The 56,147-nt window shown below is 71.9% G+C and carries 53 protein-coding genes and 4 tRNA genes (2 of these 57 running past the window's edge); 21 read left to right on the top strand and 36 right to left on the bottom strand.

The window, feature by feature from the left end; translation table 11 throughout:
- Both DAE25_RS01900 and DAE25_RS01895 read left to right on the top strand, forming a co-directional pair.
- On the top strand, positions 1–566 hold the final stretch of the coding sequence (locus tag DAE25_RS01900; RefSeq protein ID WP_107764531.1) for an ASKHA domain-containing protein. 1,417 nt of this gene lie to the left of the window's left edge; 566 of the gene's 1,983 nt are visible here — the last part of the coding sequence; the start codon falls outside the window, past its left edge; it ends in the stop codon at positions 564–566.
- Positions 499–1,176: a DUF1638 domain-containing protein gene (locus DAE25_RS01895; protein WP_107764530.1), complete on the top strand. Its 678-nt coding sequence runs from the start codon at positions 499–501 to the stop codon at positions 1,174–1,176. Before DAE25_RS01900 ends, DAE25_RS01895 begins: the two co-directional genes overlap by 68 nt.
- A 75-nt stretch (positions 1,177–1,251) precedes the next feature.
- Here DAE25_RS01895 and DAE25_RS01890 read toward each other — a convergent pair whose 3' ends face one another.
- From DAE25_RS01890 to rplJ, 3 genes are all read right to left on the bottom strand, one after another.
- Positions 1,252–2,097, bottom strand: a complete 846-nt coding sequence (locus DAE25_RS01890) for a methylenetetrahydrofolate reductase (protein ID WP_199907387.1) — start codon at positions 2,095–2,097, stop codon at positions 1,252–1,254.
- A 181-nt stretch (positions 2,098–2,278) separates the two neighbouring features.
- A complete protein-coding gene (gene rplL / locus DAE25_RS01885) occupies positions 2,279–2,671 on the bottom strand; it encodes a 50S ribosomal protein L7/L12 (protein WP_056887623.1) in 393 nt (130 codons plus the stop codon).
- Positions 2,672–2,771: 100 nt separating this feature from the next.
- On the bottom strand, positions 2,772–3,440 hold the full coding sequence (rplJ, locus tag DAE25_RS01880; RefSeq protein ID WP_056887622.1) for a 50S ribosomal protein L10: 669 nt from the start codon (positions 3,438–3,440) through the stop codon (positions 2,772–2,774).
- A 259-nt stretch (positions 3,441–3,699) separates the two neighbouring features.
- On the opposite strand from rplJ, the gene DAE25_RS01875 reads away from it, so the two are divergent.
- Positions 3,700–4,695: a DnaB-like helicase C-terminal domain-containing protein gene (locus DAE25_RS01875; RefSeq protein ID WP_199907386.1), complete on the top strand. Its 996-nt coding sequence runs from the start codon at positions 3,700–3,702 to the stop codon at positions 4,693–4,695.
- A 15-nt stretch (positions 4,696–4,710) separates the two neighbouring features.
- On the opposite strand, the gene DAE25_RS01870 is transcribed toward DAE25_RS01875, so the two are convergent.
- The 6 genes from DAE25_RS01870 to DAE25_RS01845 form a co-directional block, all read right to left on the bottom strand.
- Positions 4,711–5,586: a LolA-like protein gene (locus tag DAE25_RS01870; RefSeq protein ID WP_107764529.1), complete on the bottom strand. Its 876-nt coding sequence runs from the start codon at positions 5,584–5,586 to the stop codon at positions 4,711–4,713.
- A gap of 170 nt (positions 5,587–5,756) precedes the next feature.
- A complete protein-coding gene (gene rplA / locus DAE25_RS01865) occupies positions 5,757–6,476 on the bottom strand; it encodes a 50S ribosomal protein L1 (RefSeq protein WP_056887619.1) in 720 nt (239 codons plus the stop codon).
- 114 nt (positions 6,477–6,590) lie between these two features.
- Positions 6,591–7,019: a 50S ribosomal protein L11 gene (rplK, locus tag DAE25_RS01860; protein ID WP_056887618.1), complete on the bottom strand. Its 429-nt coding sequence runs from the start codon at positions 7,017–7,019 to the stop codon at positions 6,591–6,593.
- 117 nt (positions 7,020–7,136) lie between these two features.
- Positions 7,137–8,039, bottom strand: coding sequence for a transcription termination/antitermination protein NusG (nusG, locus tag DAE25_RS01855; RefSeq protein WP_234410791.1), 903 nt, complete (start codon positions 8,037–8,039; stop codon positions 7,137–7,139).
- A 91-nt stretch (positions 8,040–8,130) separates the two neighbouring features.
- Entirely contained in the window at positions 8,131–8,385 is a 255-nt protein-coding gene (gene secE / locus DAE25_RS01850; protein WP_234410790.1) for a preprotein translocase subunit SecE, read from the bottom strand.
- A 39-nt stretch (positions 8,386–8,424) separates the two neighbouring features.
- A tRNA-Trp gene (locus DAE25_RS01845) sits at positions 8,425–8,497 on the bottom strand.
- 134 nt (positions 8,498–8,631) lie between these two features.
- Between DAE25_RS01845 and DAE25_RS01840 the strand changes: the two genes are divergently transcribed.
- Positions 8,632–9,729, top strand: a complete 1,098-nt coding sequence (locus DAE25_RS01840; protein ID WP_107764527.1) for an adenosine deaminase — start codon at positions 8,632–8,634, stop codon at positions 9,727–9,729.
- On the top strand, positions 9,726–10,385 hold the full coding sequence (locus tag DAE25_RS23440) for a DUF4190 domain-containing protein (RefSeq protein WP_199907385.1): 660 nt from the start codon (positions 9,726–9,728) through the stop codon (positions 10,383–10,385). The genes DAE25_RS01840 and DAE25_RS23440 overlap by 4 nt, the downstream gene beginning before the upstream one ends.
- Before the next feature lie 3 nt (positions 10,386–10,388).
- Here DAE25_RS23440 and DAE25_RS01830 read toward each other — a convergent pair whose 3' ends face one another.
- From DAE25_RS01830 to DAE25_RS01795, 8 genes are all read right to left on the bottom strand, one after another.
- Positions 10,389–11,471, bottom strand: a complete 1,083-nt coding sequence (locus DAE25_RS01830) for a UDP-N-acetylmuramate dehydrogenase (RefSeq protein WP_199907384.1) — start codon at positions 11,469–11,471, stop codon at positions 10,389–10,391.
- The gene (locus DAE25_RS01825) at positions 11,464–11,853 is read right to left on the bottom strand and encodes a MaoC/PaaZ C-terminal domain-containing protein (protein WP_107764526.1); all 390 of its coding nucleotides are present in this window, start codon (positions 11,851–11,853) and stop codon (positions 11,464–11,466) included. The genes DAE25_RS01830 and DAE25_RS01825 overlap by 8 nt, the downstream gene beginning before the upstream one ends.
- On the bottom strand, positions 11,850–12,278 hold the full coding sequence (locus tag DAE25_RS01820; protein WP_107764525.1) for an FAS1-like dehydratase domain-containing protein: 429 nt from the start codon (positions 12,276–12,278) through the stop codon (positions 11,850–11,852). The genes DAE25_RS01825 and DAE25_RS01820 overlap by 4 nt, the downstream gene beginning before the upstream one ends.
- Positions 12,279–12,349: 71 nt before the next feature.
- Positions 12,350–12,520, bottom strand: a complete 171-nt coding sequence (gene rpmG, locus DAE25_RS01815; RefSeq protein WP_056887613.1) for a 50S ribosomal protein L33 — start codon at positions 12,518–12,520, stop codon at positions 12,350–12,352.
- Positions 12,521–12,580: 60 nt separating this feature from the next.
- A tRNA-Met gene (locus DAE25_RS01810) sits at positions 12,581–12,657 on the bottom strand.
- Positions 12,658–12,703: 46 nt separating this feature from the next.
- Positions 12,704–12,776: transfer RNA gene (locus DAE25_RS01805), tRNA-Thr, on the bottom strand.
- Positions 12,777–12,846: 70 nt separating this feature from the next.
- Complete coding sequence (locus DAE25_RS01800; protein ID WP_107764524.1) at positions 12,847–14,247, bottom strand: amidase; 1,401 nt, start codon at positions 14,245–14,247, stop codon at positions 12,847–12,849.
- A gap of 42 nt (positions 14,248–14,289) precedes the next feature.
- Positions 14,290–15,513, bottom strand: coding sequence for an ROK family transcriptional regulator (locus DAE25_RS01795; protein WP_234410789.1), 1,224 nt, complete (start codon positions 15,511–15,513; stop codon positions 14,290–14,292).
- A 79-nt stretch (positions 15,514–15,592) separates the two neighbouring features.
- Between DAE25_RS01795 and zwf the strand changes: the two genes are divergently transcribed.
- The 3 genes from zwf to eda are packed head-to-tail and all read left to right on the top strand — an operon-like array spanning position 15,593 to position 19,561.
- Complete coding sequence (gene zwf / locus DAE25_RS01790) at positions 15,593–17,080, top strand: glucose-6-phosphate dehydrogenase (RefSeq protein ID WP_107764523.1); 1,488 nt, start codon at positions 15,593–15,595, stop codon at positions 17,078–17,080.
- A complete protein-coding gene (gene edd / locus DAE25_RS01785; protein ID WP_107764522.1) occupies positions 17,077–18,951 on the top strand; it encodes a phosphogluconate dehydratase in 1,875 nt (624 codons plus the stop codon). The genes zwf and edd overlap by 4 nt, the downstream gene beginning before the upstream one ends.
- Complete coding sequence (eda, locus tag DAE25_RS01780; protein WP_234410788.1) at positions 18,935–19,561, top strand: bifunctional 4-hydroxy-2-oxoglutarate aldolase/2-dehydro-3-deoxy-phosphogluconate aldolase; 627 nt, start codon at positions 18,935–18,937, stop codon at positions 19,559–19,561. Before edd ends, eda begins: the two co-directional genes overlap by 17 nt.
- A gap of 24 nt (positions 19,562–19,585) precedes the next feature.
- Here eda and DAE25_RS01775 read toward each other — a convergent pair whose 3' ends face one another.
- On the bottom strand, positions 19,586–20,176 hold the full coding sequence (locus tag DAE25_RS01775) for a DNA-3-methyladenine glycosylase I (protein ID WP_107764521.1): 591 nt from the start codon (positions 20,174–20,176) through the stop codon (positions 19,586–19,588).
- Positions 20,177–20,255: 79 nt separating this feature from the next.
- Complete coding sequence (locus tag DAE25_RS01770) at positions 20,256–20,987, bottom strand: flavodoxin family protein (RefSeq protein ID WP_107764520.1); 732 nt, start codon at positions 20,985–20,987, stop codon at positions 20,256–20,258.
- A 44-nt stretch (positions 20,988–21,031) separates the two neighbouring features.
- Between DAE25_RS01770 and DAE25_RS01765 the strand changes: the two genes are divergently transcribed.
- Positions 21,032–21,598 carry a TerD family protein gene (locus tag DAE25_RS01765; protein ID WP_159083514.1) on the top strand — a complete coding sequence of 189 codons (567 nt, stop codon included), beginning with the start codon at positions 21,032–21,034 and terminating at the stop codon, positions 21,596–21,598.
- An 18-nt stretch (positions 21,599–21,616) separates the two neighbouring features.
- Here the strand turns inward: DAE25_RS01765 and DAE25_RS01760 are convergent, their stop codons facing one another.
- Together DAE25_RS01760 and DAE25_RS01755 are read right to left on the bottom strand one after the other, a co-directional pair.
- The gene (locus DAE25_RS01760; protein WP_107764518.1) at positions 21,617–22,600 is read right to left on the bottom strand and encodes a pirin family protein; all 984 of its coding nucleotides are present in this window, start codon (positions 22,598–22,600) and stop codon (positions 21,617–21,619) included.
- 7 nt (positions 22,601–22,607) lie between these two features.
- Entirely contained in the window at positions 22,608–25,010 is a 2,403-nt protein-coding gene (locus tag DAE25_RS01755; protein ID WP_267895240.1) for an FdhF/YdeP family oxidoreductase, read from the bottom strand.
- A gap of 113 nt (positions 25,011–25,123) precedes the next feature.
- Here DAE25_RS01755 and DAE25_RS01750 point away from each other — a divergent pair, with 113 nt between their 5' ends.
- From DAE25_RS01750 to DAE25_RS01735, 4 genes are all read left to right on the top strand, one after another.
- The gene (locus DAE25_RS01750; RefSeq protein ID WP_107764517.1) at positions 25,124–26,242 is read left to right on the top strand and encodes a glycosyltransferase; all 1,119 of its coding nucleotides are present in this window, start codon (positions 25,124–25,126) and stop codon (positions 26,240–26,242) included.
- A gap of 82 nt (positions 26,243–26,324) precedes the next feature.
- Entirely contained in the window at positions 26,325–27,419 is a 1,095-nt protein-coding gene (nemA, locus tag DAE25_RS01745; protein WP_234410787.1) for an N-ethylmaleimide reductase, read from the top strand.
- 51 nt (positions 27,420–27,470) lie between these two features.
- On the top strand, positions 27,471–29,369 hold the full coding sequence (locus DAE25_RS01740) for an ABC transporter ATP-binding protein (protein WP_107764515.1): 1,899 nt from the start codon (positions 27,471–27,473) through the stop codon (positions 29,367–29,369).
- Positions 29,366–31,282: an ABC transporter ATP-binding protein gene (locus tag DAE25_RS01735; protein WP_107764514.1), complete on the top strand. Its 1,917-nt coding sequence runs from the start codon at positions 29,366–29,368 to the stop codon at positions 31,280–31,282. The genes DAE25_RS01740 and DAE25_RS01735 overlap by 4 nt, the downstream gene beginning before the upstream one ends.
- Before the next feature lie 69 nt (positions 31,283–31,351).
- On the opposite strand, the gene DAE25_RS01730 is transcribed toward DAE25_RS01735, so the two are convergent.
- Positions 31,352–32,587, bottom strand: a complete 1,236-nt coding sequence (locus tag DAE25_RS01730) for a homogentisate 1,2-dioxygenase (RefSeq protein ID WP_107764513.1) — start codon at positions 32,585–32,587, stop codon at positions 31,352–31,354.
- A 79-nt stretch (positions 32,588–32,666) separates the two neighbouring features.
- Between DAE25_RS01730 and DAE25_RS01725 the strand changes: the two genes are divergently transcribed.
- Entirely contained in the window at positions 32,667–33,539 is an 873-nt protein-coding gene (locus DAE25_RS01725) for a hypothetical protein (protein ID WP_234410786.1), read from the top strand.
- A complete protein-coding gene (gene fahA, locus DAE25_RS01720; RefSeq protein ID WP_107764512.1) occupies positions 33,536–34,774 on the top strand; it encodes a fumarylacetoacetase in 1,239 nt (412 codons plus the stop codon). Before DAE25_RS01725 ends, fahA begins: the two co-directional genes overlap by 4 nt.
- On the opposite strand, the gene mptB is transcribed toward fahA, so the two are convergent.
- The gene (mptB, locus tag DAE25_RS01715; RefSeq protein WP_107764511.1) at positions 34,699–36,225 is read right to left on the bottom strand and encodes a polyprenol phosphomannose-dependent alpha 1,6 mannosyltransferase MptB; all 1,527 of its coding nucleotides are present in this window, start codon (positions 36,223–36,225) and stop codon (positions 34,699–34,701) included. The two genes, fahA and mptB, sit on opposite strands and share 76 nt — an antisense overlap.
- Positions 36,226–36,322: 97 nt before the next feature.
- On the opposite strand from mptB, the gene DAE25_RS01710 reads away from it, so the two are divergent.
- A complete protein-coding gene (locus tag DAE25_RS01710; RefSeq protein ID WP_107764510.1) occupies positions 36,323–37,243 on the top strand; it encodes a phosphodiesterase in 921 nt (306 codons plus the stop codon).
- Positions 37,244–37,285: 42 nt separating this feature from the next.
- Here the strand turns inward: DAE25_RS01710 and DAE25_RS01705 are convergent, their stop codons facing one another.
- Together DAE25_RS01705 and DAE25_RS01700 are read right to left on the bottom strand one after the other, a co-directional pair.
- Positions 37,286–38,011 carry a hypothetical protein gene (locus DAE25_RS01705; RefSeq protein ID WP_107764509.1) on the bottom strand — a complete coding sequence of 242 codons (726 nt, stop codon included), beginning with the start codon at positions 38,009–38,011 and terminating at the stop codon, positions 37,286–37,288.
- A gap of 84 nt (positions 38,012–38,095) precedes the next feature.
- Positions 38,096–39,433, bottom strand: coding sequence for an MFS transporter (locus DAE25_RS01700; RefSeq protein ID WP_234410785.1), 1,338 nt, complete (start codon positions 39,431–39,433; stop codon positions 38,096–38,098).
- 100 nt (positions 39,434–39,533) lie between these two features.
- Between DAE25_RS01700 and DAE25_RS01695 the strand changes: the two genes are divergently transcribed.
- Positions 39,534–40,949, top strand: a complete 1,416-nt coding sequence (locus DAE25_RS01695) for a tannase/feruloyl esterase family alpha/beta hydrolase (RefSeq protein WP_107764507.1) — start codon at positions 39,534–39,536, stop codon at positions 40,947–40,949.
- Positions 40,950–41,000: 51 nt separating this feature from the next.
- On the opposite strand, the gene DAE25_RS01690 is transcribed toward DAE25_RS01695, so the two are convergent.
- Positions 41,001–41,083, bottom strand: a tRNA-Tyr gene (locus tag DAE25_RS01690).
- A gap of 77 nt (positions 41,084–41,160) precedes the next feature.
- On the opposite strand from DAE25_RS01690, the gene DAE25_RS01685 reads away from it, so the two are divergent.
- Positions 41,161–41,652, top strand: coding sequence for a YajQ family cyclic di-GMP-binding protein (locus DAE25_RS01685; protein WP_056887594.1), 492 nt, complete (start codon positions 41,161–41,163; stop codon positions 41,650–41,652).
- Between the two features lie 350 nt (positions 41,653–42,002).
- On the opposite strand, the gene DAE25_RS01680 is transcribed toward DAE25_RS01685, so the two are convergent.
- From DAE25_RS01680 to DAE25_RS01660, 5 genes are all read right to left on the bottom strand, one after another.
- Entirely contained in the window at positions 42,003–42,632 is a 630-nt protein-coding gene (locus DAE25_RS01680) for a cobalamin B12-binding domain-containing protein (protein WP_234410834.1), read from the bottom strand.
- A 122-nt stretch (positions 42,633–42,754) separates the two neighbouring features.
- Positions 42,755–43,738 (bottom strand): sulfate/molybdate ABC transporter ATP-binding protein, encoded by a 984-nt coding sequence (locus DAE25_RS01675; RefSeq protein ID WP_107764505.1) that lies wholly within the window; start codon positions 43,736–43,738, stop codon positions 42,755–42,757.
- 43 nt (positions 43,739–43,781) lie between these two features.
- A complete protein-coding gene (locus tag DAE25_RS01670) occupies positions 43,782–44,654 on the bottom strand; it encodes a sulfate ABC transporter permease (RefSeq protein WP_234410784.1) in 873 nt (290 codons plus the stop codon).
- Positions 44,647–45,498 (bottom strand): sulfate ABC transporter permease subunit CysT, encoded by an 852-nt coding sequence (gene cysT / locus DAE25_RS01665; protein ID WP_107764504.1) that lies wholly within the window; start codon positions 45,496–45,498, stop codon positions 44,647–44,649. Before cysT ends, DAE25_RS01670 begins: the two co-directional genes overlap by 8 nt.
- Positions 45,499–45,502: 4 nt before the next feature.
- Complete coding sequence (locus tag DAE25_RS01660) at positions 45,503–46,546, bottom strand: sulfate ABC transporter substrate-binding protein (RefSeq protein ID WP_107764503.1); 1,044 nt, start codon at positions 46,544–46,546, stop codon at positions 45,503–45,505.
- Positions 46,547–46,825: 279 nt separating this feature from the next.
- Here DAE25_RS01660 and DAE25_RS01655 point away from each other — a divergent pair, with 279 nt between their 5' ends.
- Positions 46,826–48,664: a 2-oxoacid:acceptor oxidoreductase subunit alpha gene (locus tag DAE25_RS01655; protein ID WP_234410833.1), complete on the top strand. Its 1,839-nt coding sequence runs from the start codon at positions 46,826–46,828 to the stop codon at positions 48,662–48,664.
- The gene (locus DAE25_RS01650) at positions 48,661–49,776 is read left to right on the top strand and encodes a 2-oxoacid:ferredoxin oxidoreductase subunit beta (protein WP_107764501.1); all 1,116 of its coding nucleotides are present in this window, start codon (positions 48,661–48,663) and stop codon (positions 49,774–49,776) included. Before DAE25_RS01655 ends, DAE25_RS01650 begins: the two co-directional genes overlap by 4 nt.
- A 90-nt stretch (positions 49,777–49,866) precedes the next feature.
- Here DAE25_RS01650 and DAE25_RS01645 read toward each other — a convergent pair whose 3' ends face one another.
- Positions 49,867–50,286, bottom strand: coding sequence for a hypothetical protein (locus DAE25_RS01645; protein ID WP_107764500.1), 420 nt, complete (start codon positions 50,284–50,286; stop codon positions 49,867–49,869).
- Between the two features lie 144 nt (positions 50,287–50,430).
- Between DAE25_RS01645 and rarD the strand changes: the two genes are divergently transcribed.
- Positions 50,431–51,339 carry an EamA family transporter RarD gene (gene rarD, locus DAE25_RS01640; RefSeq protein WP_199907383.1) on the top strand — a complete coding sequence of 303 codons (909 nt, stop codon included), beginning with the start codon at positions 50,431–50,433 and terminating at the stop codon, positions 51,337–51,339.
- Positions 51,340–51,436: 97 nt separating this feature from the next.
- Here the strand turns inward: rarD and DAE25_RS01635 are convergent, their stop codons facing one another.
- The 4 genes in view from DAE25_RS01635 to nuoL are tightly spaced (each overlapping or abutting the next) and all read right to left on the bottom strand, a layout consistent with a single transcriptional unit that may run on beyond the window.
- The gene (locus DAE25_RS01635) at positions 51,437–52,444 is read right to left on the bottom strand and encodes a polyprenyl synthetase family protein (RefSeq protein ID WP_234410783.1); all 1,008 of its coding nucleotides are present in this window, start codon (positions 52,442–52,444) and stop codon (positions 51,437–51,439) included.
- The gene (nuoN, locus tag DAE25_RS01630) at positions 52,441–54,033 is read right to left on the bottom strand and encodes an NADH-quinone oxidoreductase subunit NuoN (protein ID WP_107764498.1); all 1,593 of its coding nucleotides are present in this window, start codon (positions 54,031–54,033) and stop codon (positions 52,441–52,443) included. The genes DAE25_RS01635 and nuoN overlap by 4 nt, the downstream gene beginning before the upstream one ends.
- The gene (locus DAE25_RS01625) at positions 54,030–55,568 is read right to left on the bottom strand and encodes an NADH-quinone oxidoreductase subunit M (RefSeq protein WP_107764497.1); all 1,539 of its coding nucleotides are present in this window, start codon (positions 55,566–55,568) and stop codon (positions 54,030–54,032) included. Before DAE25_RS01625 ends, nuoN begins: the two co-directional genes overlap by 4 nt.
- On the bottom strand, positions 55,565–56,147 hold the final stretch of the coding sequence (gene nuoL / locus DAE25_RS01620) for an NADH-quinone oxidoreductase subunit L (RefSeq protein WP_407669314.1). It continues 1,376 nt past the right edge of the window; 583 of the gene's 1,959 nt are visible here — the last part of the coding sequence; its start codon lies beyond the right edge, outside the window; its stop codon occupies positions 55,565–55,567. Before nuoL ends, DAE25_RS01625 begins: the two co-directional genes overlap by 4 nt.

The raw sequence follows: 56,147 nt of genomic DNA, 5'->3' as shown, positions 1-56,147 counted from the left end.
GGCTGTGCGGCTCCGGCCTCGTCGACGCGGTGGCCGAGCTGGTGCGGGTCGGGCTGCTCGACTCCTCGGGCCGGCTGGTGCCGGACGAGGCGGCCCACGACATCGCGCCCGCCCTGGCCGACCGGATGTCCCGCATCGGCGAGGAGCGCGTGTTCCTGCTGCACCGACCCACGCCGGACACCGACCCGGCCGAGTGCGTCTACCTCTCGCAGCGCGACGTCCGCGAGCTCCAGTTCGCCAAGGCCGCCATCTCGACCGGGTGGTCGTTGCTGCTCGAGCAGCTCGGCCTCGAGCACCGCGACGTCCAGCAGGTGCTCCTGGCCGGGTCGTTCGGCAGCTACCTCTCCCCCGCGTCGGCGGTGCGCATCGGCCTCGTGCCCCAGCTGCCGGTGCTGCGCATCGTGGCCGCCGGCAACGTCGCCGGGGAGGGCGCCAAGATGGCCCTGCTGTCGGTGCGCGAGCGCGCCGGCGCGCTCGCCCTGCTGGAGGAGGTGACGTATGTCGAGCTCTCCGACCGTCCCGACTTCAACGACGCCTTCGTCGAGCAGCTCGCGTTCCACTCCTGAGCCCGCCGACCAGGTCGACCAGGTCGACCGGGTCGCGCTGGTCGCCTGTGGCGCGCTCGCCCAGCCGGCCGCCGCCGTGGTGGCCCGCCGCGGGTGGCCGGTCGACGTGCACCCGCTGCCCCCGTTGCTGCACAACCACCCGGAGCGGATCGCCGACGAGGTCCGGACCCTCGCGCAGCGCCTCGCGCCGTCGTACGCACGGGTGGTGATCGGGTACGCCGACTGCGGGACCTACGGCGCGCTCGACGAGGTCTGCCGCGACCTGGGCCTGGCCCGGCTGCCGGGGCTGCACTGCTACGACGTGTACGCCGGCGCGTCCCGGCTCGAGCGCTTCTTCGACGAGCAGCCCGGCACCTACCTGCTGACCGACTTCCTCGCCAAGTCCTTCGCCCGGACCGTGCTCCAGGAGCTCGGCCTCGACCGCTACCCGGAGCTGCGGGACACCTACTTCGGCCACTACACGCGGATGGTGTGGCTGGCCCAGGACCCCGACGACGAGCTGCGCGGGCTGGCCGCCCAGGCCGCGGCGAGCATCGGCCTGCCCCTCACCGTGGTCGAGACCGGCGACCACGGGCTCGAGCACGCGCTCGCCGCCCTCCTCCCTGGGTAGTCCGTGACGGACGGACCGCTGGTCCCGCGATTCCGGGGTCCGTTCGTCACGGACTACCCCGGCGAGGGGGCGGGATCAGCGGGCGAGGCTGTCGAGCAGCTCGACCCGCCAGGCCTCGGTCTCGGCGATCTGGTTGAACGTGAAGACGTGCAGGCCCTCGACCAGCGCGCCGGGCTCGCCGAGGGCCGGGGCGCACTTCTCCAGGAACGTCTCGCCGGTGAAGCCACCCGGTGCGGCGAGCCGGGCGAAGAGCCCCTTGTTCTTGGCGAGGAACTTGGTCGACTCACCCACCCCGATCCTGGTCGCCATGGTGAGCAGCTTGGTGCGCTCGACGGGCCCCGGGACACCCAGCAGCAGCGGCATCTCGACCCCGCGGGCCCGGAGCCGGTGCAGCCAGTCGCGCACCACCGACGCGTCGAAGGTGAGGTTGCTGACGATGTGCGTCGCGTGCCGTCGCTTGTCCCACATCGACTGCACGGTGAGGTCGTCGTGGATGGACGGGTGCGACTCCGGGTAGCCGGTGATCCCGACGTGGGAGAACGGTCGCCCGAGGAGCGCCAGGTCCTCGAGCAGCGCCAGCGCGTCGAGGTAGTCGCCCGCCGGCTCGGCGTCACCGCCCGGCACGAAGATCCGCGAGATCCCCTTGCCGGTGAGCCGGTCGACGATCTCCTCGAGCTCCGAGCGGCCGGCGACCATCCGGGCGGCGAGGTGCGGGACCACGGCGTACCCGTGGCCCGCCAGCCGTTCGGCGAGGTCGAGCGTGGCCTCCAGCCCCTTGCCCGGCGACGCGGTGACGGTGACGGCCACCTCCCTGGGGACGTGCGCGAGCACCTTGTCCTCGGTCGAGGCCGTGGGCAGCACCTCGTAGCGTGCGTGGCGGAGCAGCCGGGTCATCGTCTCGGCGGTTCGCTTGTTGCGCATGAGGCAACTCATTTCGTGATGCGCATCAGACGTCGCTCACTCTAGCCGCTCCCCCCGGCCCGGTACAGGGGTCCGCGACGCCCGGGAAATGCCTCAGGGCGGCCACCCGGAGGTGACCGCCCTGGGGACGGATGCGATCAGTGACCGCAGGTGGGTGCCGGTCGGACCGGCACCCGACGGGTCACTTGACGGTGACCTTGGCGCCGGCGGCCTCGAGGGCCTCCTTCGCCTTCTCAGCGGCGTCCTTGGTGGCCTTCTCGAGGACGGGCTTGGGAGCACCCTCCACGAGGTCCTTGGCCTCCTTCAGTCCGAGGGAGGTCAGGGCGCGCACCTCCTTGATGACGTTGATCTTCTTGTCGCCGGCAGCCTCGAGGATGACGTCGAACTCGTCCTGCTCGGCAGCGTCGTCGGCGGCGGCGCCGCCGGCAGCGGCACCCGGGGCAGCGGCAACGGCGACCGGAGCGGCGGCGGTGACGCCGAAGGTCTCCTCGAACTGCTTCACGAACTCGCTCAGCTCAATGAGGGTCATCTCCTTGAACGCGTCGAGCAGCTCGTCGGTGGTGAGCTTCGCCATGATGGCGTTTCCTTCCGTTCTTGGACCGGGGAGGTCTCCCTCGGTCCGTGGGTTTCAGGTGGTGTACGTCGGCCTTGCGACCCGGCTTGCGCCGTACCGATCAGGCGTCGGTGGACTCGGTGGCCTCAGCAGCCTCGGCGTCGGTGGCCTCGGCGGCAGGCGCCTCGGTCTCCTCGGCAGGGGCGGCCTCGTCGGCAACCGGAGCGTCCTCGGCAGCGGCCGGCGTACCGGCACCACCTGCGAGGATCGAGGGGTCCTCCTGCGCCTTCGCCTCCAGGGCGCCGGCGAGCCGGGCAGCCTGGGCGAGCGGGGCGTTGAGGAGGTAGACGGCCTGGGAGAGCGACGCGAGCATTCCGCCCGCGAGCTTGCCCAGCAGCACCTCACGCGACTCGAGGTCAGCCAGCTTGGCGACCTCGGCAGCGTCGAGGGACTTGCCGTCCAGGACACCGCCCTTGATGACAAGAGCGGGGTTTGCCTTGGCAAAGTCACGCAGACCCTTGGCGGCCTCGACCACGTCTCCATTGATGAAGGCGATGGCAGTGGGGCCGGTCAACAGGTCGTCGAAGCCTTCGATTCCCACCTCGGTGGCGGCAATCTTGGCAAGCGTGTTCTTGACCACGGCGTAGTTGGCGTTCTCGCCGAGGGAGCGCCGCAGGTCCTGCAGCTGCTTCACGGTGAGACCGCGGTACTCGGTCAGCACAGCGCCGGCGGACTCGTTGAACGACTCAACGATCTCCGCAACGGCAGCAGTCTTCTCTGGCCGCGCCATGGGTCTCCTTCCGGACGTAGACCCCGGGTCCGGCCCACACATGACGAACGCCCCGAGCACAGGCTCAGGGCGTGATCCACGGGGGACTTGCTCTGCACCTGCGCTGGCCGTCCGCTGTTGCGGAACCTTCGATCTCGGGGCTGATGCCCGTCGACAACCGGCGGTCTCTGGTTTCAGTGGGTCACACTACGGCGGCGGGACCGACCGGACAAATCGCCGATCGCCCACGCGAGAGCCGTCGAGTTGGTTCCATGATCGGGTGAACGACGAACTCACCACCATCGGCGCGACCCTGACCCTCACCGAGGACCGGATGCGGGGCGGTCGCCACGCCTCGGAACGGTTGTGGCCGACCGGCTTCGACGGCCTCGACCCCGTCATCGGCGGTGGCCTGCGCCAGGGCTCGCTGGTGCTGCTGGCCGGCGCCCAGGGACTGGGCAAGACGACCTTCGCGGTGCAGGTGTGCCGCACGGTCGCGCGCAGCGGTCGCCCCGTCCTCTATTTCTCCTACGAGCACGACGCCGAGGACCTGGTCCTCAAGCTGATGGCCATGGAGGCCGGCGAGCGCGACGACTCGCACCAGGTCCGGCTGACCGCCTTCCGCGAGGCGTTCGACGCCACCGACACCGGCCCGATCGAGGAGCGGCTGGCCGGCGTCCCAGGGGCCCTGCGCGCCCTGGCCGAGGTGCGGTCGTACGCCGAGCGGCTGTTCGTGCACCGCTCGACCGGCAGCCGCACGGACCTCGCCGCCATCCGGGCCCGCATCGACGAGGTCCACGAGGCCACCGGCACGGTGCCGCTGGTCGTGGTGGACTACCTGCAGAAGGTGCTGGTCCCCGGCGGACCGGTCGACGAGGTCGAGCGGAGCACGGCCATCGTCGAGGGCCTCAAGGACCTCGCGATCGACATCTCGGCGCCGGTCCTGGCCGTCGTCGCGGCCGAGAAGCAGGCCCTGCGCTCCGGGACCCGGATGCGCACCCACCACCTGCGCGGCTCCTCGGCCCTGGCCTACGAGGCCGACGTCATCCTCGTGCTGAGCAACAAGTTCGACGTGGTCGCCCGGCACCACCTCACCTACGACCTCGGCAACGCCGAGCGCTTCCGCCAGTGGGCGGTGCTGAGCGTCGAGAAGAACCGCTTCGGCCGCGACGGGGTCGACCTGGAGTACCGCAAGCGCTTCGAGCAGGGTCGCTTCGAGCCCGAGGGGCGCGAGGTCGCCGAGCAGCTGATCGACGACCGCATCTTCACCGAGTAGGGGGTACGCAGCCCCTCACATGCCCGGCAGGTCGTCGGAGACCTCGGACGCGGGAGGCGCCTCGATGGTCACGTCGGTGCCGTAGTCGGAGTAGGTGCCCTCCGTGGTGCTGGAGCTGGCCTGGCCGCCGGCCATGGCAGGCACCTCCAGCTCCTGGCGGAACTTGCGCGGCAGGTTGTCGGCGTCGACCCACATCTCCACCGCGATGTCCTTCGGCATCGCGGACGACATCTGGGCCGGGATCTCCATCGCCTCGGCGTAGGCCGCGGTGTCCATGACGACGCGGTAGTGGTTGGTCTCGACGCCGTCGACCTCCTCGGTGCCGAGGAGCTCGAACTCCTTCGGCTCCTCCATCGCCTTGAACATCAGCGCCGGGTCGGTGGACTTGCCGAGCATCCCGAAGATGCTGTCGGGGTCGCTCATGTCGATCTTCAGCCACTTCTTGTCGCCGAGGTCCATGCCCATGCCAGCGCCGGTCAGGTAGAGGACCTTGTCGAGCATGATCATCTCGAGGCCGTCCGCGCCCTGGCCGCTCCCGGTGGCCTCCATGTCGATGCCGCCGTCGTCGTACCGCATCACGCCCTGCATGTCCATGGCGCCCGCGCCGGCGCTGTCGGTGCTGGTGCTGATCGAGAAGGCGAAGGTCTCGGCCTCCTGGAGCGCGCCCATCACGGCGGGGTAGAACTCGGCGGGCTCGAGCTCCTCGAGGTCACCCGAGGACTCGGTGGACTCGCTCGACTCCTCCGCCGACGGCTCCTCGCTCGACTCGCTGGTGTCGGTGCCGGTGGACGCCTCGGAGCCGCTGTCGTCGCCGCACGCGGCGGTGGTGAGGGCGAGGGTCGTCAGCAGGGCGGCGGCGCCGAGGCGGCGGGAGAGGGTGGGGCGGGCCATGGCGGGCTCCTTCGTCGGTGGTCGTGCCGGGCGTCCACCCGGCCGTCCCCGTGACTGACCCGGCGTGGCGACACCCGCACGCGCAGCCATCCTCCCACCCGCCACCAGGACGCGACGACGCCCCGGCCATCTCGCGGATGACCGGGGCGTCGGTGGAACGGGTCAGGCTGTCAGGCCTGGGCCTCGTCCTCAGCCGCGACGTTCTTGGTGCGGTTGGGGTCGACCTGGACACCGGGGCCCATGGTCGTGGAGACGGTGACCTTCTTGATGTAGCGGCCCTTGGAGCTGGCCGGCTTGAGACGCAGCACCTCCTCGAGGGCAGCGGCGTAGTTCTCGGCCAGCTGGGCCTCGGAGAAGGACGCCTTGCCGATGATGAAGTGCAGGTTGGCGTGGCGGTCGACGCGGAACTCGATCTTGCCGCCCTTGATGTCCGAGACGGCCTTGGCGACGTCGGGGGTCACCGTGCCGGTCTTCGGGTTGGGCATCAGGGAGCGGGGGCCGAGGACGCGGCCGAGGCGACCGACCTTGCCCATCATGTCGGGCGTCGCGACGACGGCGTCGAAGTCGAGCCAGCCACCGTTGACCTTCTCGATGAGCTCGTCGCCACCGACGAAGTCGGCGCCGGCCTCACGGGCGGCCTCGGCCTTGTCGGCGTTGGCGAACACCAGGACGCGGGCGGTCTTGCCGGTGCCGTGCGGGAGGAGCACGGTGCCGCGGACCATCTGGTCGGCCTTGCGCGGGTCGACGCCCAGGCGCATGACGACGTCGAGGGTCTCGTCGAACTTCTTCTTGGAACCGGCCTTGGCGAGCTTGATGGCGGCCAGCGGAGCGTAGAGCTCGTCCTGGTCGATCGTCTCGGCCGCTGCGCGGTAGGTCTTGCTGCGCTGCATGTCTGTCTCTTTTCGTCAGTTGTGGTCAGTGGACCAGCGCGGTCCTGCCACGGGGTGTCGGCGTGAGCCGGATGTCCGTCGGTGGCGCCACGGGTGCGGCGCCGTCCGGGGTGATCAGTCGGTGGTGATGCCCATGGAGCGGGCGGTGCCCTCGACGATCTTCATCGCGGCGTCGATGTCGTTGGCGTTCAGGTCGGGGAGCTTGGTCTGCGCGATCTCGCGGACCTGGTCCTTGCTGAGCTTGCCGACCTTCTCCTTGTGCGGGACGCCGGAGCCCTTCTTGAGGCCGGCGGCCTTCTTGATGAGCTCGGCGGCCGGAGGCGTCTTGGTGATGAAGTCGAACGAGCGGTCCTCGTAGATCGTGATCTCGACGGGGATCACGTTGCCGCGCATCGACTCGGTCTGCGCGTTGTAGGCCTTGCAGAAGTCCATGATGTTGACGCCGTGCGGGCCGAGCGCGGTACCGACCGGAGGGGCCGGGGTCGCGGCACCGGCCTGGAGCTGCACCTTGACCAGTGCGGCGATCTTCTTCTTGGGAGGCATTTCGATCCTTGTGAGTTGTACGTCGTGGTCTTGTCGAGGTCAGGCCGGGGCCGTCGCTCTGCCACCTGGGTGTTGCGGTCGTGCGGTGTTGCGGTCGTGCGGTGGTGCTGGTGAGCCTCAGACCTTCTGGATCTGGCTGAAGCTCAGCTCGACCGGGGTCTCCCGGCCGAAGATCTCGACGAGGGCCTTGACCCTCTGGGACTCGGCGTTGATCTCGGTGATCGTCGCGTGCAGCGTGGCGAACGGACCGTCGACCACCATGACCGAGTCGGACACGTCGAAGTCGGCGACCTCGACGGGCTTCTTCGCCGCGGCGGCCGCGGCGGGCCTGTCACCGGCGGCGGCAGCAGCCTCGGCCTCGGCGACCGCGACGACGGCCGGGGCGAGCATGTCCTCGACCTCGGTCATGCTCAGCGGCACGGGCTGGTGGCTGTGGCCGACGAAGCCGGTGACCGACGGCGTGTGGCGCACGGCCGACCACGACTCGTCGGTGAGGTCCATGCGGACCAGGACGTAGCCGGGCAGGACGGTGCGGGTGACCATCTTCCGCTGGCCGTTCTTGATCTCGGCGACCTCTTCGGTGGGGACCACGATCTCGTGGATGTAGTCCTCCATGTTGAGGGAGATGATGCGGTTCTCGAGGTTCTGCTTGACCCGCTTCTCCATGCCGGAGTAGGTGTGGATGACGAACCAGTCGCCGGGCTTGGCCCACAGCTCGCGGCGGAAGGCCTCGAGCGGGTCGTTCTCGTCGGGCGTCTCGTCGGCGGCGGCCTCGTCGTCGGAGGTCTCGCCGTCGGAGGTCTCGCCGTCGGCGACCTCGTCGTCGGTGGGCGCGGGGGTCTCCGCGTCGGTGAGCGCCTCGGTGGTGAGGGACGCGTCGACGGTCTGGACGCCGGACGGCACGGACTCGTCGGTCACCGCGTCGTCGCCGGGAGTGACGTCCTGCGACGCGACCTCGGGGGTCTCGTCGGTGGACGCCTCGGCGTCGTACTGGTCCGGGGAGTCGTTCTGGTCGGACACGTCTTGCTCCGTCACGTCGATGTACTGGTGTCCCGGCCGGATGGAGAGCCGGGGTGGGTGGGGACTGCGTGCCGGACGAGCCGGCACCGGGTCACTGGTTGGAGTTGCCCGTGAACAATGCGAAGACGAGCCGGCCGAAGGCCAGGTCGAGCATCGACACGAACGCCATCATCACGATGACGAACACCATCACCACGATGAAGTAGGTCCGCAGCTGCTCCTGCGTCGGCCACACGACCTTGCGGAGCTCGGCGACCACCTGGCGGTAGAAGGTGGTGGGACCCGTGCGCTTGTCGCCACCGCGCGATCCCTCACGCGGCTCGTGCACAGCCGGGGTGTCCGACACGACCTGCCACCTCATCACTCGTTTGATCCGTTGTCCTTGCAGGGCACGAGGGACTTGAACCCCCAACCTTCGGTTTTGGAGACCGATGCTCTGCCAGTTGAGCTAGTGCCCTCCGACGGTCTTCCCCCGGCCGTGCCGCACCCGGTGACGGGCATGGCGAAGCAATGGGGAATCCACCAAACGGGAAGCATACGGGGCCGCCCCCAGCCGCGTCGAACCGGCGTCGCTCCGCCTACGATCGCCGCCATGGGTCACGGCGGGGACGACGGCGACAACCCGGCAGGCGAGCGCCGCGAGGTGCGCGCGCTGCCCAAGGCGCACCTGCACCTCCACTTCACGGGGTCGATGCGCCACGGCACGCTGCTCGAGCTGGCCGAGCGCGACGGGATCGCGCTGCCGGACTCGCTGGTCGAGGACTGGCCACCGCAGCTCTCTGCGGCCGACGAGAAGGGCTGGTTCCGCTTCCAGCGCCTCTACGACGTGGCGCGCTCCGTGCTGCGCACCCCCGACGACGTACGACGCCTGGTGCGCGAGGCCGCGGAGGACGACGTCGCCGACGGCGGGAGGTGGCTGGAGATCCAGGTCGACCCGAGCGGGTACGCCGCCCGCTTCGGCGGCATCACGGCCTTCACCGACCTGGTGCTCGACTGCGTCCGGGACGCCTCCGCGCGCACCGGCCTGCCGATGGCCGTGGTCATCGCGGCCAACCGCACCCGGCACCCCCTCGACGCCCGCACCCTCGCCCGGCTCGCCGCGCAGTACGCCGACCGGGGCGTGGTCGGCTTCGGGCTCTCCAACGACGAGCGGCGCGGGGTCACCGGCGACTTCGCGCCGGCCTTCGCGATCGCCGAGCGCGCCGGGCTCCTGCTCGCCCCGCACGGCGGCGAGCTGCGCGGTCCCGACCACATCCGGCTGTGCCTCGACGAGCTGCACGCCGACCGGCTCGGCCACGGCGTCCGGGCGGCCGAGGACCCGGCCCTGCTCGACCGCATCGTGGCGGCCGGGGTGGCGCTCGAGGTCTGCCCCGTCTCCAACGTGGCGCTGGGGGTCTACTCCGACCTCACCTCGGTGCCCCTCCCCCAGCTGATGGCCGCGGGCGCCACCATCGCGCTCGGCGCGGACGACCCGCTGCTCTTCGGCTCCCGGCTCGCCGGCCAGTACGCCACGATGCGCGCCGCCCACGAGCTCACCGACGCCGACCTCGCGGGCCTGGGCCGGTCCTCCTTCGAGGCCTCGCGGGCCCCCGACGACGTACGCCGCGCCGCCCTGGCCGACATCGACGCGTGGCTCGCCGGGTCGATCCCCCTGCGCGAGGCCGCCGGGGCTGGGAGGATGTCCCCGTGAGCAACCAGGACGAGCCCGGCCAGCAGCCGGAGCCGGAGCACCGCCCCGAGGACTACCTGCACACCAACCCGGACGGGTCCCAGACGCCGCAGTACCCCGGGCAGGGGTCCGAGCCGCCGGCCAACCCCTACGGCGCGGCCGAGACGTCGTCGTACGGCACGCCCCCGACCCACACGCCGTACGGCGAACCGCCCACCCAGCCCTACGCCGCGCAGCCGCCGGCCTACGGCCAGGACCCCTACGCCCAGGACCCCTACGCGCAGCAGTCGGGCTCCTACGGACAGCCGGCCCAGCCCGGTCAGTACGGCGGGTACGTGCAGCCGGGCTACGCCGCGCCCCCGCCGCACCCCTCGGCCACCACCGCGCTGGTGCTCGGCATCGTGTCGCTCATCGGGCTCTTCATCTGTATCTTCCCGATCCTCGCGGCGCCGTTCGCGTGGCGCACGGGCGGCCGGGTGGTCAAGGAGATCGACGCACAGCCGGGCCGCTGGAGCGGGCGCGAGCAGGCCCAGGCCGGCCGGATCATGGGCATCATCGGCACCGTGCTGTTGGTGCTCGGCCTCATCGCGATGATCGCGCTGGTGGCCCTGGTCTTCGCGGTGAGCCCCGAGCCGACCGGCTTCGACTCGAGCACGGGCTCGGGGTCGGACTTCTGATCGCTACAGCTCGCAGCCGACGAGCACGGGCTCATTGACCAGCCGCACGCCGTAGGCCGCCTCGACCCCGTCGCGGACCTCGCGGGCCAGCGCCAGCAGGTCGTCGGCAGTCGCGTCCCCGCGGTTGGTCAGCGCGAGCGTGTGCTTGGTCGACAGGCTGGCGCGACCGCCGCGCAGGTCGAGGCCGTAGCCCTTGCCGTAGCCGGCGTGCTCGATGAGCCACGCCGCGCTCGACTTGGTGCGGCCGTCGGGCTGCTGCCAGCGCGGGGCGTCGTCGGGCAGGGCAGCCGCCTGCTCGGGGGTGAGGAACGGGTTGGTGAAGAACGAGCCGGCGCTCCACGTGTCGTGGTCGGCGTCGTCGAGGACCATCCCCTTGCCGGCGCGCAGCCCGAGGACCGCCTCGCGCACGTCGGCCAGCGGGGCCCGCTCGTGGAGGTCGACGCCGAGGGTGCGCGCGAGCTCGGCGTAGGTCACCGGGGCGCCCAGCGAGGCGGTGGGGAGCTGGAGGTCGACCGTCAGCACGACGTGCCGCCCGGGATCGGCCTTGAAGCGGGAGTGCCGGTAGCCGAAGTGGCAGTCGGCGGCCGCGAAGGTGCGGACCCCGCGCAGGGTGCGGTCCCAGACGCGCACCGACGCGATGGTCTGGCTGACCTCCTGGCCGTAGGCGCCGACGTTCTGGATGGGTGTCGCACCGACGCTGCCGGGGATCCCGGAGAGGGCCTCGAGGCCCACCCAGCCGCGGTCGACGGCGGTGGCCACCAGGTCGTCCCAGCCCTCGCCGGCGGCCACGCGCACCACGACCCCGCCGCACTGCGGCCCGTCGTCCTCGCTGTCCGGCAGCACGCCGGACGTGGCGACCTCGACGACGCGGCCGTCGAAGCCCGCGTCGGCCACGACCAGGTTGCTGCCGCCCCCGAGCACGAGCACCGGGGTGCCGGCCGCGTCGGCCTCGGCGACCGCGTCGACGAGCTCCTGCTCGGTGGTGGCACGGACCCACTCGCGGGCGGGGCCGCCCAGGCGCAGCGTGGTGTGGTCGCGGAGCAGCGTGGAAGGCGTCGCGGGGGGCTGGGTGGTGCCGTCAGCCACGGACGACGGCCTTGGGCATGCCCAGCACCTTGGTGCCCCCGCAGGTGACCTCGAGGGCCAGCGTCACGAGGCCGTCGGCGACGGTCTTGACGGTCCCGGCCACCACGACCTCGGCCGCGCCCTCGGCGGGCACCACGACGGGCTGGGTGAACTTGCAGCCGAGCTCGACCACCTCGGCGCCGCCGGTCCACTCGTCCACCGCACGGCCGACGAGGCCGAGGGTGAGCATGCCGTGCGCGATGACGCCGGGGAGGCCGACGCTGCGCGCAACCTCCTCGTCCTGGTGGATCGGGTTGGGGTCGCCGGCCGCCGCGGCGTAGGCCACCAGGTCGGCGCGGGTGATCGCGAAGGTGCGGGGGCCGAGGGCGTCGCCGGGGTTCATGCGGTCTCCTGCTGTCCGGAGGGGGCGCCACCGGAGTGGACCAGGGTGGCGCGGCCGGTGCACACGAGGGCACCGTCGGCGTCGGTGATCGCGCTGCTGGTGCCGATGATGTCGGCGCCGCCGATCTGGCGGAGGCTGACGACGCTGAGCGTGGCGGTGAGGACGTCGCCGAGGCGCACCGGGCGCTCGTAGGCGAAGCGCTGCTCGCCGTGCACGATCCGGAACAGGTCGATCTCCTCGGAGGTGAGGAAGGCCTGCATCGCGTCGAAGGCCAGGACGATGGGGTACGTCGGTGGGACGGCGCCGCCGGACGCGTCGAAGGGGGCGCCGAGGGAGGCGGCGAACGCGGCGACGCGCTCCCCGGTCACCTCCAGCGGGGCGGTGGGCGGGCACTCTCGCCCCACGAGGGACTGGTCGACTGGCATGCCACGACCCTAAATGACACCGACCCGTCGAGCGCTGCTCGACGGGTCGGTGGTGAAGAGGTGGGAGCCGCTCAGCGGGTCTCGCGGTGCGCGGTGTGCGTGCGGCAGCGCGGGCAGAACTTCTTCAGCTCGATGCGGTCGGGGTCGTTGCGGCGGTTCTTCTTGGTGATGTAGTTCCGCTCCTTGCAATCGACGCACGCGAGCGTGATCTTGGGGCGAACGTCAGAGCTCTTGCTGGCCACGGGAAGTCCTTCGTCGGTGTGCGGTGATGCGGGCTGCGCCTGAGTGGTACCGGTCTGTGGTGGTAGCGGGGGCGGGACTCGAACCCGCGACACCACGATTATGAGCCGTGTGCTCTAACCACCTGAGCTACCCCGCCGCCGGGAGGGGCGACCGCCGAAGTCTACGACGGTGCTCCAACCCAGAGCCCCTTTACGGAATCGAACCGTAGACCTTCTCCTTACCATGGAGACGCTCTGCCGACTGAGCTAAAGGGGCAACAGCGGAAGAGAATACACACGGCTCCGGGGATAGGAGAAATCGGCTCCTCCCGGTGGTCCCGGCCCGCTCATCCGGCCTGGATCCGGGGCCACGGAGCGGCCTGCTCGAGCTCGAGCGCCAGCTCCAGGAGACGCGCCTCCCGGCCGGCTCCGGCCCCCAGCATCATGCCCTGCGGGAGGCCCTCCGAGGTGGTCGCGAGGGGCAGCGAGATCGCCGGTTCGCCGGTGGCGTTCTGGAGCGGCGTGAAGGCCACCCACTCCATCAGCCGGTCCATCACCTGCTCGTAGTCGGCGGTCGGGTCGAGGTGCCCGACCCGCGGGGTGCTGGTCGCGAGCGTGGGCGTCAGCGTCACGTCGTACGCCGCGTGGTGGCGCGCCGCGAGGTGCTTGCTGGAGGCCATGGTGGCGATGGCCACCGGCAGCTTGTGGAGGTTGCGCCGGCAGTGCCGGGCCAGGCCGAGGGTGAGGTTGTCGAGCTGGGCGGGGTCCCACGTGGGCCCGAAGGAGCGCCGCCCGGTCCGCACGATCATCATCGCCAGCATCGACCAGTAGAGGAGGAAGTGGTCGGCGAAGAAGGCCGGCACCGGCGGGTCGATCTCCTCGACCTGGTGGCCCAGGGACTCGAGCAGCGCCGCGGTCTGCAGGGTCAGCGCGGCCACCTCGGGGCTCGCGTCACGACCGATGCCGCGAGTGACGACGGCGACCTTGAGGCGACCGCGGCCGGGCCGGGTGATGTCGCCGACCGGGGCCAGCCTGGGGTCGCGGTAGACCTTCTCGGCCTCCCGGTAGAACGCCGCGGTGTCGCGCACCGAGCGGGTGAGCACGCCGTCGGAGACGATGCGGACCGGCATCTGCCGCATGGACCTGTCCTGGGCGAGCCGGCCGCGGGTGGGCTTGAGGCCGACCAGGCCGTTGACCGAGGCCGGGATCCGGATCGAGCCGCCGCCGTCGTTGGCGTGCGCGATCGGGACCACGCCGGTGGCGACGAAGGCGGCGGCGCCGGCCGACGAGGCGCCGGCGTAGTGCTCGGGGTTCCAGGGTGTGCGCACCGGCCCGAGCCGGGGGTGGTCCACGGCCCCGCTGAAGCCGAACTCGCTGAGCCGGGTCTTGCCGAGCGCCAGCAGCCCGGTGGCGAGGTACATCCGGGCGAAGTCGCCGTCCGCGGCGGCCGGGCGGGCGACGTACGCGTCGGTGCCGTTCTGGGTCGGCATGCCGGCGACGTCGACGTTGTCCTTGAGGAACGTCGGCACCCCGGAGAAGTAGCCGGGGTGCGGCGCGCGGGCCTCGGCCCGGGCCCGGTCGAACGCCTCGTACGCGAGCGCCCCCAGCTGGTCGTCGACGGCGTGGGCGCGGGCGATCGCGGCCTCGACCACGTCGACGACCGACAACCCGTCGCGGTAGGCCTCGACGAGGCCGACCGCGTCGAGGTCCTGCAGGTGGTCGTCGCCGAAGGCGTGCACGCGGGCCATGGCGGGCAACCTAGGGGACGCGCGCCCCGGGGGGAAGGGTGGTCAGCGTCGGCCCGCCAGCAGGGCGTCCACCGCGCGCGGCGAGAGCACCGAGTCGAGGGCGAGCCGGACGCAGCCCACGAGGCCGGCGCGCTCGCCGTACGTCGCGGGGAGCACCTGGAGGTCGCGTCCCGCCAGCGCCGTGGTGCCCGGGAAGAGCGTGTCCCGCAGGCCGGCGGAGAAGGTGTCGAACGCGCCGGCCATGTCCCCGCCGACGACGACGGCACGGGGGTTGAGGACGGTGACGGTCGCGGCCAGGGCCTCGCCCACCCGCCGGCCGGACTCGCGCACGATGGCGCGCGCCTCGCCGTCGCCGCGCACCGCCTGGGCGACCAGGTCCCGGACGTGGTCGACCTCCTGGCCCGCGTCGCGCAGCCGCTCGACGAGGGCCCAGCCACCGGCGACCGCCTCGAGGCAACCTGTGTCGCCGCAGCGGCAGGTCAGCCCGGCGGCGGCGGGGACCTTGACGTGGCCCAGCTCGCCGGCCGCCCCGCGGTGGCCGCGGAGCAGGTGCCCACCGGCCACGATGCCGAGCCCGAGCCCGGTCGACGCCTTGAGGACGAGCACGTCGTCGTGGTCGCGCAGGTGGCCGTCCCGCTCGGAGGCGGCCATCACGTTGCAGTCGTTGTCGAGGACGAGCGGGGCGCCGGTCACGCCGGTGAGGTAGTCCGCGAGCGGGACGCCGTCCCAGCCGGCCAGCGCCGGGGAGTCCACGCTGACCCCGCGCTCGCGGTCGACGGTCCCGGCCAGCGACAGGCCGACGCCGCGCACCTCGTCACCGGAGCGTCCGAGGCCGGCCAGCATCGCCGCCAGGTGCTCCGCGACGACGGGCATGAGCACGTCCGGCCCGAGGCCGACCTCCTGGTCGTGGCTGGCCGAGGCCAGCTCCGTGCCGTCCAGGGAGGCCACCGACATCTGCGAGCGACTGCGACCGACGGCCACCGCGAGCACCAGGCCGGCGTCGTTGTCGAGCACCAGCGTCGAGGCGGGACGACCGCCGGTGGCGGACTCCTCCTCCCCCTCCAGCACCAGCCCGGCGTCGGCCAGGGACGCGAGCCGCGCACTCACCGCCGTGCGGGACAGGCCGGTGACCCGACCCAGCTCGCCGCGCGTGGTCGCCCGGCCGGACCGGATCAGGTCGAGGAGGTCGCCGGCGGTGGCGCCGGGCGCCAGCAGCGGCGGAGTGGTCGCGGGGACGGGCCGGGAGGCGGACATGGTGCTGGGCATTCAAGCACTTCCCACTTCGGCACAACAAAAACCGAAGTTCTGTTGCTCATGTGCCTAACGATCCGTACGGTGGTCTTCCATGAACGGACCTTCGGTCGGCACCCCCGTGGAGCCCTGTGACTTCACCGTCTTCGGTGGCACCGGCGACCTCGCGCTCCGCAAGCTGCTCCCCGCCCTCTACCTCCGCGACCGTGACGGCCAGCTGCCCGACGGGTTCCGGATCATCGGCGTCTCCCGCGCCGACGTCGACGACGACGGCTACCGCGCGATGGTCGAGGGCGCGCTCGCCGAGCACGTCGCCCACGACGAGCTCGCCGACGACGTCGTACGCCGCCTCCTCGGCCGCCTCCACCACGTCACCCTCGACGTCGAGGACGTCGGCGCCTGGCACCGGCTGCACGACCGCCTCAAGGACGGCGCCGCCGGCGAGGACGTGATCCGGGTGTTCTACCTCGCGGTCGCCCCCGCCCTCTTCGGCCCGATCTGCGAGCACCTCGACCAGGTCGGCCTGGCCACCGACCGCTCCCGCGTCGTGCTCGAGAAGCCGATCGGGACCGACCTCGCCACCGCCGAGACGATCAACGAGGCCGTCGGCCGGGTCTTCGACGAGTCGCACATCTTCCGCATCGACCACTACCTCGGCAAGGAGAGCGTCCAGAACCTCCTGGTCACGCGCTTCGCCAACACCTTCCTCGAGCCGCTGTGGAACAGCCACTGGGTCGACCACGTGCAGATCACCGTCTCGGAGGCGCTCGGCGTCGGCGAGCGGGGCTCCTACTACGACCGCTCCGGCGCGCTGCGCGACATGGTGCAGAACCACCTGCTCCAGCTGGTCTGCCTCGTCGCGATGGAGCCCCCGACGTACGTCGACCGCGAGACCGTGCGCGACGAGAAGCTCAAGGTCCTCCAGGCCCTGCGCCCGCTGACCCCCGAGCTCGTCGACCGCGACGTCGTCGCCGGCCAGTACGCCGCGGGTCTCAGCGGCGGGGTGCTGGCGCCGTCGTACGCCGACGAGGTCGGCCACGAGAGCAGCACCGAGACGTTCGTGGCGCTGCGGACCGAGGTGCAGAACTGGCGCTGGGCCGGGGTGCCGTTCTACCTCCGGACCGGCAAGCGGATGTCCGAGCGGGTCTCGGAGATCGTGGTGGTCTTCAAGGAGCCGCCGCACCCGATGTTCCCGCACAGCGAGGGGCCCACCGAGCCCAACCGGCTGCACATCCGCGTCCAGCCCGACGAGGGAATGCGGCTGCACATGACGGCCAAGGAGCCCGGCCCCGGCGGCATCCGGCTGCGCCCGGTCTCGCTGGACCTGAGCTACGCCACGGCCTTCGGCGGCCGCTCCCCCGACGCCTACGAGCGGCTCCTCATGGACGTCGTCCGCGGCAACACCACCCTGTTCATGCGCCGCGACGAGGTCGAGGCGGCATGGGCGTGGGTGACCCCCATCCTCGACCGCTGGTCCCGACCGTCGCACCGCCCGCGGCGCTACCCGGCCGGCACGCACGGACCCGTCGCCGCCGTCACGCTCCTCGAGCGCGACGGCCGATCCTGGCAGGAGACCGAATGAGCACCCAGAGCATCCACCCCGTCGTCAGCGAGGTCACCGAGCGGATCGCGCAGCGCAGCGCGGCCACCCGCGCGGCGTACCTCGCGCGCATCGACGCCGCCGCCGACAAGGGCCCGGCCCGGGGTCGGCTGGCCTGCGCCAACCTCGCGCACGGCTTCGCCGCCTCCGAGGAGCCGGTCCGCTCGGGCCTGCGCTCGGGCCGCAAGCCCAACGTGGCCATCGTGTCGTCGTACAACGACATGCTGTCGGCCCACCAGCCGTTCCGGGACGTCCCGGAGGTGCTCAAGAAGTCGGTCGTCCGGGCCGGCGGCCTGGCGCAGTTCGCCGGCGGCGTGCCCGCCATGTGCGACGGCATCACCCAGGGTCGCGCCGGCATGGAGCTGTCGCTCTTCAGCCGCGACCTGATCGCGATGTCGACCGCGGTCGCGCTCTCGCACGACATGTTCGACGCCACGATGATGCTCGGCGTCTGCGACAAGATCGTGCCCGGCCTGCTGATCGGGGCGCTGTCCTTCGGACACCTGCCCACCGTCTTCGTCCCGGCCGGTCCGATGACCTCGGGCCTGCCCAACGGTGAGAAGGCCCGGGTGCGCCAGCTGTACGCCGAGGGCAAGGTGGGCCGCGAGGAGCTGCTCGAGGCCGAGTCGCAGTCCTACCACTCGAAGGGCACGTGCACCTTCTACGGCACCGCCAACAGCAACCAGATGCTGATGGAGGTGATGGGCCTGCACCTGCCCGACGCCACGTTCGTGAACCCCGGCACCCCGCTGCGGGCCGCCCTGGACCGCGCCGCCGGCGAGCGCGCGGTCGCGATCACCGCCGCGGGTGGCGAGCCGACCCCGGTCGGCCACCTGGTCGACGAGAAGGCGATCGTCAACGCCTGCGTCGCGCTGCTCGCCACGGGCGGCTCCACCAACCACACGATGCACCTGGTCGCCATGGCGGCCGCCGCGGGCATCACGCTGACGTGGGACGACCTCTCGGACCTCTCCGCGGCCGTCCCGCTGCTCACCCGGATCTACCCCAACGGCACTGCGGACATCAACCACTTCGTGGCCGCGGGTGGCACGCCGTTCCTCCTCCACACCCTCCTCAAGCACGGCTACCTCCACGACGACGTGCTCACCGTGTCGGGCCGGGGCCTGTGGCGGCACACCCGCGAGGCCCGGCTCGACGGCGACACCGTGGTCTGGGAGGAGGGCCCCAAGTCCTCGCTCGACACGTCGGTGCTGCGTCCGGCCGACGACCCGTTCGCCCCCGACGGCGGGCTACGGATGCTGTCCGGTCGCCTCGGCCGTGCGGTCGTCAAGACCTCCGCGGTCAAGCCCGAGCACCGGGTCGTGACCGCCCCGGCGATGGTCTTCGACGACCAGGCCGACTTCCTCGCGGCCTTCGCCGAGGGGCTGCTGGACGGGCGCGACCTCGTCGCGGTGGTCCGCTACCAGGGCCCGGCCGCCAACGGCATGCCCGAGCTGCACAAGCTGATGCCCGCCCTCGGCGTGCTCCAGGACCGCGGGCAGAAGGTCGCGATCGTCACCGACGGCCGGATGTCGGGTGCGTCCGGCAAGGTGCCCGCGGCCATCCACGTCACCCCCGAGGCCGCCCTGGGCGGCCCGCTCGCCCGGGTGCGCGAGGGCGACCTGGTCACCGTCGACGCGGAGACCGGGCTGCTCGAGATCGACGTCGCGGACGCCGACTTCGACCGCCGCGAGGCCACCGGTCGCGCCCCGCACGACGTCGAGTGGGCCGGCACCGGCCGCGAGCTCTTCTCCGGCTTCCGGGCCATCGTCGGCACCGCCGAGACCGGCGCCAGCGTCATCCGTCCCCTGCCCGCCCCCACCGAGGAGGCCCCCCTTGCCCAGCACGTCTGAGTCACTGCTGTCCGTCGTCCCCGTGGTGCCGGTGGTCGTCATCGACGACCTCGCGCACGCGGTGCCCGTCGCCCGGGCGCTGGTCGCCGGCGGCCTGCCGGTGATCGAGCTGACCCTGCGCACCCCGGTCGCCCTCGACGCGATCGCGGCGATCGCCGCAGAGGTCCCCGAGATCCTGGTCGGCGCCGGCACCATCGTGACGCCGGGCCAGGTCAAGCGGGCCGCGGACTCGGGCGCGCAGTTCCTCGTGTCCCCCGGCTCGACGCCGACGCTGCTCGGCGCGATGGGCGACTCCGGCCTCCCGTTCCTGCCGGGCACGGCGACGGTCTCGGAGGCGCTGGCCGTCCTCGAGGCCGGCCACACCGAGATGAAGTTCTTCCCGGCCGAGGCGTCCGGCGGTGCGGCCTACCTGAAGTCGATCGCCTCCCCGCTGCCGGCCGCGCGCTTCTGCCCGACCGGCGGGATCACCGCCGCCTCGGCGCCGTCCTACCTCGCGCTGCCCAACGTCGGCTGCGTCGGCGGCTCGTGGCTCACCCCCGCCGACGCGCTGGCGACCGGCGACTGGGACCGGGTCCGCGCCCTGGCCGCGGAGGCCGCGGCACTGGGCTGAGGCGGTCCGGGCCGCGGCCCGGGCTCAGGCCCAGACGCCGCTGGCCCCGCGCCGGTGGCAGCCGACGAGGTGGTCGTCGACGATGCCGACGGCCTCCATCAGGGCATACATCGTCGTCGGCCCGACGTGCGCGAAGCCGGCCTTCTTGAGGGCCTTGCTCAGCGCGACCGACTCGGGCGAGGTCGTTGCCATCTCCCCGGTGCGCTCCGGCTCGGGCGTCGTGTCGGGCCGGAAGGACCAGATGAACGCCTCGAGGCCACCACGCTCCCGCAACGCCACGGTGGCCCGGGCGTTGGCGACCGCCGCCTCGATCTTGCGGCGGTTGCGCACGATGCGCGGCTCGACCATCAGCCGCTCGACGTCGCCCTCGTCGTACGCCGCGACGACGTCGGCGTCGAAGCCGGCGAAGACCTCGCGGAACGCCTCGCGCTTGTTGAGGATGGTCAGCCAGGAGAGCCCGGACTGGAACGCCTCCAGCGTCAGCCGCTCGAGGTGGGCCGCCTCACCACTGACCCGAAGGCCCCACTCGGTGTCGTGGTAGGCCCGGTTGACCGGGTCGCCGGCCGCCCAGGGACAGCGCGCGAGGCCGTCGTCGCCGATCACGGGTGCGCTCATGGCGCCATCCTCGCGCACGCCACCGACACCGGGACGCGTTGCGACCTGCGGTCGTGGGTGCCGCAGGTCGCAGGTCGGATCAGGAGCGGTACTCGGGGTTCTCGAAGTCGAACCGCGAGCCGGCGTCCCACGCGGTGCGGCTGTTGCCGCCCACCGGGAAGCCACCGCCGAGGAGCCGGGCGGTGTGCATGAGGTTCCACGTCATGAAGGTCGTGTTGCGGTTGGTGAAGTCGTTCTCCGGCCCGCCGCTGCCCTCGTCGAGGTACGACGGACCCGGTCCGGCCTCGCCGATCCAGCCCGCGTCGGCGTTGGGCGCGATGGTGCAGCCGAGGTGCTGGAGGCTGTAGAGCAGGTTGCTCGCGCAGTGCTTGATGCCGTCCTCGTTGCCCGTGATGAGGCAGCCGCCGACCTTGCCGTAGTAGGCGTACTGGCCGCGGTCGTTGAGCTCGCCGGACATCGCGTAGAGCCGCTCGACGACGCGCTTGGTGACGCTGGAGTTGTCGCCGAGCCAGATCGGGCCGGCGAGCACGATGATGTCGGCCGCGCGCACCGTCTCCCAGATCGCCGGCCAGTCGTCGCGGGCCGCGCCGTGCTCGGTCATGTCGGGGTAGACGCCGGGCGCGATGTCGTGGTCGACCGCACGGACGACGTCGACGTGCACGCCGTGCTTGCGCATGATCGCGGCACTCGCCTCGATCAGGCCGTCGGTGTGGCTGAGGTCCGGGCTCGGCTTGAGGGTGCCGTTGAGGAAGACCGCCCGGAGGCCGTCGAACTCGAGGTCGCGGGGTGCGTCGGATCGCTGGTCGCTCATGCTCCGAGCCTGCACGGTGTGACCAAGCGGGTAGGTTCGTCAGCGTGATCGAGCTGACCGAGGGCCAGGAGCTCAGCCTCTCCACCGACGAGGGCACACCCCTCACCCGCCTGCAGATGGCCGTCGGGTGGGAGCACACCCACACGGCCGGCTTCGCGGGCTCGGGCTCCGCGCCGGTCGACCTCGACGCCTCGGCCGTGCAGTTCGCCGGCGGCGCGCTTTTCGACCTCGCGTTCTTCAACCACCTGTCCACCCGCGACGGCTCGGTCGTCCACCTCGGTGACAACACCACCGGCAAGGGCGAGGGCGACGACGAGGTGCTCACCGTCGACCTGTCGAAGGTCTACGGCAAGGTGGACTCGATCGTGTTCCTGGTGAGCAGCTACCAGGGCCACAGCCTCGAGTTCATCCGCAACGCCTACTGCCGCCTCGTCGACGACGCGGGCACCGAGCTGGCCCGCTTCACCCTCACCCTCGGTGTGCGCGAGACCGGGCTGGTGATGGCCGCCCTCCGTCGCGAGGGCGACGGCTGGAAGCTCCAGGCGATCGGGTCGGGCATCGCGCTCAAGACGCCGACCGACGACATCGCCGCCCTGCTGCCCTTCGCCTGAGACGCACCGCGTACGACGTCAGCGGCGCTCGCGCAGCCGGGCGTTCGGCAGGGCGGGGGCCGGTATCGGGGGCAGGTGGTCGCCGACCACGACGCCGTACCGTCCGGGACGGACGTCCTGGCTGTCGTCGACGCCGTCGACCTGCGCCTGCCACTCCTCGCGGAAGGCGACGACCTCCTCGTGGGTGCGGCCCACGAAGTTCCACCACATGACGATGGACTCCCCGAACGGCGGGCCGCCGAGCAGCAGCGCCCGCACGTCCTCGTGGGCCTCGACGGTGAGCGTGTCGCGACCGGGCGCGGCGTAGACGAGCTCGCCGGGCTTGCCTTCCTGGCCGTCGACGGTGGCCACCCCGCGGTCGAGGAGCAGGCCGTGCTCGAAGGCCTCGTCGACGTCGAGGACCAGCGTGGTGCCCGCGGCGATCACCAGCTCGGCGCCGAGGAGCGGGGTGTGGGTCGAGACCGGCGACGTGACCCCGAGCAGCGAGCCGAGGAAGACCCGCGCCTCCCACCCGTCGCCGGTGACCGGGTCGGGAGCGTGGTGCTCGAAGGCCGGCTCGACGTCGCGCGACTCCCCCGGCAGGGCCACCCACAGCTGGGCGCCGTGCAGCTCGGTGGTGCCGGGCGTCGACACCTCCGAGTGGCTGATCCCCCGCCCCGCGGTCATCAGGTTGACCTCGCCCGGGCGGACCATCGCGTGGTGGCCGGCCGAGTCGCGGTGCTCGATCTCGCCGGTGAAGAGCCAGCTCACCGTCTGGAGCCCGGTGTGCGGGTGCGGGGCGACCGACATGCCGCCGGTGTCGGCGACCCGGTCGGGGCCGTAGTGGTCGACGAAGCACCACGCGCCGATGAGCGACCGGCCGCGCTGCGGCAGCGTGCGGCGTACGGTCATCGCCCGCGGCCCCCCGAGCGGGACCTCCCGCGGTGCCAGCACCTCGACACCGCAGGCGGTGTCCCCGGCCGCCAGGGCCAGCTCGTCGGGGTCGCGCTCGGGGTTGGTCATGTCGTCCTCAGGCCAGGTGGTGCGGCTCGTCGGTGCGCTCGGAGCCGGTCCCCTGGTCGGGCGACCCGTGGCCGTCCCCGCCGTCGGTGCCCGGCCGGTCGAGGCGCACCACCACGGACTTGGAGACGGGGGTGTTGCTCTTCTCCGCGGTCGAGTCGAGCGGCACCAGCGGGTTGGTCTCCGGGTAGTAGGCGGCCGCGCAACCGCGGGGCTGGTCGTAGGACACGATGCGGAAGGACCGCGCCACCCGCTCGCTGCCGTCGCGCCACTCGCTCACCAGGTCGATGACGTCGCCGTCGACGAAGCCGAGCTCACGGACGTCCTCGGGGTTGACGAACACCACCCGACGGCCGCCCTTGACGCCGCGGTAGCGGTCGTCGAGGCCGTAGATCGTGGTGTTGAACTGGTCGTGCGAGCGCAGCGTCTGCAGCAGCAGCCGGCCGCGGGGCACGTCGAGCACCTCCAGCGGGGTGGCGGTCATGACCGCACGCCGGCTCTCGGTCTCGAAGACGCGGTTGTCGCGGGGCGGGTGCGGCAGCACGAAGCCGCCGGGCTGGTCGACCTTCTCGTCGTACGACGCGCAGCCGGGCACGACGCGGGCGATCCGGCGACGGATCTCGGTGTAGTCGGACCGGAAGTCCGCCCACGGGATCGGCGAGTCCTCGCCGAGGGTGGCCAGCGCCATCGAGCAGACGATGTCGACCTCGGAGCGCAGGTGCTCCGAGGGCGGGTCGAGCGGACCGCGCGAGGCGTGCACGGCCGACATGGAGTCCTCGACGGTGACCCGCTGGGCGCGGCCGCCCGTCATGTCCTTCTCGCTGCGGCCCAGGGCCGGGAGGATCAGCGCCTCGCCGCCGTGGACGACGTGCGAGCGGTTGAGCTTGGTGGAGACGTGCACCGTGAGCGCGGCGTTGCGCATCGCGGCCTCGGTGGCCTCGGTGTCGGGGGCCGCGGCCACGAAGTTGCCGCCCATCGCGAAGAACACGCGGGCCTTGCCGTCGCGCAGGGCCCGGATGGAGTCCACCGTGTCGTGGCCGTGCTCGCGCGGCGGGTCGAAGCCGAACTCGTCGCGGATCGCGTCGAGGAAGTGGTCCGGCACCCGCTCCCAGATGCCCATGGTGCGGTCGCCCTGGACGTTGGAGTGGCCGCGGACGGGGCACAGCCCGGCGCCCGGCTTGCCGATGTTGCCCTGCATCAGGGCGACGTTGACGATCTCCTTGATCGTGGCCACCGAGTTGTGGTGCTGGGTGATGCCCATCGCCCAGCAGGTGATCGTCGCCGGGGAGTCCGCGAACATCCGGGCCGCCTCGGTGACCTGCTCCCGGGTGAGGCCGGTCGCGGCCTCCACCTTGGTCCAGTCGAGGTCGGCGACGTGTGCGGCGTACGCCTCGAAGCCGGTGACGTACTCGTCGATGAAGTCGCGGTCGATCGCGTCCCACTCGAGGAGCAGCGAGCCGATCGCCTGGAAGAGGGCCATGTCGCCGTTGAGGCGGACGGGCAGGTGCAGGTCGGCGAGCGCGGTGCCGACGGCCACCCCCTTCGGGGTCTGCGGGTTCTTGAAGCGGACCAGCCCGGCCTCCTCGAGCGGGTTGACCGAGATGATCTTCGCGCCGTTCTGCTTGGCGATCTCGAGGGCGGACAGCATCCGCGGGTGGTTGGTGCCCGGGTTCTGCCCCACGACCACGAGCAGTTTGGCCTGGTGGATGTCCTCGAGGCTGACCGAGCCCTTGCCGATGCCGATGGTGTCGACGAGCGCGGAGCCCGACGACTCGTGGCACATGTTGGAGCAGTCGGGGAGGTTGTTGGTCCCGAAGGCCCGCACGAAGAGCTGGTAGACGAAGGCGGCCTCGTTGGAGGTCTTGCCCGACGTGTAGAAGATCGCCTGGTCGGGGTCGTCGAGGCGCCGCAGGTGCCCGGCGATGGTGGCGTGGGCGTCGTCCCACGAGATCGGCGTGTAGTGGGTGGCGCCGGGTCGCAGGACCATCGGCTCGGTCAGCCGGCCCTGCTTGCCCAGCCAGAACTCGGTGCGCCCGGCGAGGTCCTCCACGGAGTGGGTCGCGAAGAACTCCAGGTCCAGCAGCTGGCGGGTGGCTTCCTCGGCGACCGCCTTGGCGCCGTTCTCGCAGAACTCGGCGGGGTGCCGGTGGCCGGCGTCCGGGTCGGGCCAGGCGCAGCCCTGGCAGTCGAAGCCACCGACCTGGTTGAGCCGGGGCAGCGTCGCCGCGGTGCGGCGTACGCCCATCTGGCCGATCGCGCGGCGCATGGCCACGGCGACGGCCGTGACCCCGGCAGCGGCGTGGGCCGTCGACTCGACCTCGACCTCCGTCTCGTCGATGTCGCGGGTCGGCACCTGGCGGGCCTCGTTGCGCAGTCGGGCGGGCACGTCTCGCAGCTGGGAGAGGAGGGTCACGGCCCCATCCTGCCTCGCGGGTGGTGCGACGCACACCGCCCGGAGGGGTCCTGTCGTGCGGCGGCCACCTCGGGCTGGCAGTCCGTTCACCGGGCTGCGCCACGGTGCGCTCCATGCGGATCGCCCAGCTCGCCAACTTCATCGGCCCGGCCTCCGGCGGCATGAAGACCGCCGTTGCCGCCCTCGGCGAGGGGTACGCCGCCGCGGGCTGCCGCCGGCTGCTCGTGGTCCCCGGTCCGTACGACGCCCGCACCAGCTCGCCGGCCGGCGACGTGGTGCAGCTGCGCGCACCCCGGGTGGGAGGCGGCTACCGGCTGATCGTCGAGCCGTGGCGGGTGACCGACGTCCTCGAGGAGTGGCGCCCCACCTCGGTGGAGCTGAGCGACAAGCTGACCCTGCTGCCAGTGGCCCGTTGGGCGCGGCGCAACGGCGTGGGGTCGGTGCTGCTGTCCCACGAGCGGCTGAGCGACATGTTCGCGTCGAGGACCGGCCTCGACACCGCCTCCAAGGTCTCCATCGCCCTGCTCAACCGGGTCCTGGTGCGCAGCGTCGACACCGTGGTCGTGACCTCGCGCTACGCCGAGCGGGAGTTCACCCGGGCCGCGGACCAGGTCGGCTGCCCGGTCGTGCGGGTGCCGCTCGGGGTCGACCTCGACACGTTCCGTCCGCACACGACGCCCCCTGTGCCGGACGGCGGCCCGCTCCGGCTGACCCACGTCGGCCGGCTGTCGCGGGAGAAGAGCCCGCACCTCGCCGTGGCCACGGCCGTCGAGCTGCACCGGCGCGGGGTGCCCGTCCGGCTGGACGTCTACGGCGACGGCCCGCACCGGGCCGAGCTGGTGGACGTGGCCGGCGGCGCTCCGGTGACGTTCCACGGCTTCGTCGAGGGACGGGACGACCTCAGCCGGCGGATCGGTGCCGCCGACGTGGCGCTCTCGGCGTGCCCCACCGAGACCTTCGGGCTCGCCGTGCTGGAGGCGCTGGCCAGCGGCACGCCCGTCGTCACGGCCGACCGGGGCGGGGCGCGCGAGCTCGTCGACGCGTCGTCCGGCGGCTGGGGCAGCCCGCAGCCGGCGGCCCTCGCGGACGCGGTGCTCGAGGTGGCGCGCCGCCCGGCGGCCGGGCGCCGTGCCGCCGCGCGGGCCCGCGCCGAGCAGTTTCCGTGGTCGGCGACGGTCGACTCCCTGCTCGCCGTCCACGATGACCTCGCGGGCGCCGTCCGCGTCGCCTGACGTCACCCGACCCGGCAGGACGTCGGCCGTGACGAACGTCGCGTCCGGGAATGCGTGGTGCGGGGCACCCGTTGGGCCCTCCGTGACCGACCTCTTCTCGCCCCTGGACCTCGGTGCCGTCACGGCCCGCAACCGCGTCTTCATGGCCCCGCTCACCCGGCAGCGCGCCGAGCAGCCGGGCGACCTGCCGTCGCGGCACGCGGTCGACTACTACCGCCAGCGGGCCAGCGCCGGCCTGGTCATCAGCGAGGGCACCCAGATCAGCCCGGAGGGCAAGGGGTATGCCGACACCCCCGGCATCCACAGCGCCGAGCAGGTCGCCGGGTGGCGCGAGGTCACCGACGCCGTCCACGCGGAGGGCGGGCTCATCGCCGCCCAGCTGTGGCACACCGGCCGGGTCGACCACGAGTCGCTGCACGACGGCGCCCTGCCCGTGTCGGCGACCGACAAGCCCTTCCGCTCGCGCACCAGTCTGGTCGACCCCGACGGCGCCGTCTTCCGGGCCGACTGCCCGACGCCGCGCGCGCTGGCGACCGACGAGCTCCCCCGGCTCGTCGAGGACTACGCCGCCGCCACCCGCAACGCCCGCGACGCCGGCTTCGACCTGGTCGAGATCCACGGCGCCCACGGCTACCTGCTGCACCAGTTCCTGAGCTCCACCGTCAACGACCGCACCGACGGCTGGGGCGGCGACCTCGCCGGTCGGCTGCGGCTGCCGCTCGCCGTCGTCGACGCGGTGGCGGACGCCTGGTCGCCGGACCGGGTCGGCATCCGCATCTCCCCGACGGGGGCGTTCAACGGCCTCGAGGACCCGGACGGCGACGTCACCGGGCTCGCCCTGGCCCGCGAGCTGTCGTCGCGCGGGCTCGCCTTCCTGCACCTCTCCGAGCCCGACTGGGCCGGCGGGGTGCCGCTCACCGACGCGTTCCGCGACGAGCTGCGCGCGTCGTACGACGGGGTGATCGTCGGGGCCGGTGCCTACGACAAGGACAAGGCCGAGCAGATGCTGCAGCGCGGCTGGATCGACGCCGCGGCCTTCGGCCGCACGTTCATCGCCAACCCCGACCTCCCGCGCCGGCTCGAGGAGTCGCTGCCGCTCAACGAGCAGGACCGGTCGACCTTCTACGGCGGTGGCGCGGCCGGGTACGTCGACTACCCGGCGTACGCGGGCGCCTGAGCGCTTATTGCGTCGCGCACCGTCGGTGCGGGCGCCTAGGCTGATCGTCCGATGCAGGACTTCCCACCCCGGATCGCGACGTTCTTCTCGGGCACGAGCGACGCACCCACGCCGGACCCCGACACCCGATCGCCCGCGGCGTTCCTGCGATGGATGCTCCGCCAGCAGTGGCAGGTCATCGTCCTGTCCTCGCTGGCCTGCCTGCTGTGGCTGATGCCGTTGACCTTCGGCCCCTACATCTTCGGCCGGGCCGTCGACGACGGCATCCTCGGCGGCTCGACCGCCGACCTGCTGACCTGGGCCGGCGTGATGCTGGGCGTGGTCATCGTCGGCGGCGTCTTCGGCGTCGTCTTCCACACGCTGGTCGTGAGGAGCTGGCTCATCAGCCTCTACGGCACCACCCAGATGGTGACGCGCAAGATCGCCCAGATGGGCCACGTGCTACCGCGCCGCTCGCCGACCGGTGAGGTGCTCAGCGTCGCGTCGAGCGACTCCGACGAGTTCGGTGCGCTGACCGAGATCCTGGCGCGGTCGGCGGCCCAGCTCGTCTCCTACCTGACCGTCGCGGCCATCGTGCTGTCGATGTCGTGGCAGCTCGGCGTGCTCGTGCTGGTCGCGGCGCCGGTGCTCCTCGGCGCCGCCCTGCCGCTGCTCCGGCCGCTGCACCGCCGCCAGCAGACCGAGCGCAGCCGCAACTCCGAGCTGACCTCGATGGCCACCGACATCGTGGCCGGGCTGCGCATCCTGCGCGGCATCGGCGGCGAGGAGACCTTCGGCCGCAACTACGCCGTCCAGTCCCAGTCGGCCCGCAGGGCCGGCGTCTCGTCGGGCATCTGGCAGGCGGCGGTCGAGGCCGTCGGGGTCCTGCTCTCCGGCATCTTCCTGGTCAGCCTCGTCTGGCTCGGCACCCGGCAGGTCAACGCCGGTGAGCTCAGCGTCGGCCAGCTGGTGAGCTTCCTGGGCTACGGGCTCTTCATGGTCGGCCCGATCCGCACGTTCTTCGAGCTCGCCCAGAAGTCCACGCGGGCCCTGGTGAGCGCCCGCCGGGCGATCGCGATCTTCGAGCAGCGCCCGCCGTGGCGCGAGCCCGCCGACCCGGTCCCGCTCGACGGCCGCGCCGAGATCGTCGACGACCTCAGCGGCTTCACCGCCCACCCCGGCCTGCTGACCGTCGTCGTCAGTGCGGTGCCCGAGCAGAGCGCGGCGCTGGCCGACCGGCTCGGGCGCTACCTGCCGCCCGACACCGACCCGGTCGGCGAGGACGACGCCGACGGCCTCAAGGGCCGCGCGGCCCGCCGGGCCCGGGCCGACCGCGAGCGCCGTCGCGCCCGCATCGCCGCGCGCGACGAGGAGGCCGCGACCCGGGCGTGGGGCGTGCGGCTGGGCGGCGTCGACCTGTCGGCGGCGCGCCTCGACGACGTACGCCGCCAGGTGCTGGTCAGCGACACCGGCAGCGGCCTCTTCGCCGGCACCCTCCAGGACGCCATCGACCCGCACGGCCGGTTGACCCGCGAGCAGGCCGAGGAGGCGCTGCGCATCGCCAACGCCGAGGACGTCTACGACGCGCTGCCCGAGGGCTGGCAGGGACAGCTCGACGAGCGCGGTCGCGGGCTCTCCGGCGGCCAGCGGCAGCGCGTGGTGCTCGCCCGCGCCCTCGCCGTCGACGCGCCGATCCTCGTCCTGGTCGAGCCCACCTCCGCCGTCGACGCCCACACCGAGGCGCGCATCGCCGCGCGGGTGAGCGACCTGCGCCGGGGCCGCACGACCGTCGTCTGCACGGTGTCGCCGCTCTGGCTGCACCACGCCGACCGGGTCGTCCTGCTCCGGGACGGGATCGTCGTCGCCGACGGCGAGCACGCCGACCTGCTCGAGCACGATGCCGACTACCGCAGCGTCGTGGTCCGCTCGCTCGACGACCACGACGAGCTGGGCGAGGGGGTCCCGCGATGACCGACCTGCTGGCGACCTCGCCCGACACCTGGCGCGACCGGACCCTCGACCCGCCCGTGATCCCGCCCGAGCTGCATCCGCCCGTCGACGCGTCGCCGGCGGAGCGCAACCGGGCCCTGTGGGCGCGTCACGACCTGCGACGGCAGCGGGCCGAGGACGTCTACGACGCCTCGCGCAACCCCGTGCGCGGGTGGCCGGTGTCCGGCAACCGCGCCGTGCTCGCGTTCTTCCGAGACCTGCTGACCAGCCGCAAGGGCATGTTCGCCGCGCTCGTGGCCTTCAACGCGCTCGCCGCCGCCACCGGCCTGGTGGTGCCCCGTCTGCTGGGCGAGCTGGTCAACACCACCGTCGACGGCGGCGGCCTGCCGCTCGACACGCTCGCCCTGGCCATCGTCGGCGTCGTGCTGCTCCAGGCGGCGTTCACGTTCATCGCGCAGCGCACCTCCACGATCTTCGGCCAGGACCTGCTCTCGACGGCCCGCGAGTACATCGTGCGCACGATCCTGCGGCTGCCACTCGGGGCGGTGGAGAGCGCCAGCACCGGCGACCTCGTCACCCGCGTCACGCGCGACGTCGGCACGATGAGCCGCTCGGTCCAGTACGGCCTGCCGATGGCCATCATCTCGCTGCTGACGGTCGTCCTCTCGATCGGCGCGATGCTGCTCAACTCCGTGGTCCTCGCGGTACCGGCGCTGCTCACCTTCGCCACCTCGGCCCCCGCCGTGCGCCGCTACCTGCGGCGCGCACCCAAGGGCTACATCACCGAGGGCGCGACCTACTCCCGCATCAACACGACGCTCACCGAGACCGTCGAGGGCGCCCGCACCCTCGAGGCGCTGGGCCTCTCCGGGGAGCGGGTCCGCGCCGGCGACGACGACATCGAGGTGTCGGCACAGGCCGAGCGCTACGGCATGACGCTGCGCAACGTGCTCTTCACGGCGCTCAACTTCGCCTTCCAGACGCCGCGGGTGATCACCCTGCTGGTCGGCGCCTACGCCTACACGCGCGGGTGGGTCGACCTCGGCCAGATCACCGCCGCCGTCCTCTACGTCGAGGCGCTGGGCGACCCGCTCGACCGGCTGATCGGGGAGGTCGACCGCCTGCAGGTCGGTGCCGCGTCGACGAGCCGGCTGCTCGGCATCGCCGAGGTCCGGCCCGACCGCGAGGCCGGCGACCGGCTGCCCGACGGCACCGACCTGGTCGGCGACGACCTCCGCTTCGCCTACCGCAAAGGACACGACGTGCTGCACGGCGTCGACCTGCGCCTCGGCGTCGGGGAGCGCCTGGCCATCGTGGGGCCGAGCGGCTCGGGCAAGTCGACGCTGGGTCGGCTGCTCTCGGGCATCAACAGGCCCCGGACCGGGTCGGCCAGCGTCGGCGGGGTCGAGCTGGTCGACCTGCCGCTGGAGGTGCTGCGCACCGAGGTCGCGCTCGTCACCCAGGAGCACCACGTCTTCATCGGCTCGGTGCGGGACAACATCGTGCTGGCCCGCGAGGGCTCCGACGACGACGCCGTGCGCGAGGCGCTGCGGGCCGTCGGCTCGCTGCTCTGGGTCGAGCGGCTGCCGCAGGGCCTCGACACCGTGATCGGCTCCGGCCGCTACTCCCTGACTCCGGCGCAGGCCCAGCAGGTCGCATTGGCGCGGCTGATCATCGCCGACCCGCACACGCTGGTCCTCGACGAGGCGACCTCGCTGATCGACCCGCGGACCGCGCGCACCCTCGAGGGCTCGATGAACAACCTGCTCGAGGGTCGCACCGTCGTCGCGATCGCCCACCGGCTGCACACGGCCCACGACGCCGACCGCATCGCGGTGGTGATCGACGGCCGCATCGTGGAGCTCGGCAGCCACCACGAGCTCGTCGAGCTCGACGGCGAGTACGCCGCGCTCTGGCGCGCCTGGACCTCCTGAAACCCCCGTCCGACCGGTGGGTGTGGCTTCGGTGTCACCTGGTGACACCGAAGCCACACCCAGCTGCGGTCAGCTGTTGCTGTAGACCGCCGGCCCGCCGTCGGTGCCGTCCGCGTCGGGACCACGCCCCGCCCACGTCCAGGCGTACGCCGGGTCCTCGACGGCGAGGCCGCCCTCGCCGAGGTCGAGCGGCGCGAAGGTGTCGACCATGACGGCGGACTCCTCGAAGTAGTCCGCGCCGAGCGACGCCTCGATGGCCGACGGCTGCGGGCCGTGGGCGTAGCCGCCGGGGTGCAGCGAGATCGAGCCGAGGTTGATGCCCGACCCCTTGCGCGCCTCGTAGTCGCCACCGACGTAGAACATGACCTCGTCGCTGTCGACGTTGGAGTGGTAGTAGGGCACCGGGATCGCCAGCTCGTGGTAGTCGACCTTGCGGGGCAGGAAGTTGCAGATCACGAAGTTCCAGCCCTCGAAGACCTGGTGCACCGGCGGCGGCTGGTGGATCTTGCCGGTGATCGGCATGTAGTCGTCGATGTTGAACGTGTAGGGGTAGAGGCAGCCGTCCCAGCCGACGACGTCGAAGGGGTGCGTCGCGTAGGTCATCCGGGTGCCGAGGATGCCGGCGCTGGTGCGGTGCTTGACCAGCACGTCGACGTCGGTGAGGTCGCGGTGGCGCGCCACCAGCGCGTCGAGGTCGGTGGGGCCGTGCAGGTCCCGCTCGCAGTACGGCGCGTGCTCGAGGAGCTGCCCGAAGCGCGACAGGTAGCGCTTGGGCGGGTGGATGTGGCTGTTGGCCTCGACGGCGTAGAGCCGGCTCGGCTCGGCGGGCACCCAGCGGTGGGTGGTCGCGCGCGGGATGACGACGTAGTCGCCGGTGCGGTAGGCGACGACCCCGAACACGGTCTCGACGGTGCCGGTGCCGTGCTCGACGTAGACGCACTCGTCGCCGATGGCGTTGCGGTAGAGCGGCGAGGGGTCGGTCCCGGTGAGGACGTAGGCGATCCGGACGTCGTTGTTGCCCAGCACGAGGCGGCGGCCCTCGACCGGGCAGGTGCCGGTCTCGAGGTCGTGCAGCCGCAGGTGTCGCGCCTTGAGCGGGTGGTTGGGCGTGCGCGACTGGTCGGAGAGCTCCCACGTCCGGCTGTCGACGAGCGCCGACGGCACGCCGTGGTGGTAGAGGAGGGAGGAGTCGGAGGAGAAGCCCTCCTCGCCCATCAGCTCCTCGAAGTAGAGTCGGCCCTCGGGATCGCGGTGCTGGGTGTGCCGCTTCGGCGGGATGGATCCCGCGCTCCGGTAGTGCGCCATCGTCCACGTCCTGTCTGGGAGTTCCGTCCGATAAACGGACGTGTTCGTCCGTTATGTGCATGATGGCTAGGGTAGCCCCGTGCCCGTCTCCCAGCCAGCCCCGCTCCCGCCCGCCTGGTCCGGCCTGCTCGACGACGCCGCGATGTTCCCGCCCGGCGACGTCCCCCTCCACGACGCCACCGCGGCGCACGGCGAGCACCGCCGCGCCCGGTACGGCGACCTGCTCGGGTCGTTCGTGCTCCGGGACACCGACCTCCCGCTCCTGCGTGGGGTGTCCCACCCCCTGTCCGTCGTGGTCACCGGAGGCGCCGGGCAGGTCGCCGGGCCCCTCGGCATCGCCGCCCGCCTCGGCCTGTCCGTCACGGGCCTGGAGATCGCGCTGCGCGACCCCGACGACCTCGCCGGCAACGCCCGCCGCGTCGTCGCGGCGCTCGACCACGCCCGCGACGAGGGACTCCTCACCGACGAGGTGACCGTCTTCGTCGAGCTGCCGCAGGCCGACCCGTCGTACGGCTGGGAGGCCGCGGCCGACGAGGTGGCGGCCGCCGAGCTGCGGATCAAGCTCCGCACCGGTGGCGTGGAGGCCCACCTCTTCCCCACCTCGGCCACCCTCGCCGCCTGGATCGACGCCGCGCTCGACCGCGAGGTGCCGTTCAAGTGCACCGCGGGGCTGCACCACGCCGTGCGGCACACGTCCGCCGAGGGCTTCGAGCAGCACGGCTTCCTCAACGTCCTGCTCGCCACGGGCCGGGCCTTCGACGGCGCCTCCCGCGACGACACCGTCGCGACCCTGGAGGAGCGCGACGCCACCCGGCTCGGGGTGGACCTCGAGGAGGTCGCCCGCGCCCGTCGCTGGTTCACCTCGTTCGGCACCTGCTCGGTCGACGAGCCGGTCGCCGACCTCCTCTCCCTCGACCTCCTCCCCCACGACAGCACGGAGCCGCCGCGATGACCGAGACGACCACCACCTGGGTGGAGGGCGCCGCGGGCTCCCTCTTCGACCTCGACAACCTGCCGTACGGCGTGTTCTCCCTCCGCGACCAGGAGGGGGGTGGCGACGACCCCCGCGTGGGCGTCCGCATCGGTGACCACGTGCTCGACCTGGCGCCGGTCGCCGAGATCGGCGACCCCGCCTCCGTCCTGGCCGCCGCGTGGCGGACCCCCAGCCTCAACGCCTTCATGGCGATGGGACCCGAGCAGTGGGCGATCGCCCGGGAGTGGATCGTCGAGGTGCTCGGCCACGACGTGCACGAGGCCCGCACCGCCCCGCACCTCCACCCGCTCACCGCGGTGGAGATGCACCTGCCGATCGAGGTGGGCGACTACGTCGACTTCTACGCCTCCGAGCACCACGCCTCCAACGTCGGCCGGATCTTCCGCCCCGACGCCGAGCCGCTGCTGCCCAACTGGAAGCACCTGCCGGTCGGCTACCACGGGCGGTCCGGGACCGTCGTCGCGTCGGGGACCGACATCGTCCGCCCCTGCGGGCAGCGGAAGGCACCGGCGGACGACGCCCCGACGTACGGGCCCAGCCGTCGCCTCGACATCGAGGCCGAGCTCGGCTTCGTGGTCGGCACGCCGACGCGGCTCGGCGAGCGGGTGTCCACCGCCGACTTCGCTGCCCACACCTTCGGCGTGGTCGGGCTCAACGACTGGTCCGCACGCGACGTGCAGGCCTGGGAGTACGTCCCCCTCGGCCCGTTCCTCGGCAAGTCGTTCGCGACCTCCATCAGCCACTGGGTGACCCCGCTGGCCGCGCTGGACGCCGCCTGGACGGACCTGCCCGGCCAGGACCCCGAGCCGCTGGACTACCTGCGCGTGGACGGCCCGGCCGGCCTCGACATCGCGGTGGAGGTCGTCCTCGACGGCGAGGTCGTCTCCCGACCGCCCTACGCCACGATGTACTGGTCGCCCGCGCAGATGCTCGCCCACACCACGGTCAACGGCGCCTCCGTGCGCACCGGTGACCTGTGGGCCTCGGGCACCATCTCCGGCCCCGACGCGGACCAGCGCGGCTCCCTGCTCGAGCTCAGCTGGGGCGGCCAGGAGCCCTTCACGGCCGGCGGTCGGGAGCGCACGTTCCTCGAGGACGGTGACGAGGTCACCCTGCGCTACACCGCGCCCGGCACGTCGGGTGGCCGGATCGCGCTCGGCGAGGTCACCGGGCGGGTCGTGCCGGCGCGCTGAGCCGGCTCCGGCAGCCACGGGGCGGTGGCGATCTTCTCCAGGCGGTCGCGGGCCGCCGTGGTGGTGAGCAGGACGAGCACCGCCACAGTCACGGCCATCGATCCGACCACGATCGCCAGGTAGGCCCCGTGCAGAGAGGAGTCGAGGGGTGCGACCAGACCGGTGACCACCGATCCCGCCAGCAGGCCCGTGGCCGCGACTCGCGGCAGCCGCTGCACGGCCAGGAACGGCTTGACCCACAGGAAGTACCAGAGGTGGACGACCGGGCTCAGGAGCACGGTCGCTCCCGCGACGAGCGCCACGGCCCGCACCGCCGCATCCGGACGCCCGGTGGCGCCGCGCAGGGCGACCCCTCCGGCCACGGCCACGATGCCGACCTGTGCGAGCCCGCGGACCAGGTCCAGGAACGTCGCCGGGGCGAGGTCGGCGCCCAGCCGGCGGGCCAGCAGGTCGAGGAAGCCTCCCACCACGGTCGGCAGCGACAACGGGGTGTTGACCGTGCCGGGCACCCCCAGCGCCGACACCCAGCCGACGCCCAGCCCCCACGCGACCCCCGGCACGACCAGCGCGGCCACGGCCACGGCCCCGACCTGGACCAGGCGGCGGGCCCGCAGTGCCACCGGGGCGCCGAGCGGCAGCGCGACGAGGACGACCCCGATGCAGACCAGGCCGCCCGGGAGCTTGACCGCCGCGGCGAGACCCCCGACGACGGCTCCCGCCACCCAGCCGTGCTCGGCAGCGAGCACCACCGCTGCGGCCATCAACCCGACCATCAGTAGGTCGTTGTGGAGGCCGCCGACCCCGTTGGCCAGCATCAGCGGTGAGCAGAGCACCAGCGCCGAGGCGAGGGCGGGGTTGGTGCCGCACCAGGTCGCGAGCCGGGGCACCGCCCACCCGAGCAGGACCAGTCCGACCAGCGCGGCTCCGCGGTGCGCGATGACCAGCAGCCACGGGTTGTCGGTGAGGTCCGCGGCCGCGTCGCCGAGCGCGAGGGGAAGCGGGCCGTACGGCGCCGGCGTCTCCATCCAGCGGGGGTCGACGCCCTGCACGATCGGGCCGGCGAGGACCCCCGGACCGTGCTCGTACGGCGAGACGCCCAGGTGCGCGAGGACGCCCTGCGCGGCGTAGGACCAGCCGTCCCTGGAGAACAAGGGCGGGGCGAGCACGAGGGGCGCCGACCACAGCACCGCCGCGAGGCGGACCAGGGCGATCCCGTCGTCACGGGCCGCCCCCTCCGCCCGGGCGACGTGACGGCACAACGCCAGCCACGCGGCGGCGTACAGGCCGAGACCGAGGACCACGAGCGCGAGCGCGGCCATCCGGCCGGCCTCCGCCGCCCGGAGGTCCTGGAGCAGCGGGCCCCGGAGGAGGGCCGTCGAGCGCGGCAACGTGGAGATGACCAGGCCGCCGAGCAGGACGAGCACGCCGCCCGCGAATCCCCGTGTGAGCACGAGCGCACCGTAGGAGCGGTCGCGGACGGGTGGGTGAACGCCGCGGCAACACCCGCCGACCCCTCGCCGACGACCCGTGCGGCGCTAGCCTGCGGGCGTGAGGCAACTCGGCCAGTACCCGGCACCCCGGCACACGATCGCGCACCTGTCCGACCCGCACCTGCTGGCCGGCGGCCGGCTCCAGTACGGCGCCGTCGACACCGAGGCCGGGCTGGCCCGCGCCCTGGAGCGGCTCGCAGCCGTGGACCCGGCCCCGCAGGCGCTGGTCCTCACCGGCGACCTGGCCGACAGGGCCGAGCCGGCGGCGTACGCACGGCTGCGCGAGCTGGTGGAGCCCGCCGCCGAGGCGATGGGCGCGGTCGTGGTCTGGGTGATGGGCAACCACGACGAGCGGGTGCCGTACGCCCGCGGCCTCTTCGACTCCGACGACGACGGCCCCCAGGACCGGGTGCACGAGGTGGACGGGCTGCGGATCGTCGCCCTCGACACCAGCGTCCCCGGCTACCACCACGGCGACCTCACCGAGGCGCAGCTGGAGTGGCTGGCCGACGTGCTCGCGACACCCGCGCCGCACGGCACCCTGCTCGCGATGCACCACCCGCCGCTGCCGCTCCCGATGCTGCGCGCGGCCGAGCTGATCGAGCTGCACGAGCAGCACCGACTCGCCGCCGTCGTGGAGGGCAGCGACGTGCGCGGGATCCTCTCCGGGCACCTGCACTTCTCGACCTGGTCGACCTTCGCCGGCGTGCCCGTCTCGGTGGCGTCGGCGTCCTGCTACACCTCGGACCCGGCGCCGGTGGAGCGCTTCGTGTCCGGCGTCGACGGGTCGCAGTCCTTCACGATGGTCCATGCGTACGACGACCGGCTGGTGCACACGATCGTGCCGCTGGTCCCGGGCCCGGAGGTCAACGGGGTCGGTGTCGACATCCTGGAGGCACTGGGGTCGATCAGCCTGGCGGAGGCCGTCGAGATGGCCTCGAGCAAGACCTCACCGTTCAACACGGGCGGCGGGGCGTAGACCCCACATCGTTGCCCCGCCACCCGTGAGCTGGTGGGTCGGTCAGGAACGGTCGCTCGAGTCGCCGCTCACGACGACGTAGAAGCGCTTGCGGTTGTCGGCGGTGGTGACGCTGCCGTCGCTGAGCCGCGGGCTGACCACGAGGTGGCTGCTGTTGCCGGTGCCGGGAGGCGCGCAGTTGACGACGCCGGGCTGGCACACGGCGGCCGAGACCTCGCCGGAGAACTCCGGGTTGGCGTCGGCGCCCGCGGCGCGGCCGTTGGTCACGGTGTCGCCGTTCTGGTCGACGGTGTTCTGCAGCGCGATGGTCGCGATGACGGCGTTGTTGCTCAGGTCCTCGCCGGCGTTGATGTAGACGTTGCCGTTGGCGCGCAGGCCGGCGGCGTCGGCGCCCATGGGGGCGAGGGTCGGGTAGGCCGCGGTGACCGAGAAGCCGCCGGACTGGGCGATGATCGCACCGGCCGCGTCGACGAGGGCCCAGCGGCCGACACCGGCGGGACCCTGCGCACCGGCGGGGAGCTGGCCGTCGGCGAAGTCGCGGACCTTGAGCGACTTGTCGCGGATGTCCATCGAGCCGAGCGACCCGTTCTTCACGTCGCGGCCCTTGAGGTTGTTGTCCTTGACGTCCACGGACTTGATCGAGCCGTTGCGGATGTCGTCGGAACCGATCAGGCCGGCGGCGTAGGACGTGCCGGTCGAGGCGACCACGAGAGCCATCACGGAGACGGCCATGGACGGGGACGGGCGGCGGATGGAGGGGAGACGCATGGTGGAACCCTTCGTCGGCGGACACCGTCACTCGACGGCTGATCACCGTTCGGAGTGAGCCACGTCACCGGATTGGTCCGGCTCTCAGACGCCCTCGGTGCCGATGCCGGGATGCACGAAGGGACGGCCCGCCCGCAGCTGCTCGGTCGCGCCCGGGTGCACGCGGGCGAGGTGGGCCAGCCCGCGGCGTCGGTAGCGGAGGATCTGCACGACCCCGAGCCCCCAGAAGAGGTACTGCACCGAGAGCGCGAGCCGGTAGTCGTCGAGCGTGTAGGAGTCCATCCCGCCGGGCTCCACGAGGTCGAGGACGACACCGATCAGCGCCATCGTCAGCAGGGCGGCGGTGAAGCCACCGACGTTGACCAGCCCGTTGGCGCGGCCGATCGCGTGCACCGGCGTGAAGGTGCGGGCGAGGTCGAAGCCGACCATCGCCGCGGGGCCGCCGGTGGCGGTCGTGCACGCCATCACGACGACGATCCAGTCCGGCGCGGGTCCCGACCACAGCAGGACGGCCGTCCACGGCACCACCATCGCCACGACGATCCCGATGACGATCCACGAGCGCCAGTAGGGCAGGCGGCTGACCAGCCTCGCCAGCACCAGCCCGCTGACGACCGCCCACGCGGTCATCACCATCAGCAGGGTGCTGGCCGCCGCCTCCGACCAGCCGAGGCCCTGCACGAGGAACGGGTAGCCCCACAGCAGGGTGAAGACCGTCGCCGCGAACTGGGAGGTGAAGTGCGACCACATGCCCAGCCGCGTGCCGGGGTTGCCCCACAGGGTGCGCACGGACAGCGCGAGCGCGCGCAGCTTGACCTGGACGACCTGGTCGCGCCGGTACGGCGAGTCCTTGACGAAGAGCGCGACGGCCACGAGCAGGACGATCCCCAGGCTGGAGACCGCCGCGAAGGCCTGCGTCCACCCGAGCCGGTCGAGGAGGAAGGCGAGCGGGGCGGCCGCGACGATCGCCCCCATCTGGCCCACCAGCCCGGTGAGCTGGGTGACCATCGGTGCCTGGCGGACCAGGAACCACACCGTCACCAGCCGGATCACGCTCACGAAGACCATCGCGTCCCCGGCGCCGAGCACGGCCCGCGCCACGACGGCGCCGCCGAAGGACGTGGTGAACGCGAAGAACAGCTGCCCGGCCGTCATCAGCGCCAGACCGGACAGCAGCATGGCGCGCGACCCGAAGCGGTCCAGCATGACGCCCACCGGCACCTGCATCGCGGCGTACACGACGAGCTGGAGGACGGTGAAGGCCGCCAGCCGGGTGGCGTTGATGTCGAAGCGCTCGGAGGCCAGCAGCCCGGCGACGCCGAGCGAGCTGCGGTGGAAGACCGCGAGCACGTAGACCGCCAGGGCGACGAGCCAGATGGCCCACGCCCGGCGCCGTCCGATGTCGTGGACCTGCACATTCACCGGGCCAGTCTGCCCGCGTGCGCCGGCCACAGCCGACGGGGTCCGATGTGTGGGGCGACCACATTGCTGCGGTGTGATGTCGGTCACGACAGTGTCAGGCATGACACCTCTCCCGCACGCCCTCGCCCGGGCCACCGCCCTCGTCGTGCTCGCCGGCGGCGCCCTGGTCGGCGCCCCGGCCGGCGCCGCTCCGAGAACGGCCGCCCCCGGAGCCGACCGCCCCGACCCGACCGCTGCGGGCTGGTGCGCCGACCGCGCGGGCCTGGTGGTCAAGGGCGCCGAGCACCAGGTGTCGGCGTGCCTGGGCGACCTCACGACGGCCGGCACGGTCGCCTCGGGCCACACCGTCCAGTCCGACTGGAACGGCCTGCACGCGGCCGGCACCCGCAACCCCAGCGGCGTACCGGGCATCCAGCTCGACGGCTACTTCCCCGACACCTCGACCACCAACACCCACCACGGGTGGGACCACGACGCCCAGTTCGTCATCCGCCTCCCCGAGGAGTGGAACGGCGGGATCGTGGTGACCGGCGCCCCGGGCGTGCGGGGCCAGTACGCGAACGACTTCATCATCGGCGACTGGGTGCTGAGCAAGGGCTACGCGTTCGCGTCCACCGACAAGGGCAACACCGGGGCCGCGTATTACCGCGACGGCTCGAGCCCGGGCGGCTCGATCCGTGAGTGGCACCGCCGGGTCACCGAGCTCACCCGGGCGACGAAGCGCGTCGTCCGCCAGGCGTACGGCGCGCAGGCCGACCGCACCTACATGGCCGGGATATCCAACGGCGGCTACCTCACCCGCTGGCAGCTGGAGAACAAACCGCAGCTCTTCGACGGCGGCCTGGACTGGGAGGGCACCCTGTTCCGCGCGGAGGGCCCGAACCTGCTCACCTTCCTGCCGACCGCGCTGAAGAACTACCCGGCGTACGCCGCGACCGGCGACCCCGCCGCGCACGACGCGATCATCGCTGCCGGCTTCGCACCCGGCTCGGAGTTCCTGTGGGCGTTCCACCACTCCTACTACTGGGACCTCACCCAGCGGATCTACCGCGAGGAGCTCGACCCGACGTGGGACGGCGCGCTCGACGCCGGGATCCCGTTCTGCGCGAGCGGGACGCCCTCGTGCGACGCGGACTACAACTACGCCTCACGCCCGCGGGCGGTGAAGGACGCCGTGCGCTCGGTGTCGCTGACCGGCCGGATCCGCCGGCCGATGATCACCGTGCACGGCTCCCTCGACACCCTCCTCCCGCCCGCCGTCGACTCCGACGTGTATGACGCCCTGGTCGACGAGGCAGGCAGCGGTCGGATGCACCGCTACTACCTCGTCGAGGACGGCACCCACACCGACGGCCTCTACCCGGCGTACCCGGACCGGCTCCGTCCGCTCCTCCCCTGCGCCCGGGACGCCTTCGACCTGCTGACCGCGTGGGTGGAGGACGGGGTGACCCCGCCGCCCGACGGGTTCCGGCCGCGGCCCACCGGCGGCGACCTGCTCGACACCTGCGAGCTCTGAGTGGCGTGAGACGCAGAACGGCCGGACCCAGCGGGTCCGGCCGTTCGTGTGTGGCAGATGAAGGATTCGAACCTTCGAAGGCGTAAGCCGACGGATTTACAGTCCGCTCCCATTGGCCGCTCGGGCAATCTGCCAATGCGTCACCCCTGTGGGGATCGACAGCAAGAGAGGATAGCGTCTGTCCGACGCACAGGAGAAACCGGAGGGACCCATGGCCGACTCGAGCTTCGACATCGTGAGCAAGCTGGACCGTCAGGAGGTGGACAACGCCCTCGGACAGGCGGCGCGGGAGATCGCGACCCGCTTCGACTTCAAGGGCACGGGCGCCACCATCGAGTGGCAGGGCGAGCAGGCCATCGAGATCACGGCCTCGGCCGACGACCGCGCCACCGCGGTGCTCGACGTGTTCAAGGACAAGCTCATCAAGCGCAACCAGAGCCTCAAGATCCTCGACGCCTCCGAGCCCCGCGCCTCGGGCCAGCAGTCCAAGATCTCCATCGCGCTCAAGGAGGGCATCACCTCCGAGGACGCCAAGAAGATCGGCAAGCTGATCCGCGACGAGGGCCCCAAGGGGGTCAAGGCGCAGGTGCAGGGAGACGAGCTGCGGGTGTCGTCGAAGAAGCGCGACGACCTGCAGGCCGTGCAGGCGCTCGTCAAGGCGCAGGACTACGACTTCGCGGTGCAGTTCACCAACTACCGCTGAGACCCGCCGCGGCGGGCGCGCTCGCGGTCGGTGTCGCGGCCGGCGATTCCTCCGGGGGGCCGGAGGCACGTCGCCGGACGCGACACCCTCACCACACTGTGCCGCCGAGGCGGCGGGACACCCCTCCCGACCCGGGTGCCCGAGGATCGGTGTCGCTCCGCCGCACCTCTCGGGAAGGTCCGGCGGAGGGACACTGATGCAACCCCGCGTCTCCGCTCCCCCCTGGGTTGCCCTGGTACTGCGGCAAGCCTCGTCGACGATGGCGCCGACGGGACGACTTTGCGTGGCTATACCCCATTTGGACTAGCGCAGCTGGGTAGGACGGTCCCCGGCACCTGCCCGCGAGGTGACTAGGCGGACGCGGTCTCGCGGGGGCCGAGGTGCTCGAGCGCCTCGACCAGGTCTCGCGGCAGCAGCCGGCCGCCGACCACCCGGGCGACCTCCTCGTCGGCGCCGCGACCGGCGATGTAGACAGGATGGTCCTGAGACAGCTTCGCGAGCGAGGTGCTGTGCGCGGTCAGGGCGGTGGGCCGGGTCGCCGCGAGCACGACCGCGTCGGCGCCGACGCTCCGCGCCGCGCTGACGAGCGCGGTGACGGGGGTGTCGGCCCCCAGGAAGAGGGTGCGCCAGCCCCGCTCGCCGAGCAGCAGCGAGAAGCACAGGAGCATCAGGTCGTGCCGCTCCCCCGGCGGGCAGGCCAGCAGCACCCGGGGACGCCGCACCCCCGGCACGGGCAGCACCTCGTGCTGGTGGGCCAGGGCGGAGAGCCGTCGGCGCAGCAGGTTGCTGGCGAAGTGCTCGTGGGCGACCGAGAGCGAGCCGTCCTCCCAGCGGTCCCCGAGCTGCACGAGGAACGGGATGACCACGTGGGTCAGGGCCTCGCTGAGCGGGACGTCCCACAGGAGTTGGACGAGCGCGCGGTCGGCGGCCTCCTCGTCGAAGGCCTCGATGCCCACCCAGAGCTCACCCAACGGATCCATCACCTTCACCAGCGCACGATAGCCGCAGGATCCCCCGGTGGCGGCCCGGAGCCGGGCCCGCCACCGGGGATTCACCTGAATGGGTGACGCCGGTCCAGCCCGGTCCAGCCCGGCCTGCCGGCTCAGCCCGCCAGGGAGGGCCGCATGGACGGTACGACGGTCGCGCCGGCCGTGACGGTCAGCCAGACGGTTGCTCCCTCCTCGATCCCCAGCGACCGGGCGTGCGTGCGGGTGAGGACCACCGACACCTCCTCGCCGGCCACGGTCAGGACGACGAGGCGCACCTCGAAGCCGACCCGCACCATCCGGGCGACGGTGCCCTCGACGGCGCCGGCGAAAAGCGGGGACGTGGCGACGTCGATGTCGTGGGGCCGGACGGCGGTCCCGGCGAGGTGCGTCACCTCGCCGAGGAAGGACATGACGAAGTCGTTGGCCGGGTCGTCGTACAGCTGGTCGGGGGTGCCGACCTGCTCGACGCGGCCCTCGTTGATCACCACGATCTCGTCGGCGACCTCGAGCGCCTCCTCCTGGTCGTGGGTCACGAAGATCGTGGTCACGTGCACCTCGTCGTGCAGGCGGCGCAGCCACTCACGGAGCTCCTTGCGGACCTTGGCGTCGAGCGCGCCGAAGGGCTCGTCCAGCAGCAGGACGCTGGGCTCCACCGCGAGGGCACGCGCGAGCGCCATGCGCTGCCGCTGCCCGCCGGAGAGCTGCGAGGGCAGGCGGTGGGCGAACTGCGACAGGTGCACGAGCGCGAGGAGCTCGTCGACGCGGGCGGCCACCTCGGCCTTGCTCTTCTTGCGGATCTCGAGGCCGAACGCGACGTTCTTGGCCACGGTCATGTGCTTGAAGACCGCGTAGTGCTGGAAGACGAAACCGACGTTGCGCTTCTGCGCGGGCAGGTGCGTGGCCTCGACCCCCTCGATCGTGACCGAGCCCGTGTCGGCCTTCTCGAGGCCGGCGATGATGCGCAGGAGGGTGGACTTGCCACCGCCGCTGGGGCCCAGAAGGGCCGTCAGCCGACCCGTCGGGATGGAGACGTTGACGTCGTCGAGGGCGACGAAGTCGCCGAACTTCTTGTTCAGGCCTGAGACCTCGATGCTCATGGGTGGACCTTTCTGGCAGTACAGCTGAGGAGGGGCATCGCTCTCACCCGTGGTTCTTGGGTCGGATGATGGCGACGATCACGATGCAGGCCACGGACACCATGGCCAGGAGGAACGCGGTCGCGTAGGCGGCCTGCTGGTCGAAGTTGAGGTACTTCTCCTCGACCACGAGGGTGGCGGTGCGGGTCTGGCCGAGCACGTTGCCCGAGACCACCTTGACCGCGCCGAACTCCCCGAGCGAGCGGGCCAGGGTCAGCACGACTCCGTAGACGATGCCCCACTTGATGGACGGCAGCGTGATGCGCCGGAAGCACTGGAGCCCGCTGGCCCCCAGGCTCTGGGCCGCCTGCTCCTGCTCGATGCCGACCTCTTCCAGCACGGGCACGATCTCGCGGATCATCAGAGGCAGGGCCACGAAGGTGGTCGCCATGATGATGCCGGGGGTCGAGAAGATGATGTCGAGCCCCCACCCGGCCAGGGTGGGACCGAGCCACCCGTTGCGACCGCCGTAGGCGAGGACGAGCGCGAGCCCGACCACGATGGGCGACACCGACAGCGGCAGGTCGAGCAGGGCGTTGAGCAGCCGCTTCCCCGGGAACTCGTAGCGCACGAGCAGCAGGGACATCCCCACGCCGAACAGCGTGTTGATCACGACCGAGAAGAACGCGACGTACACGCTCAGCTGGAGGGCGACGACGATGTCGGGGTCCTCCAGGAGCGCACGGATCGAGCCGAGCCCGTCCTCGAAGGTGTTCGTGGCGACCAGGGACACCGGCCAGGCGACGAGGAAGAACAGGTACGCCGTGGCGACGAGGCGCAGGACGTAGGTCGTCGGGGTCCTGCGGACGCGAGGGGGTCGCCGCGACGCCTCCACCGGTGGTGGAGCGGCGACGTCGTGGACCAGCGTGTCAGCCACGGGCAGCCACCCGCCTCTGGATCACGTCGAGGAGCACGATCACGGCCAGCGAGATCATCAGGAGCACCGTGGCGACGGCCGCGGCCGCGGCCACGTTGTCGTTCTCGATGCTGCTCAGGATCCGCACGGAGGTGACCTCGGTCTGGAACGGGAGGTTGCCCGACAGCAGCACGAGCGAGCCGTACTCGCTGACGCCACGGGCGAAGGAAAGGGCGGCACCCGCGGCGATCGCCGGGGCAAGGCTCGGCAGGACCACCCGTCGGAACGTCGTGAACCGGCTCGCACCGAGTGAGGCGGCTGCTTCCTCGACGTCCTGGTCGAGCTCCTCCAGCACCGGCTGGACCATGCGGACCACGAACGGCAACGTCACGAAGAGGAAGGCCAGGAAGACGGCCGGCCGGGAGTTGGCGATGTCGACACCCAGTGGGCTGTCCGCGTTGCCGTAGAGCGACAGCAGCACCAGGCCGGCCACGATCGTCGGCAGCGCGAAGGGGATGTCGATCAGCACCTCGAGCACCGACTTGCCCCAGAAGCGGTCACGCACCAGCACCCAGGCGATGAGTGGACCCATGACGACGTTGACCGCGGTCACGCCCAGGGCGGTGAAGACGGTGAGCTTGATCGCGGCGATGGTCTGCCCGTTGGTGATCGCGCTCCAGAAGGCTTCCCAGCCGCCGTCGATCGCCGTGACGACGACGCAGGCCAGGGGGATCAGGACCAGCGCACTGAACCAGATCATGGCGATGCCGAGCCCGATGCCCGACGACCGCGTGAGGGTGGAACGCGGACCCGACCGGCGAGGAGTCCTCGCCGGTCGGACGCGGGATATCTCGATGGAGGTCATGCGCTCACTCGAGGGAGAGGCCGGCGCCGAGGATGGCCTCGAAGACGATGCCGTTCTCCTCGTCGAAGAACTTCGTGGAGGCCTCGTCCCAGCCGCCGAAGTCCTCGTCCACCGTCAGCAGGGTGGGGACCTCGGGGAAGGGGTTCGCCGGGTCCTTGGCACCCTCGACGGTGCCGCCGTAGTCGACGTCGTCGCGGATCGGACGGAAGCCGGTGAGGGCGAACTGCACCTGGCCCTCGTCGGAGAGCACGAAGTCGAGCCAGTCCTGCGACGGTGGGGAGGCGTCCTTCAGGATGGCGCCGGCGTTCTCGATCAGGAGCGAGGTCTCCGGGAGGATGTACTCGAAGGGCTCGTCGTTCTGCGCGGCCAGGATGGCCTCGTTCTCGTAGGCCATCAGCACGTCGCCGGTGCCGCCGAGGAACGCCGTGGTCGCGTCGCGACCGCTGCCCGGGAGCGCGACGACGTTCTCGAAGAACTTGTTGATGTAGTCGGTGGCCTCCTCCTCGGTGCCACCGTCGCTGATGACCTGGCCGTAGGCGGCCAGCGCGTTCCAGCGGGCCGCGCCGGAGGACGCCGGGTTGGCCGTGACGATCTCGACGCCGGGCTTGACCAGGTCGGCCCAGGTCCGGATGTTCTTGGGGTTGCCGTCACGGACCCCGAAGACGACCACGGAGTGGGAGACGATGCCCTTGTTCTCCCCGTCGTCCCAGCTCGCGTCGACCAGGCCCTCGTCCTCGAGACGCGTGACGTCCGGCGGCACGGAGAAGTGGACGTAGTCCGCCTCGAGGCCCGCCACGACGGCACGGCTCTGGTCACCGGAGGCGCCGTACGACGTCTGGAACGCCACGCCCTGGCCCTCGGGGGTCTGCTTGAACTCGGCAGCGAGGTTCTTGTTGGCGGCCTCGGGGACGGCGAACCCGACGATGCTGATCGTCTCCTCCGCATCGGCGTCACTGCTGCTGGCGCCGGGGGCGCACGCGGACAGGGCCAGCATCCCGGTGAGTGAAGCGGCGACCAGCCGCCGGGAGGTCTTGCTGGGGATGGACATGAGAGCTCTCTTTCGGATGTCCCGAGATGGACAGTTAATAACTAATGTCGCGCAGACTACATGACTTAGAAGAGATTCAGACGAGTGGTCTGCACGTGTCGCGTGTCACCCGCGACCCCGGTCCACGCAGCGGCATCCGGCCGGCCCCGTCGGGCCTCCCGACTACAGTGGGCGGCCGGACATCAGGCAGTGAGGCATAGAGGTGACAAGGCCGTGACCAAGCAGGTCAAGCAGCTCGATCGGGTGATCATCCGGTTCGCCGGCGACTCCGGCGACGGCATGCAGCTGACGGGGGACCGCTTCACCCAGGAGTCGGCCGTCTTCGGCAACGACCTGGTGACGCTGCCCAACTTCCCCGCCGAGATCCGCGCCCCCCAGGGCACGCTGCCGGGCGTCTCGTCGTTCCAGGTGCACTTCGCCGACCACGACATCCTGACGGCCGGCGACGCCCCCGACGTGCTCGTGGCGATGAACCCCGCCGCCCTGCGTGCCAACCTCGGCGACCTGCCCGTCGGTGCGACGATCATCGTGGACACCCACGACTTCACGGCGCGCAACCTCGCCAAGGCCGGTTACGACGCCAACCCGCTCGACGGCGACGGGCTCGCGGAGTTCGCGGTGCACCAGATCGACCTGACCGGCATGACGGTCGCGGCGGTCAAGGAGTTCGGGCTGTCCCGCAAGGACGCCGCACGCGCCAAGAACATGTTCGCCCTCGGCCTGCTGTCGTGGATGTACGGCCGCCCCACCGAGTCCACGATCTCGTTCCTCGAGCGCCGCTTCGCCCGGGTCCCCGACATCCGCGACGCCAACGTGACGGCGTTCAAGGCGGGGTGGAACTTCGGCGAGACCACCGAGACCTTCATCGTCCGCTACGAGGTCAAGCCCGCCCCGATGGCCGCGGGCACCTACCGCAACATCACCGGCAACCTCGCGCTGGCCTACGGCCTCGTCGCCGGCGGCGTGCAGTCGGGCCTCCAGGTCTTCCTCGGCTCCTACCCGATCACCCCGGCCTCCGACATCCTCCACGAGCTCAGCAAGCACAAGTCGTTCGGTGTCACGACCTTCCAGGCCGAGGACGAGATCGCCGGCGTCGGTGCCGCCATCGGCGCGTCCTTCGCCGGGCACCTCGGCGTGACGACCACCTCCGGGCCGGGCATCGCGCTCAAGTCCGAGGCGATCGGCCTCGCCGTGATGACCGAGCTGCCGCTGCTGGTCATCGACGTCCAGCGCGGCGGCCCCTCCACCGGACTGCCGACCAAGACCGAGCAGGCCGACCTGCTGCAGGCGATGTTCGGTCGCAACGGCGAGGCCCCGGTGCCGATCGTCGCGCCCCAGTCCCCCGGCGACTGCTTCGACGCCGCCCTCGAGGCCGCCCGGATCGCCATCACCTACCGCACGCCGGTGATGCTGCTCTCCGACGGCTACCTGGCCAACGGCTCCGAGCCGTGGCGCATCCCCGAGGTCTCCGAGATGCCCGTCATCGACCCCGACTTCGCCACCACCCGCAACCACGGCGACGGGGACGACGCCGAGTTCTGGCCCTACGAGCGCGACGCCGAGACCCTCGCGCGGCCGTGGGCGATCCCCGGCACCCCCGGACTCGAGCACCGCATCGGCGGGCTCGAGAAGGGCGACGGCCACGGCAACATCTCCTACGACCCCGCCAACCACGACTTCATGGTCCGCACCCGTCAGGCCAAGGTCGACCGCATCGCCGACTCGCTGCCCCCGCTCGAGGTCGACGACCCCGACGGCGCGGCCAAGGTCCTGGTGCTCGGGTGGGGCTCGACGTACGGTCCGATCGGCGCCGGCGTACGCCGCGTGCGCAAGGCCGGCTACCAGGTCGCGCAGGCCCACCTGCGCCACCTCAACCCCTTCCCGAAGGACCTCGGCGAGGTCCTCGCCCGCTACGACAAGGTGCTGGTCCCCGAGATGAACCTCGGCCAGCTCTCCCTGCTGCTGCGCGCGAAGTACCTCGTCGACGTCGTCGGCTACAACGAGGTCCGCGGCCTGCCGCTCAAGGCCGCCGTGCTCGCCGACGTCATCGGCGGCCTCGTCGCCGAGGCGGAGGGCATCGAGGTCGATCTCACCCCTGTCGAGAAGGAGATCCGATGACCACCGACAGCACCACCGATCTCGGCCTGCCCGGGCTGCGGTCCGGCACCGAGGGCGTCCCGACGATCGACGCGGGCGAGACGCAGACCGGCAAGGACTTCACCTCCGACCAGGAGGTCCGCTGGTGCCCCGGCTGCGGCGACTACGCCGTGCTCAAGGCCGTGCAGTCCTTCCTCCCCGACCTCGGCCTGCGCCGCGAGAACATCGTCTTCGTCTCCGGCATCGGCTGCTCCTCGCGCTTCCCCTACTACCTCGACACCTACGGCATGCACTCGATCCACGGGCGTGCCCCGTCGATCGCGACCGGCATCGCCACCGCGCGAGAGGACCTCTCGGTCTGGGTCGTCACCGGTGACGGCGACGCGCTGTCCATCGGCGGCAACCACCTCATCCACGCGCTGCGCCGCAACGTCAACATGACGATCCTGCTCTTCAACAACCGCATCTACGGACTCACCAAGGGGCAGTATTCCCCCACCTCCGAGCCCGGCAAGGTCACCAAGTCGACCCCGATGGGATCGGTCGACCACCCGTTCAACCCGGTGTCCCTGGCGCTGGGTGCCGAGGCGTCGTTCGTGGCCCGCACCATCGACTCCGACCGCAAGCACCTCACCGCGGTGCTCGCCGCGGCTGCCGCGCACCGCGGGACCTCCCTGGTCGAGATCTACCAGAACTGCCCGATCTTCAACGACGGCGCCTTCGACGCGATCAAGAACCCCAACACCAAGGCCGACGCCATCATCCCGCTCGTCCACGGCGAGCAGATCCGCTTCGGTGCACCGCTCGAGTCCGGGCTGGGCTCCAAGGCGCTGGTGCGCGACACCAACGGTGGGGGCGTCCTCGTCGTGGAGGCCGCCGACGTCGACGACGCCGACATCCTGGTCCACGACGCCCACCACGACGACCCGTCGACCGCCTTCGCGATCAGCCGGCTCACCGACTCCGGCTACCTCAACCAGTCACCGATCGGCATCTTCCGCCAGGTCGAGCGGGCGACGTACGACGACCAGGCGCGAGCCCAGCTCACCACCGCCCGCGGCGACTCCGAGGACGACCCGCAGGCACGCCTGTCGGCACTCATCGGCGGCGGCGACACCTGGACGGTCGTCTGACCCGTCCCGGGCGCGCCCCACCTCGCTACGACGAACGACGAACGACCCGGCGCATCGCGCCGGGTCGTTCGTCTGTGGTGGCCTCTCGACTCAGTCGAAGAAGAGCGTCCACTTCTCGCCGAGGGTGGTCTTGTAGGTGGAGTTGCTCTTCACCTTGACGCGCCAGATCCAGCGGCCGCGGTCCGGGACGACCAGGCGGGCCTTGAAGACCCCCTTCTCGTTGACCTTGACCTTGCGGACGGTCTTGAACTTGCAGCTCTTGCAGGCCTTCTTGGTCAGCATGACCTTGCCCTGGAAGGGCACGAGCGTGCCGTCCGCCTGCGGGTTCATGACCTTGCCCTTGAGCTGGAAGGCGTTGTAGGCGACCTGCTTCTGGTCCGGCGGGCGCTCGGTGATGACGCGCTCGACCTTGGCCTGGGCGTTGCTCGCGGTGGTCGGGCCGGCGACGGCGACCCCGAGGCCGACGAGCGTGGCCAGCAGGCCGGTTGCCACGGTGCGGAAGATCCGCATGATGTGTCCCCCTTGGACGATCGTGTGTTGACAGGTGGTGCCCGCGTGGAGCTCGGGCGGGCATCCGTGCTGCGGTGCGCAGTGCACCACACGGTTTCGAGACCAGCCGAATCCTAGGTCATGACGGCCACTAGGGTCAGGCCCGTGCAGGAATCCCGTCGCGGCTTCCTCCTCGGGGTGGCGGCGTACTCCCTGTGGGGAGCCTTCCCCCTCTACTGGCCGCTGCTCGAGCCGGCCGGGGCGGTCGAGATCCTCGCCCACCGCGTGCTGTGGTCGGCGGTCACGATGGCGCTGGTCGTCGCGCTGATGCGGCGTACGCCGGAGGTGATGGCCGTCGTTCGCGACCGGCGTGCCTTCAGGATCCTCACCTTCGCCGCCGTCGTCATCTCGTTCAACTGGGCGGCGTACATCTGGGGGGTCAACAACGGCCGGGTCGTGGAGACCTCGCTGGGCTACTTCATCAACCCGCTCGTCACGGTGCTCATGGGTGTCTTCATCCTCGGCGAGCGGCTGCGCCGGCTGCAGTGGGTCGCCGTGGGGATCGCCAGCCTGGCCGTGGTGGTGCTGACCCTCGACTACGGGCGGTTGCCGTACGTCGCGCTGGTGCTGGCGTTCTCCTTCGGCTCCTACGGGCTGGCCAAGAAGCAGGCCAACGTGGACGCCGTCGTGAGCCTCACCATCGAGACCGCGGTCCTCGCACCGCTCGCGGGCCTGTACGTCGCCTGGCTGGTCCTCACGGGCGCGTCCAGCATGGGGTCCGAGGGCATCGGACACGCCCTGCTCTTCCTCACCACCGGCGTGGTCACCGCCATCCCGCTGCTGTGCTTCGGCGCCGCGGCGATCCGGGTGCCGCTGGTGGTGCTGGGACTCCTGCAGTACCTCGCGCCGGTCATCCAGTTCGCGCTCGGGGTGCTGCTCTTCCACGAGGCCATGCCCCCCGGACGCTGGGTCGGCTTCGGCCTGGTCTGGGTCGCGCTGGTCATCTTCACCGTCGAGGCGATCAACCACCGGCGCCGGCAGCTGCGCCTCGTGACCGAGGCCTCCGCCTGTTGAGCGGAGACGCGCCAGCGGATCCGCTGATGGTGGTTGAGCGAGCCGCGCGACCGAGGAACGAGGTCGCGACCGGCGTGCCGAAACCCGGCACCGGCCCTCAGGAGGAGCGGTTGGCCACGATGTCCGCGAAGGACTCCAGCGCGGTCCGGACGGGGCCCGGGTCGAGCACTGTGAGCAGCGCCTTGGCGCGCTCCGACTCGGCGAGGACGTAGCCGCGGGCCTGGTCCATGGCCGGGTGCTTGCGCAGCAGGTCCAGCGCCTCGGCGTGCAGGTCGTCGTCGGTCAGGTCGGAGTCGAGCAGCTCGAGCAGCCGCGCGTCGGCCGGGTCAGCCGAGGCGCGCGCCATCAGCACCGGCAGGGTCGGGACGCCCTCGCGCAGGTCCGTGCCGGGCGTCTTGCCCGACTCGACCGACTCGGACGCCACGTCGAGGATGTCGTCGGAGAGCTGGAACGCCGCGCCCACGATCTCGCCGTACCCGCGCAGCGCGGTCCGCACCTCGGGCGAGGCACTGCCGAACATCGCGCCGTACTCGGCGGAGGTGGCGATGAGCGAGCCGGTCTTGCCGGCCACGACCTCGAGGTAGTGGGCGAGCGGGTCCTCGCCGGGGCCGGGCTCCACGGTCTCGAGGATCTGCCCCTCGACGAGCTCGGTGAAGGTCCGGGACTGGATGAGCACGGCCTCGGGGCCGAGCTGGGCGGTGACCTCGGAGGACTTGCCGAAGAGGAAGTCGCCGGTGAGGATCGCGACGTGGTTGTCCCATCGCGCGTTGGCCGTGTCGGCCCCGCGGCGCAGGGCCGCCTCGTCCATCACGTCGTCGTGGTAGAGCGACGCGACGTGGGTCAGCTCGACCACGCAGGCCGCGGCCAGCACCTCGTCCGCGTCGGGGGTGGTGCCCGCCTCGGCGGCCAGCAGCACCAGCAGCGGGCGGAAGCGCTTGCCACCCGAGCGCATCAGGTGGCCGGCCGCGTCCGAGACGTACGCCGTCCGCGCACGGGTGTGCCCGAGGAGCATCTCCTCGACGACCTCGAGCCGCGCGGAGAGGCGACGGGCCAGGGCCTCGTCCACGACGGGGAGCGCCAGCGCCGGCGCGGAAGGGGTGCTCACCTGATGAATTCTCCCGCAAGGGCCGCGAGGTCGAGCAGCGGGCCCGGAAGGATGCCCAGCATCAGCGTCACCGCCGCCCCGAGGGCGATCGTCGTGGCCGTCAGGACGCTCGGGTAGGCGACAGTGGGACCCTCGCCGACGGGCTCGTCGAAGTACATCGCCTTGATGACGCGGATGTAGAGGAACGCGGCGATCACGCTGGCCACCACGGCGGCGATCACGACCGGCCACGCCCCGGCCGCCAGGGCCACGGAGAAGACGGCGAGCTTGCCGACGAAGCCGGAGGTGAGCGGGATCCCCGCCATCGCCAGCAGGAAGAAGGCGAAGACGCCGGCCACGATCGGGGACTCCTTGCCCAGCCCGGCCCAGCGCGACAGCGCGGTGGCCTCACCACCCGAGTCCCGGACCAGGCTGACCACAGCGAAGGCGCCGAGGGTCGCGAAGCCGTACGTCGCGAGGTAGAACAGCACGGCCTGCAGGGCGGTCAGCTCGCCGTCGGCCAGGGCCGAGGTCTGCTGGACGCCGAGCACGCCGGTGAGCAGGAAGCCGGTGTGCGCGACCGAGGAGTAGGCCAGCAGCCGCTTGATGTCGGTCTGGGTGACCGCCAGGACGGCGCCGACCAGCATGGTGAGGATCGCGATGACCCACATCATCGGCTGCCACGACCAACGGTCCGCGCCGAAGGCGACGTAGAAGAGGCGCAGCATCGCCCCGAACGCCGCGACCTTGGTGCCGGCGGCCATGAAGGCCGTGACCGGGGTCGGGGCACCCTGGTAGACGTCGGGGGTCCAGGCCTGGAACGGCGCGGCACCGACCTTGAAGAACAGCCCGACCGACAGCATGCCGATGCCGATGAGGAGCAGCGACTGGTTGGCCGTGTCGTTGCGGACGGCCTCGTTGATCGCGGCGAACTGCATGGAGCCGGCGTAGCCGTAGACCAGCGCGACGCCGTACAGGAAGAAGCCGCTCGAGAAGGCACCGAGCAGGAAGTACTTGAGCGCGGCCTCCTGGCTCAGCAGGCGGCGACGGCGGGCCAGCCCGGTGAGGAGGTAGAGGGGCAGGGAGAGCACCTCGAGGCCCACGAACATGGTGAGCAGGTCGTTGGCCGCCGGGAAGAGCATCATCCCGAAGACCGCGAACATCAGCAGCGGGTAGACCTCGGTGTGGTCGAGCCCGCGGGTCGACGCCTCGCGCTCGGCCTCGGTGCCCGGCAGCGCGGCCGCCTGGCCCGCGAAGGCCGAGACGCCGCCGTCGAGGTGGCGCTCAGCGAAGAGCATCGTGCCGGCGATCGCGAGCACCAGGACCAGGCCCCAGATGAACAGCGTCGGGCCGTCGACCGCGATGGTGCCGGACATGGCCAGGACGCCGCGGGCGGCGCCGTCGGCGTAGACCTCGCTGTCGCGAGCGATGAGCACGACGCCCACCAGGGCCGCACCGAGGCCTCCGAGGGCCAGCAGCACCTGGGCGACGTAGCGGGCCGAGCGGGGCGCGAACGCCTCCACGACCACGCCGAGGCAGGCGACGCCGAAGACGACGAGCAGCGGCCAGAGCTCGAAGTACTCGACTGTCGGCTTGATGAACTCGTTCACTCGTGGCCTCCCTGCGAGCTGGCCGCACCATCGGCAGAGCCCACGGTCGGGGGTTCGTCGGTGACACCGACCTGGGTCAGGGTGTCCTCGACGTTGGGGTTGATCACGTCGAGCAGCGGCATCGGGAAGAAGCCGAAGAGCACCAGCGCCAGCATGAGCGGCGCCAGCGTGCCGACCTCACGCCGGTCGAGGTCCTTGACCTCCACCTGCTCGGGGCCGGTCATCGTGCGCTGGTAGAGCCACAGGACATAGATCGCGGCGAGCACGATCGCGGTCACCGCGACGGCACCGGCCCACCAGGCGTGCTGGAAGGCGGCGATGATCACCAGCATCTCGGAGACGAACGGCGACAGGCCGGGCAGGCCGCACGCGGCCAGGCCGGAGATCAGGAAGATGCCCGCCAGGACGGGGGCGCCCTTCTCGATGCCGCCGCCCATGGCCCGGATCGAGGCGGTGCCCCGACGCTGGACGAGGTAGCCCGCCACCAGGAAGAGCGCGGCGGTCGCGATGCCGTGGTTGACCATGTAGAGGATCGCGCCGGAGCCGCCCTGGCTGCTGAACACGAAGATGCCCAGCACGATGAAGCCGAAGTGGCTCAGCGAGGTGAGGCCGATCAGGCGGAGGACGTCGTCCTGCCCGATGGCGACCAGTGCGCCGTACACGATCGAGATGAGCGCCAGCACGACCACCACCGGGGTGGCCCACTGCGACGCGTCCGGCAGCAGTCCCAGGCAGAAGCGCAGCATGCCGAAGGTGCCGATCTTGTCGAGCACGCAGACCAGCAGCACCGACGTGCCCGTCGTCGCGCGCTCGGTCGTGTCGGCCAGCCAGGTGTGCACCGGGAACATCGGGGCCTTGATCGCGAAGGCGATGAAGAAGCCGAGGAAGATCCAGCGCTGCGTCACCGGGTCGATGTCGAGCGCGGCGAGGTCGGTGAGCAGGAAGCTCGGGCGCCCGGAGTCGGCGGAGACGACGTACAGGCCGATGACCGAGGCGAGCATCACCAGGCCGCCGGCGAGCTGGTAGATCAGGAACTTCGTGGCCGCCCGACCGCGTCCCTCGCGACCGAAGCCGCCGATGAGGAAGTAGGCCGGGATCAGGGTGGCCTCGAAGACGACGTAGAACAGGAACACGTCGGTCGCGGTGAAGACGGCCAGCGACATCGCCTCGAGCGCCAGCACCCAGGCGACGAACGCCCGGCTGCCGCCGTTGCCCGGCGCGTCGGCCTCGTGCCACGACGCGACGAGCACGATCGGGACGAGCACCGTGGTGAGCAGCACCATCAGCAGGCCGAGGCCGTCGACACCGAGCGCGTAGTGGACGCCGAGCGCCTCGATCCACGTGTGGGTCTCGGTCAGCTGCATGCCGCCGTCGAGGGAGTACGACGTGAGCGCGGCGACCACGGCCCACACCAGGGTGGCACCGGCGAAGCCGAGGCCCGCCAGGCGTGCGGTGGCGGCCGGGAGGAACGCCGTGACGAGCGCGCCCACGAGGGGCAGCGCGATCAGGATCGTGAGGACAGGAAGGTCGTTCATGCCAGGTTCACCGCCAGCAGGGCAAGGACGACGAGCAGGGCGCCGCCGAGCAGGGACAGGGCATAGGAGCGTACGAATCCGTTCTGGACGCGGCGGAGCACGCCGGACATGCCGCCGACGGCCGCGGAGCCGCCCTCGACGACCCCGTCGACACCCACCCGGTCGAAGGTCGCGAGACCCCCGACGAGGCGGCGGCCGGGCTGGACGACCAGCCCCTCGTTGATCGCGTCGCCGTACAGGTCGGCACGGGCGGCGCGGGTGGCGAAGGAGACGTCCTGCGGGGCCTCACGCGGGATGTCGCGCTTGCCGACCAGGAACCAGGCGGCGGCGACACCCGCGGCGACGACCAGCGTCACGATGAGGGTGATGACGAGCGGGGCGAGCGGGGGCTCGTGGTGCTCCGCGACCCCGGTGACAGGGGCAAGGAAGTCGACGATGAAGTCGTTGAGGATCAGCACCCCGCCGAGGACCGAGAGAGCCGCGAGCACGATGAGCGGGACGGTCATCAGGCGCGGCGACTCGTGCGGGTGCACGTCGTCGGCCCACCGCTTCTCGGTGAAGAAGGTCATCAGCATCAAC

This window comes from Nocardioides terrigena, from assembly GCF_003047265.1.
Lineage (GTDB): Bacteria > Actinomycetota > Actinomycetes > Propionibacteriales > Nocardioidaceae > Nocardioides > Nocardioides terrigena.
The sequence above is the reverse complement of the archived record's forward strand: the minus strand, read 5'-3'. Positions and strand labels throughout refer to the sequence as shown.

Coding starts and splice junctions, on each gene's coding strand:
- DAE25_RS01825 (WP_107764526.1), bottom strand. CDS start 11,853: ATGAACCCCGGCGACGCCCTCGGCCCCCGCACCTTCGCGATCACCCGC.
- DAE25_RS01680 (WP_234410834.1), bottom strand. CDS start 42,632: ATGGATCCGTTGGGTGAGCTCTGGGTGGGCATCGAGGCCTTCGACGAG.
- DAE25_RS01760 (WP_107764518.1), bottom strand. CDS start 22,600: ATGACCAACCCCGAGCGCGACCCCGACGAGCTGGCCCTGGCGGCCGGG.
- DAE25_RS01840 (WP_107764527.1), top strand. CDS start 8,632: ATGGGTCACGGCGGGGACGACGGCGACAACCCGGCAGGCGAGCGCCGC.
- cysT (WP_107764504.1), bottom strand. CDS start 45,498: ATGACCTCCATCGAGATATCCCGCGTCCGACCGGCGAGGACTCCTCGC.
- DAE25_RS01870 (WP_107764529.1), bottom strand. CDS start 5,586: ATGGCCCGCCCCACCCTCTCCCGCCGCCTCGGCGCCGCCGCCCTGCTG.
- DAE25_RS01675 (WP_107764505.1), bottom strand. CDS start 43,738: ATGAGCATCGAGGTCTCAGGCCTGAACAAGAAGTTCGGCGACTTCGTC.
- rplK (WP_056887618.1), bottom strand. CDS start 7,019: ATGCCTCCCAAGAAGAAGATCGCCGCACTGGTCAAGGTGCAGCTCCAG.
- DAE25_RS01625 (WP_107764497.1), bottom strand. CDS start 55,568: ATGAACGACCTTCCTGTCCTCACGATCCTGATCGCGCTGCCCCTCGTG.
- rplJ (WP_056887622.1), bottom strand. CDS start 3,440: ATGGCGCGGCCAGAGAAGACTGCTGCCGTTGCGGAGATCGTTGAGTCG.
- DAE25_RS01730 (WP_107764513.1), bottom strand. CDS start 32,587: ATGGCGCACTACCGGAGCGCGGGATCCATCCCGCCGAAGCGGCACACC.
- DAE25_RS01895 (WP_107764530.1), top strand. CDS start 499: ATGTCGAGCTCTCCGACCGTCCCGACTTCAACGACGCCTTCGTCGAGC.
- DAE25_RS01740 (WP_107764515.1), top strand. CDS start 27,471: ATGCAGGACTTCCCACCCCGGATCGCGACGTTCTTCTCGGGCACGAGC.
- DAE25_RS01685 (WP_056887594.1), top strand. CDS start 41,161: ATGGCCGACTCGAGCTTCGACATCGTGAGCAAGCTGGACCGTCAGGAG.
- fahA (WP_107764512.1), top strand. CDS start 33,536: ATGACCGAGACGACCACCACCTGGGTGGAGGGCGCCGCGGGCTCCCTC.
- DAE25_RS01890 (WP_199907387.1), bottom strand. CDS start 2,097: ATGCGCAACAAGCGAACCGCCGAGACGATGACCCGGCTGCTCCGCCAC.
- rplL (WP_056887623.1), bottom strand. CDS start 2,671: ATGGCGAAGCTCACCACCGACGAGCTGCTCGACGCGTTCAAGGAGATG.
- DAE25_RS01735 (WP_107764514.1), top strand. CDS start 29,366: ATGACCGACCTGCTGGCGACCTCGCCCGACACCTGGCGCGACCGGACC.
- DAE25_RS01770 (WP_107764520.1), bottom strand. CDS start 20,987: ATGAGCGACCAGCGATCCGACGCACCCCGCGACCTCGAGTTCGACGGC.
- DAE25_RS01775 (WP_107764521.1), bottom strand. CDS start 20,176: ATGAGCGCACCCGTGATCGGCGACGACGGCCTCGCGCGCTGTCCCTGG.
- DAE25_RS01750 (WP_107764517.1), top strand. CDS start 25,124: ATGCGGATCGCCCAGCTCGCCAACTTCATCGGCCCGGCCTCCGGCGGC.
- DAE25_RS01655 (WP_234410833.1), top strand. CDS start 46,826: ATGCAGCTGACGGGGGACCGCTTCACCCAGGAGTCGGCCGTCTTCGGC.
- DAE25_RS01645 (WP_107764500.1), bottom strand. CDS start 50,286: ATGCGGATCTTCCGCACCGTGGCAACCGGCCTGCTGGCCACGCTCGTC.
- rplA (WP_056887619.1), bottom strand. CDS start 6,476: ATGCAGCGCAGCAAGACCTACCGCGCAGCGGCCGAGACGATCGACCAG.
- DAE25_RS01660 (WP_107764503.1), bottom strand. CDS start 46,546: ATGTCCATCCCCAGCAAGACCTCCCGGCGGCTGGTCGCCGCTTCACTC.
- DAE25_RS01795 (WP_234410789.1), bottom strand. CDS start 15,513: ATGCCCAGCACCATGTCCGCCTCCCGGCCCGTCCCCGCGACCACTCCG.
- DAE25_RS01695 (WP_107764507.1), top strand. CDS start 39,534: ATGACACCTCTCCCGCACGCCCTCGCCCGGGCCACCGCCCTCGTCGTG.
- DAE25_RS01650 (WP_107764501.1), top strand. CDS start 48,661: ATGACCACCGACAGCACCACCGATCTCGGCCTGCCCGGGCTGCGGTCC.
- zwf (WP_107764523.1), top strand. CDS start 15,593: ATGAACGGACCTTCGGTCGGCACCCCCGTGGAGCCCTGTGACTTCACC.
- DAE25_RS01705 (WP_107764509.1), bottom strand. CDS start 38,011: ATGCGTCTCCCCTCCATCCGCCGCCCGTCCCCGTCCATGGCCGTCTCC.
- DAE25_RS01800 (WP_107764524.1), bottom strand. CDS start 14,247: ATGGCCCGCGTGCACGCCTTCGGCGACGACCACCTGCAGGACCTCGAC.
- DAE25_RS01820 (WP_107764525.1), bottom strand. CDS start 12,278: ATGCCAGTCGACCAGTCCCTCGTGGGGCGAGAGTGCCCGCCCACCGCC.
- edd (WP_107764522.1), top strand. CDS start 17,077: ATGAGCACCCAGAGCATCCACCCCGTCGTCAGCGAGGTCACCGAGCGG.